The organism is Flavobacterium frigoris PS1 (assembly GCF_000252125.1).
GTDB classification, from domain to species: domain Bacteria; phylum Bacteroidota; class Bacteroidia; order Flavobacteriales; family Flavobacteriaceae; genus Flavobacterium; species Flavobacterium frigoris_A.
The window spans coordinates 57,672-115,342 of record NZ_AHKF01000014.1 but is presented as its reverse complement, the minus strand read 5'-3'; the positions used below and the strand labels follow the sequence as shown (position 1 = coordinate 115,342).

Here is a 57,671-nt window from a genome sequence, read left to right as displayed (position 1 = left end):
AAATAAGAAAGTTCGAAGGTTTCTATTTCCAAAAACGTTCTTTACGTGATTATGAAGTAGATTTTGGCGCAAATGTATTTGGCTTTATAACTCAAGTTAACGAAAAATTAATTGCTAAAAACCCATATTACAACAGCGGAGATTTAATTGGCCGCCAAGGAGTTGAAGAAAGCTACGAGGAAGTTCTGCGCGGAATTAAAGGCGTTAAATACTTTCAAAAAGACAAATACAATAGAGAAATAGGCTCGTACAAAGACGGAAAATATGACACTATCGCTGTACAAGGAGAAGATATAAACCTTACTCTGGATGCAGAGCTCCAAAAATATGGGCAACAGTTGATGATTAATAAAAGAGGAGGAATCGTAGCCATTGAGCCTAAAACAGGGGAAATATTAGCTCTTGTCACCGCACCATCTTACGACCCTTCAATTCTCGTTGGAAGACAGCGCTCTAAAAACTACACCTTATTGTATTACGACTCGATTGCAAAACCACTTTATGACAGGGGATTGTTAGCAGAGTACCCTCCTGGCTCTCCTTTTAAAATCCTAACAGGCCTTATTGGATTGCAAGAACAGGTTGTCGATGAGCAAACTTCTTTTATGTGTCATCATGGTTTTAGTTATGCAAGAGGACGATTTATGAAATGCCATGGTTTTGGACCACATAATTTGCATAATGGAATTTATAATTCCTGTAATACTTATTTTGCAAATGTTTATTTGAGAACTATAGCTAAATATACAAAACCTTCATATGCTGTTGACGTATGGAGCAATCACGTTAAAAGCTTTGGATTAGGCGATTACATGGGATATGATTTGCCTACTGGAAAAAAAGGAAATATCCCGACCTCTAAAACATATAAGAAAATCTACCCTAACGGCGGATGGAGAGGCACTACCATTATTTCTAACTCAATTGGACAAGGAGAAGTCTTAATGACTCCTATTCAATTGGCTAATATGATGGCTACAGTTGCTAATGAAGGGTATTATTATACCCCTCATATAATCAAAAAAATCAAAGGAGCAAGTATCGACAAAAAGTTTACTGAAAAACATGTAACCACCATCGATAAAAAATACTTTAAACCCATGATAAGTGGCTTATTTGACGTTTATAATGTCGGAACGGCAAGCTCCCTTCGTGTTGAGGGTATAGATATTGCTGGTAAAACGGGAACTGCAGAAAATTACACGAAAATTGGCGGAAAAAGAGTAAAGCTACAAGATCATTCCATTTTTGTAGCGTTTGCACCAAAGGATAACCCCAAAATTGCCATTGCGATCCTTGTAGAAAACGGGGGGTTTGGAGCAGCCATAGCAGGACCTATTGCTAGTTTAATGATCGAAAAATATCTTAGAAAAAAAATTACCAGAACAGATTTAGAAACTAGGGTCTTAAATATCAGTTTGAAAGATCGGTATGCTATATTAGGTGGTATGAAGGAGGCCGATGCTATTGAAAGTACTCCTCAAGATTCTACGGTTAAAAAGAAAGTGCAAAAAATAGACATAGCAATAGACTCTACTCAGGAAAATTAATAAGTGATTCATTCCAAATGAAAAATCAAAGCATAAAGAAAAACCTTGACTGGACTTGTATTATTATATACAGCGCATTAGTAATAATGGGTTGGTTGAATATATACTCCTCATCATTGTCTTCTATTGAGGATACCTACCAAAAACAATTTGTATTTATATTATTGACTATCCCTCTCATTTTCATTATTCTAGGTATCGACGGGAAATTTTATGAAAAATATGCCAGTATAATCTTTGGAGTTTCTCTATTATCATTGGTAGGCTTGTTTCTCTTTGGAAAAACTATTGCGGGACAAAGGTGTTGGTATGCAATCGGGAGCTTTACAATCCAACCTTCTGAATTTGCAAAAGCGGCTACATCACTTGCTCTAGCTAAGTATTTAAGCGATTCCCAGATCAACTTAAAAGAAGTCAATCGTCAGATCCAGGCACTTGCAATCGTATTTTTACCAGTCCTTCTTATCCTACCGCAACCCGATCCAGGAAGTGCATTAATATATAGCGTATTTCTTATTGTGCTGTATCGAGAAGGATTACCCGCATGGTATATCTGGACTGGGTTCATTACCATTTTACTTTTTATGCTCACCCTATTATTAGAGCCACAATATGTTATATTGATTGCTTTACTAGTCATTATTATTATCCATTTCAAATCAAGATTATCCGATAGAAACATCGTTTTAAGCGCAATTCTCTTTGCCGTAATGTCAGGATTTGTTTTGTCCGTAAACTATGTATTTCAAAATGTTTTCAAGCAACATCATCGCGATCGATTTAATATCTTGCTGGGTAAAACAGTAGATTTAAAAGGAATTGGATATAACACCAATCAATCTGAAATCGCCATAGGCTCCGGAGGATGGATAGGGAAAGGTTTTCTTGAAGGAACACAAACTAAAGGAGGATTTGTACCGGAACAGCATACGGATTACATCTTTACCACTGTAGGAGAAGAATGGGGTTTTGCAGGCTCTTTAGTGGTAATCGCATTATTTGTTGGCTTATTCCTAAGAGTAATTTATCTGGCAGAAAGACAAAAAACAAAATTCAGTAGAGTTTACGGGTACTGCGTTGCCGGTATTTTATTTACCCACTTCTTTGTGAATATCGCAATGGTTATTGGAATTTTTCCCACAATTGGTGTGCCACTACCATTCTTTTCCTACGGGGGATCTGGATTGTGGGGCTTTACTATTTTACTTTTTATCTTCCTAAAAATGGATGCCAACAAAGTAAATGAGTGGTAAATACCGATTCTTCTAAATGAAAATTAGTTAAAAAGCCATGCTTTATAATCATTTGTCTTTTCTAAACTATTTTCAATTTTGTCTTCCAAATTAGGAAAAAAATCAATTCCTGTCATTTTTTCCAAGCTATCCACAGAAACAACAAAGTTATATAAAGGTCTATCGCTTTTTTTATTAGGCACTAAAAAAGCGATCATTTTATATTCACCGTTTGAATTATCTAATAAAACTTTATAAAAAAATCTAGGTACAACAACTGCCTCATCTCCTATTGTTCCAATTTTATTTCCTAAAATACCGCCAGTAACAACATATACTCCATTATACATAGACGCCCAATAACGCACTTTTTGTTCTAGTCTATTCCAAACTCCAGCATTAAAATCATGATCCTGTGGCGATATATTTGATGTCAAAAAAGTATCATTATAAGCACTATTATCAAATCCCATATCAGCCGCTGGACAAAGATGGCCTTTGTCATAACCTGATGATTTATAATTTCTCCAATCAGCAGAACCAGTCTTTACTTTAGAGTCTTCATTAAAAAACGGTTTTTGAAAATTATTCTTTTTCAGATATCTTTTCTTCAGCTCATAAGCAATCCATTCCGCCTGCTCTGCCTTTTCACTATATGATAACGTATAATACTCATGCTTAATAATTTGCCCCGTAGTCGACGTTGGCAAGAAATCAAATGTTTTGCTTTTATCGTTACCAACATCTTCAAGTCCAATGTTAGTAGCCTCCACCATCAAGCTATCTTTGAATCCAGTATAATCATTAGCACTATCGAATTCCCTTTTACAAGAAGAACTTATTGTTAAACCAACTAGAAAAAGTGATGTAATAAACAAATTTTTACATTTCATTTCACAAATATTAAAGTTAACAAAACCTTATTAATCCTTTACATCAAGTGCGTCACGCAATGCATTTCCCATCATCATAAAAGCTAATGTCAACATCATTATTGCAACGCCTGGAACCATTGCCAAATATGGTTTTCCAAGAATAATGTAACTGTAGTGATCTTTAATAATACTTCCCCAACTTGGTATTGGAGGCTGTGCACCTAAACCCAAAAAACTCAATCCACTTTCCACTAAAATAGCTGAAGCAAAATTTGCTGCCGATATTACAATTACCGGTGCCATAATATTAGGTAAGATGTGATTGAATATAATTCTGAAATCTCCAAAACCAAGTGCTCTTGCGGCAGTTACATATTGCATCTCCTTAACACTTATAACCTGACCTCTAACCACACGTGCCACTTCGACCCACATCGTTAAACCAACAGCCACAAAAACCTGCCAAAACCCTTTCCCAAGAGCCAAAGTAATCGCAATAACTAAAAGAAGTGTAGGAATAGACCAAATGATATTGACAAGCCACATAATAAGGGCATCTACTTTACCACCAAAATAGCCACCAATTGCTCCAAAAAAGATCCCCACAATTAGCGATATTAATACCGCTACAATCCCAATAGAAATTGAGACTCTAGAACCAATTAACATTCTGCTTAGTAAGTCCCTTCCGTACTTATCTGTTCCAAGGTAAAACGTTCGGTTCTTAATCAAATCCTGTTCGACCGATGCAATAGATTCTTTGCCCGAAAAGGCATCCAAATCAAGCTGTTTTACGATTTTCAAAGAGGGCTCATCCGAATATTCGACATACTCGATGGTGTTGCCTATAATTTTGTAACTTTCAATTGCGACCTCAGTAACTGTATTAGGAAAACCAAGAAAATAATTTGAAAAAGATTTCTCTGGTATTCCATCAAGTGGGATCGACAATATATTCACTGTAAAACCAGGTGGTTTTGAATGAATCGACAAATGCATCTGGTTTGCGTTTTCTGAATTATCCGGTGCCAAAACATAGGCAAAAATGGAAATAAAAAGCAAAATTAGGATAAACCCAAAACTAAAAACGCCCCAAAAATTCTTTTTGAATTTATGGAGCGCAATAGCTGTTAAAGATTGTGTGGTGTTATTCATTTAAAGAAGGCTACGCTTATGATTTCGCTAGTTTTTCTTTTTTTATTTTAGCTGGAAGGTTCTTTTTAAAACCAACTGTAGATTGCAAATCATCCAATACATTTAATGCTTCTTCAACATAAACGTCTTTAGACAAGCTTTCATGCCATCTGTCGCGCTTTTCTTTTAAGATACTGTCCTTAGTAGTTTCCAATACCTCATAAGGCAAAGAAGCAAACTGTAAAGCATTTTTATATTTTGAAATAGGCTTGTATTTTTTAGCCGTTTCTTCGATCGCATTTTGTGCCAATTTGAATTTTTCCATATTCAAACTATAGGTATTATCCTCACTACGACTGTCAATCCATTTTGCATTTTCCTCAATCAATTTAAATTGCGGGTTTTGCTCAATACGTTTTTTACTATTTACAATTGCTTTATTAAAATTAGTTGTTTTGTCCCAAACAGTATATTCTGCAGGCTCTATTTTATCCCATGGCATCGCATTATCAATATCACGCTCCCCCATTTTTAAATAAGCATATCTATCTGGCATCACAATATCGCTACTCACTCCTTCTAACTGAGTAGAACCGCCGTTAATTCTATAAAATTTTTGAGTTGTAGTTTTTAATGCACCTAAATCACCTACATCACTGCTACGTACAAATTGATTTAAATCAATCACATTTTGTACACTTCCCTTACCGTACGTTTGTTTACTACCTACGATAATTCCCCTTTTATAATCTTGAATTGCCGCAGCCAATATTTCTGAAGCCGAAGCTGAGAAACTATTTACCATTATTACTAACGGACCATCCCATTCAATCTTCTTGTCTCTATCAAAAAGAACTTCTTTTTTTCTTCCTGCAGATTTAATTTGAACGATTGGACCTTGCTCTATAAACAATCCTGCAATGTCTACAACAGTTGAAAGCGAACCTCCCCCATCATCACGAACATCTAAGACAATTCCATTAACACCGGCTTTTTTCAACCTTTCAACTTCTAAAGCAATGTCTTTTCCTGCATCTCTACCGTCTCTGTTTTCAAAATCAATATAAAACTTAGGCAAATAAATCACTCCGTATTTTAATCCGTTTTTGTTAACCACACTAGATTTAGCATAGGTTTCTTCAATCTCAACAATATCTCTTATTATAGAAATAATTTTAATTGTACCGTCCACTTTTTTTACGGTAAGACGAACTTCAGAACCTTTAGGTCCTTTAATTTTTTTAACAACATCATCAAGACGCATCCCAACGACATCAACAGCCTGACCATTTCCTTGAGCTACTTTCATTACTAAATCTCCCGCTTCAAGTTGTTTTCCTCTCCAAGCTGGACCTCCGGAAATAAGCTCTGAAATCTCGGTGAAATCATTTTTCTTTTGAAGACGGGCTCCAATACCTTCCAATTTCCCGCTCATGCTAACGTCAAAACGTTCTTTTTCTTCCGGTGCAAAATAATTCGTATGTGGATCAAAACGAGCTGTTATCGAATTAATATAAACTGAAAACCAATCATCCCGATCTAAATCATTCATAAAACCAAAGTACTCATCTAATGATTTCTTAGCATTATCACGAGTTTCTTTTTCTAATTCCACAAAAGTTTTAGGCTTACTATTGTCAGCCTCTTCTTGCAGTTTTATTTTTTCTAACTTATTATCGATTACATTTTCTGTTTTACTATCGTGTGATAGACTGTCCTTATCAACATTGCCTTTATTTTCTTGAATTTTTAAACGATCTGTCAAAGAAGACAAAGTTGATAATTTGATTTGTTTCCTCCATCTTTCAGTAAGCTCTGACACATTTTTAGAATAAGGTGCTTTTTCATAATCAGTATTAAAACTCTCGTCTACAGTATAGTCAAAAGGAGTATCTAAAATTCCTTTGTATATCTTTTTACTTTCTTCCATTCTTTTCATCAAACGATCATACGTAAGACTAAAAAATGTCAAGTCTTTATTCAACAATTGGTCGTCCAACTCAGTTTCAAATTTTGAAAATTCATCGATATCTGACTGCAAGAAAAACCGTTTTGATGGATCTAACGCTTGAATATAGTCCTTGTATATTCCTTTAGAAAATGTATCATCTATAGTTGCAGGATCGTAATGCCCTTTTTCAATCACAAAAGTCAACAATTCTAAAAGCAACTTGTCTTTATCAGGATTAGAATCTACTCCTGATTTCATTTTAAATGCAAATAATGTTACCGATAAGACAACAATTGCAAGAAGTATTTTATAATTTCTTTTCATAAAACTAATAATTGTATTCATCCAAATTTTTAAACTAATGTACGTTAAAAACTATGCCACCGTTAGCAGGGCCCACATAAATTTTTGTTAAAGATATAAATTGTTTTTTTTGTTTTGGCTTTAATCTTTCAAGTTAATAAATTTTGTTTTCTTTGTTACAAATATGCTTCGCTGCATAAATTACCTTATCCCTGACAACATTAATCCTACTAAAAAATACAACAATGAGCAAAGTTAAACCTTTAATCTTAATTACTAATGATGATGGCGTTTCGGCACCTGGACTTCGAGCATTAATTGACGTAATGGCCGAGATTGGCGAGATTATAGTAGTTGCACCTGACAAACCTCAAAGTGCAATGGGTCATGCCATAACTACAAATAACACTTTATATTTAAACAAATTATCAAAGGAAAATGACGTAATTACTGAATACAGTTGTAGCGGAACTCCTGTCGATTGCGTAAAATTAGCAGTAAATGAAATCCTAAAAAGAAAACCAGATCTTTGTGTCTCGGGAGTCAATCACGGATCAAATTCTTCCATAAATGTAATTTATTCTGGAACAATGAGTGCTGCTGTCGAAGCAGGTATTGAAGGAATTCCAGCAATAGGTTTTTCACTTTTGGATTTTGACTGGAATGCTGATTTTGAAACTATGAAGCCTTTTATTCGAAAAATCACCGTAGAAACACTGGAAAACAAATTGCCACAAGGAGTCGTTTTAAATGTAAATTTCCCAAAACTGACAAAAGAAAACATAAAAGGAATAAAAATTTGCCGTCAGGCTAAAGCCATGTGGGTTGAAAAATTCGATAAGCGACAAACACCCCAAGGAAGAGACTATTATTGGCTTGCTGGCGAGTTCGTAAACCAAGACAAAGGAGAAGACACAGACGAGTGGGCTCTTGCAAACGGCTATGTATCCGTGGTTCCCGTTCAATTCGATTTGACTGCCTATCATGCTACACCTTTACTCAACACTTGGAAATGGAATGAATAAAAGGGACATACTAATAGGATTCATGGTCGGTCTTTTAGCTTCTTTATTAGGTAGCTACCTTTTTATCAAACTATTTACTGATTTTGATTTTACGACTGGCGCACAAACGATGAGAGCTCAAGGTTCTCTCGGCAAATTAATTACCCTCGGCAGCATTCTAGATTTAGTACTATTTGCAGTTCTATTGAAATTGAATAAGGAAATGATGGCGCGAGGTATCATTTTAGCAGTGATTTTGATTGCGATATTTACTTTGCTTATTTAAAAAAAGCCCAATAGTTTGATTCCTGTACATGCAATAACTAATTTTGTTTACAGAAATCAAATTACCAACTTACATCCTTAAAAAATGAAATACTACATTATAGCCGGAGAGGCATCGGGCGATCTGCATGGTTCTAATTTGATGAAAGCCTTATTTAAGGAAGACAAAGATGCAGACATCCGATTTTGGGGTGGTGATTTAATGCAAGGAACGGGCGGTGTTATGGTGAAGCATTATCGAGAATTAGCTTTCATGGGCTTTGTCGAAGTGCTATTTAATTTGAAAACCATCTTAGGTAACATTAAGATTTGCAAAAAAGATATCTTAGAATTTAAACCTGATGTAATTATATTTATTGACTATCCTGGCTTTAATATGCGCATCGCTAAATGGGCAAAAGAACTAGGCATCAAGACACATTATTATATTTCTCCACAAATATGGGCTTGGAAAGAAAGTAGAATTACCGAAATCAAACGAGATGTCGATAAAATGTATGTCATTTTACCATTCGAAAAAGAATTCTATGAAAACAAACATAAATTTCCAGTAGAATTTGTAGGGCATCCTTTAATAGATGCTATTCATAACCAAGCGATAGTTGACCCAATTGTTTTTAAGGATGAGAATCAATTGAATGACAAACCCATTATTGCTTTACTTCCCGGTAGCCGTAAACAAGAAATTACAAAAATGCTTTCTGTAATGTTGAGTGTTGTAGATGATTTTCCTGAATATCAATTTGTGATTGCGGGAGCGCCAAGTCAAGAATACTCTTTCTACGAAAAATTCATTTCTACTAACAACATCAAATTCATATCTAATAAAACCTATGATTTATTAAAAATTGCAACTGCAGCATTAGTTACCTCTGGAACAGCTACACTAGAAACAGCTCTTTTCAAAGTACCTGAAGTGGTTTGTTATAAAGGCAGCTGGGCTTCATACCAAATTGCAAAACGCATTATCACATTAAAATACATTTCGCTTGTCAATTTAATCATGGATGAAGAAGTGGTAACCGAATTAATCCAAGAAGATTTCAATACAAAAAACATTCGACGAGAATTACAAAAAATATTGGAGCCTAACTACCGTAAACAACTGTTGCAACAATACGATCTACTAGAAAAAAAATTAGGTGGTATAGGCGCTAGTGAAAAAACCGCTGCTTTGATAGTCGCTGATTTAAAATAACATTTAACAATCCCCAACTCTCTCTTTTGAAACAACTACTATACATATCATTATTACTTGTCTTATTTACTTCCTGTAAATCGTCCTCGCCAATAGTAACTACTAAAGAGAAGAACGCAACAAACAATACGAATATAAACGGCCGAAAAACGAACAAACTCATTGACGAAATAGTAGACTCGGCATCAAAAAATATCGGGGTTAAATACAAATATGCAGGAACAACTAAATCTGGCTATGATTGTTCAGGCTTGGTGTATTCAACCTTTAGCGAGTTTGACATAGAACTTCCTAGAACTTCAGCAGAACAGGCAAAGGCCGGAACCGATCTAGGAAAAAATACTGACGAAGCTAAAAAGGGTGATTTAATATTCTTCAAGACGAATAACCGGTCAAAAATAAATCATGTTGGGATAGTAATCGAGGCTAACAATGATGAAATAAAGTTCATACACAGCTCCACCTCAAAAGGGGTCATTATTTCTTCTACCAAACAGTCATACTACAAAAATACGTTTGCTCAGCTCAGTCGAATTTTAGAATAAAAAAATAAATTTTAGCTTGCTAAAAATCTGTACCTTAGAACTATGAAAGTACTGCAGTTCCCATTAGCGCGAATCACAATTGGCTTTATAGTGGGCATATTGGCCGCCTTCTATCTAAAACCAGAACTGACCATAGTATTTGGATCCCTGTTCGTTAGCCTAATTATCTTAGCGATTAGTTATTTTGTACAAAAAAACACGTTTACAAATACTGTTTATTTTGGTATAGGCACTTTTATAGTGTCTTTTTTTATAGGTATCACTACACAAATTATCCATACAGACTATTATAAAAAGAGCAATTACATTAATGAAAGTAGCTTTTTTGACAAACCCCATCATTTATCCGTTGTCATAAGAGAAAAAATAAAAAGCACGACTTCTAACGATCGCTATATTGCATTGATTAATCAAATCGACAATAAAACTACTTCTGGCAGAATACTTTTAAATGTACGAAAAGACAGCTTGACTCTTCCATTCGAAACTGGTACTTTCCTTCACATTACAGGAACTGCCTATAAAAATAAACCACCAAATAATCCAAATCAATTTGATTATAGCGCCTATCTACAAAAGAAACAGATTTATGCACAGCTGTATTCAGATAAAGAGTCAATCAGCATAGGTTCAGAGTATAAAAAAGACATTTGGTATTATAGTTCTAAACTAAGAACTACTATCATTCACAATCTACAAAAAAGCAATTTCAATAAAAGAGAATTAAACGTAGCCATAGCGTTAATTTTGGGACAGAAACAAGACATTTCTCCCGAAATCATACAAGATTACCAATATGCAGGCGCCATACATATTTTGTCTGTTTCCGGGCTACACATCGGCTTTATTTTACTCTTTATTACTTTTGTCCTAAAACCGATTCCGAATACACGAAAAGGTAGCCTTTTAAAACTAAGCCTTATTCTCTTCTCGTTATGCTCGTTTGCGTTAATAGCAGGATTAGCAACATCAGTAGTGCGTTCTGTCACTATGTTTTCGTTTGTAGCCATAGGATATCATTTGAGGAGAAGCGTCAACATCTATCACACAATATTAGTATCGATCTTTCTCATATTGCTTTTCCAACCTTCTTTTCTCTTTGACGTGGGCTTCCAGCTAAGCTATATTGCTTTGTTTTTTATAATTTGGTTCCAACCACTTCTTGCCTCTATATGGACCCCTAAAACAAAAGCCTTTGGATATATGTGGGGAATACTCACCGTTTCATTCGCAGCCCAGATAGGAACTTTACCTTTGAGTATCTACTACTTTCATCAGTTCCCTGGTTTGTTTTTTATAACAAACCTAGTCATTATACCATTATTGAGTGTTTTAATGATTTTAGGAGTATTGGTTATGGTCTTAGCTGCTTTTAACTTTATCCCACTTTTTCTCTCCAAGCCATTGGAATGGGGAATCTATCTACTAAATAGAATAATCAATTCGATTGCATCATTCGAGCAATTTATAATTCGTGACATTCCGTTTAACATCTATTTGATGGCTAGCTGCTATTTATTGATTCTAGCCTCTATAATTTGGTTTAAAAAACCAAGCTACCCCAAACTCATTATCGTATTGATTGCAGTGACGACTATCCAAGTTTCTTACGTGATGACGCACCACGACATTAAAAATGAAAACGAATGGGTTGTTTTTAACCTGAAAAAAAACACTATGATAACAACGCGCAATGGAGAAAATGTGGTTCTTTACTCGAATGATAGCATTCTAAAAACCGCGAAAAGCAACAGCGTATTAAAATCATATTTAATTGCTAATTTCAGTACTATAAAAAGTGAGGAAAAAATTAAAAACACCGCTTTTTTTAAGGACAATAAAATCCTTATTCTAGACAGTCTTGGAACCTATCCAAAAGACATCAAACCAGATATTATTCTCATTACGCAGTCCCCTAGAATAAATATCGACCGTATGTTACATCTCTTAAAACCAAGAATAGTCGTAGCAGATGCCTCAAACTTCAAAACGCTTCAAAAGCATTGGAAATCCAGTTGCGAAAAACAAAAAATCCCTTTTCACGCTGTTGCCGAAAAGGGATATTTCAAACTAAATTGAAAAGTATTATTTTTTCTTAAGAATTTCATTTGCAACAGCAAGCCAGGCTAAAGGACCACCAGCTACATAACCAGTATTTCCTAAGCCTTCAAAATTAACTTTACCTTCTTTATCAGAACCATTTGCAAAGTGTATTGTAGGGAATCCCTGAATACCAAAAGCTTGTTGTAATTCACCGTTTTGTTTCTTTATTTCATCACTTTGAGGCGTTCTTCTTGGGTAATCTAATTCGACAAGAACAACGTTTTCAGCTGCCCATTTTGCAAATTCAGGTGTTAGCAACACTTCCTTTTGCAAACGAATACACCATCCGCACCAGTCGCTACCTGTAAAAAACAATAGCAATGGTTTATGCTCTTTATTTCCTATAGAAATTGCTTCCTTAACATCAGTATGCCAATTAAGCTCTTGTGATTGTGCTGTAAGCATACCAAAGAATAAGAAGCATAGGATAACTGTTTTTTTCATAAAACTTTATTTTAATAATGCAATAACAAATATAATGCTATATTTTTATTTCACACCGTGCATTAACTTTTTCATTAAAGGAGATAATAGTATCATTATCAAACCAGCACCAATAGGAACAATTGTAAAAATAAGAAAGAAAGTAGTCAAACTGTACTGAGCCGTAATCGTCTCAATCATTCCTCCCATTGAACCTGCTAATTTATTCCCCATACCGATAAATAAGTAATAAACTCCGAACATTATACCAATCCAAGCTGGAGGAACTAATTTACTTACATAAGATAATCCTACAGGAGAAATACACAGCTCTCCTAAAGTATGAAATAAATAGGCCGCGATTAACCAAAACATACTTACTCGAATTACTGAATCAGTATCAATACCCATACTTCCATAAGCTAGGAAACCAAAACCTAAACCTAACAAAGTAAGGCCCAACCCAAACTTCATAGGACCTGAAAGGTTGTATTTACTTTCCCACCATTTTGAAAAAACAGGTGCAAAAACAACTATAAATAATGAATTCAGAATCCCAAACCATGTTGCAGGTACTTCTGTTCCAACTGCATTAAATTCTCTTCCTACTTTCCAAAGGACAATTCCCCAGATAATAAGGAAACTCAATGATAAAATAAGGTTACCTGTTGAATACTTCTTAAAAGTTTTAGAAAATAATTTAATCAACACATAAGTAATGATCAACAAAGGAACAATTGTCAATATTGTATCGGCAATTTTAAAAAGTGTCGCACTACTTCCAAATAACTCTCTTTGGGTGAATTTTTCAGCAAAAATGGTCATTGATCCTCCAGCTTGCTCAAACGCCGCCCAGAAGAAAACTGTAAAAATAGAAAATATCAACACTGCTATAATTCGATCACGGACAATATTTGGCGCCAAATTCTCTTTTGCGGCCTTCTCTTTTGATTCTTGTTTAGAAGCTAATGTTGGCTTTAAGCCAATGTCTCCAAAAATATTTTGAGTGAAATAAAATTGTAACATTCCGAAGAACATAAAAATTCCAGCTAAACCAAAGCCCCAGCTCCAAGAAATCTTTTCACCTATATATCCACAAAGCATTATTCCTAAGAATGCACCTGCATTAACTCCCATATAATAAAGTGAATATGCTCCGTCTTTCTTTTCTGGATGACTTTCATAAGCATTTGAAATTATAGAAGTCATATTAGGCTTAAATAAACCATTACCCACAATCAGACATCCTATACCGATGTATAAAAACAACGGCGTCTCTACAGCCATGGACGCATGTCCTAAGGTCATAGCCAACGCTCCTAAAATCACAGCCCATCTATATCCCAAATACCTATCGGCTAAAAAACCTCCAATCACTGGGGTAAAGTAAACAGACATAGTATAAGTTCCATAAAGAGCTAACGCATCTTCAATGCTCCAAGCCCATCCTCCTTTGGCAAGGGAAGATGTTAAAAACAGCACTAGCAGTGCTCGCATTCCATAATAAGAAAATCGCTCCCACATCTCAGTAAAAAACAAAACGAACAGTCCTGCCGGATGTCCCAGAACGGAATCTTTAAAAAATTGGTCTGAAGTATTTTGACTCATCTGTTTAAATTATTAGTTAAAAAATATTATTTTTCGTTATACTCAGCACCATGAGTCAAACGGTTTAGTGGTTTTAGCAACATTAAGAACAGAGCTCCAATGACAATTGTAAAAACTAAAATCCCCAAAAATACAGCATATTCTCCTAATTCACTCGCTGATTCTCCAATAATCCCAGCTACTTTATTCCCTAAACCTGTTGCAGCAAAATAAACTCCCATCATTAGCGAAGCGTATTTCACTGGAGATAATTTAGTTATAAAAGACAAGGCTACTGGCGAAATACACAATTCTCCAATGGTATGAAACAAATAGGCCATAACCAACCATAACATACTTGAAGAACCTACTTTTTCAAATTCCATAGTAGCAAAAACCATGAACAAGAATCCAAATCCCATAATAACAATACCTATTGCCATCTTGAAAATCGAAGAAGCTTCTTTTCCCTTTAATTTACGTTTAGCCCAATAAGACGCAACAATTGCGGCAAAAATGATAATAAATCCAGCATTTAAACTTTGAAACATTACTGTAGGAACTTCCATCCCTAACAACATTCTATTCGTTTTTGAGTCGGCATATAAGTTCATTAATCCCCCAGCTTGCTCATAAGCACCCCAGAAAATAATTACCATAATAAATGACAACAGTAAAACTAAGAAACGGTCTTTATCTTGCTGCGAATCTAATTCTTTATAGATCATCATCATTAAAGCAGCGATTACTGTCAAGAATATAAACAACAATCCGAATCCCCAACCTAAACTATACCATCCAAAAACGGAAACAGCAGCAAGAGCAATTGTAATAAATAATTGTGTTTGTGACTTTAATAAATTCTTGAAAAGCACACCGTATGAACTTTCATCAACGACAGCAGTTTCTTGCACTTGAAGATTACCAACTTGCGTTAAGTATTTTTGTCCCCAAACATAAACCACAAGACCTAATACCATTGCTATTCCGGCTAAACCAAAACCGGCATGCCATCCCCACTGTGCCACAATAAATCCAATAACCATAGTTGCTAAAAGCGATCCTGTATTTATTCCGATATAGAAAATACTAAATCCTTTATCTCTACGAATATCTCCTTGCGGATACAAACCACCTACCATGGTAGAAATATTTGGCTTCAATAATCCAACTCCTAAAATAACCAAACCAAGACCTGTATAAAAAGCCCAAGTATCTGTAAAAACCAGTACTCCATGTCCGATACAAAGAATTACAGCACCTAACAAAACAGCTTTCTTTTGCCCCAATAACTTATCGGCAATCATACCTCCCGGAATCGACATAACATATACTAACATCGTGTACCATCCGTATAAAGCCAACGCTTCTTGACTTGTCCACCCTAAACCAGGTCCTCTTGAATCTCCCATTGTTTCGGTTGTCATGTATAATACCAATAAGGCACGCATTCCGTAATATGAAAAGCGTTCCCACATTTCAGTAAAAAACAATATGAATAATCCAACAGGATGACCAAATAAGGTCGATTTAAAATGATCTTCAGTTGTAGTGTTTGACATAATTTATTTTTAGATTACTAATTATTTTATTTAACTTCTTGCATTAATTTTTTCACCAATGGCGAAATTGCAATTAAAACGACTCCTGCAATTAATGCATAAATTGCTAAGTCCTTATATCCATCGGCATAAACCGTTAATTTTTCAAGATTAGTTGCGTTTTCTGAAGCTTCGGCAATATTTGCTCCTAACAATCCAGCAAAGTATTGACCATATGCACTCGCTAAAAACCACATCCCCATCATTACAGCCTGAGTTTTATTTGGCGAAAGCTTAGTCATTACAGACATTCCTATTGGAGATAAGCACAACTCACCAAAAGTAATTATAAACCAGCCAAATGTAAACAAATCTAAAGAAGTTTTTCCAGTGGCATCTGCAAAGAATTTAGTGTAATAGAACACATAAAAACCTGCTGCTAGAAATAAAAATCCCAATCCAAATTTTACTACAGTGTTGGGTTCAATTTTTCTTTTGTGCATCCAAAGCCATACCAAACCTACCAAAGCAGCAAAAACAATAACAAAAAAAGAGTTAGCCGAATTATTTACTCCATTAGGATCTAAAGGAATTCCTAAAACAGTATTATTTAGGTTATGCGCAGCAAACAAACTTAACGATCCACCGCTTTGCTCAAAAAATGCCCAGAAAAAAATCGAAAATATGATGAAAACAAGCGCAGCTACTAATTTCTTATTCTCTGCTACAGAAAAATTTCTCATTTCGTAAAACAAATACAAAAGTGAAGCAGGGCCAATAATAAACATAAATATATCTGTATACTCTGTATTTGAAACCATGGTCATAATCACTGGAATGATTACTAGTGAACCGATGTAAGTAACAACTTCTAAAGTTTTCTTTTTGGATTTCTCCATATGATCCAAAGGCGAAAGTCCAATATCACCTAAACTTTTTTGTGTTTGCGTAAAAGTCAGCAAACTGATAAGCATCACAAAAGCTGCAAAGCCAAAAGCAACATTCCAACGCAGATGCTCCGGAACAATTGAAGTTAGCATCGAACCATTTGCGACAGCGATACATAAATAACCACCAATCAAGGCACCTAAATTTACTCCAGCATAAAATAAAGAAAAACCGGCATCCCTTCTGGCATCGCCCTCTTTATACAACTTTCCTACCATGGTAGAAATATTAGGTTTGAAGAAACCCGTTCCTATGATGGTAAAACTGATTCCGAAAAAGAAAAATTGTTTTGGATCGAAAGCTAAAATCATACTTCCAACAATCATCAAAATACCACCCCAAAAAAGGGATTTCCGATAACCGAGAATTTTATCGGCAAATAAACCTCCTATAAAAGTAAATGCATACACAAAAGCTTGCGTTGCTCCGTACTGCAAATTAGCAACTCTGTCATTCATAGCAAGCTCACTCACCATAAAAATCACTAACATACCGCGCATTCCATAAAAACAAAAACGCTCCCACATTTCACTAAAAAACAAGTACCACAATTGTTTTGGGTACTTGCCTTCAAAATCCTGGATTTCCTCTAAAGTAGAACTCGTAGTATTCATTTACAGACTAAAGGTTTTCTGTGATAAAATTAGTCATTTTATTGTATAACTGAATTCTAGTCATCCCACCGTAAATTCCGTGATTTTTATCTGGGTAAATCTGTGAGTCAAATTGTTTATTAGCTTGAATCAACGCTTCCATCATTTGCATAGAATTCTGAACATGTACATTATCATCACCGCTTCCATGAATCAAAAGGAATTTCCCTTTTAGTCCTGCAACATAATTAATTGGTGAATTATCATCATATCCGCTAGCGTTTTCCTGTGGAGTCTGCATGTATCTTTCTGTATAAATACTATCATAGAATCTCCAGTTAGTTACTGGTGCGACAGCAATTGCCATTTTAAAAGTATCATTCCCTTTAAAAAGGCAGTTTGACGACATAAAGCCACCGTAAGACCAACCGAATATACCTATTCTAGACTTATCTACAAATGCATAATTCCCTATTACCTTTGCAGCATCAATTTGATCTTCTACTTCATATTTCCCTAACTGTAGCTGGGTTACTTTTTTAAAATCGGCGCCTTTAAAACCAGTTCCTCTACCATCAACACAAGCAATTATATATCCTTGTTGAGAAAGCATCATAAACCAATAGTCGTTTGCTGAGTTCCATTGATTAGCCACTTGTTGTGACCCAGGTCCTGAATATTGATACATAAAAACAGGATATTTCTTTGAAGCATCAAAATCTTTAGGCTTAATAATCCAAGCGTTTAACTCATTCCCTTTTTCTGTTTTTAAAACAAAAAATTCTTTGGATGGCAAATCAAACTCTTTCAATTTTGTCGCCAATGCTTTATTGTCTTCAATAACCTGCAATTGTTTACCTAACTTCGCTTCGTTTAAAGTGTAAGTTGTAGGTTGTGTTGCGCTAGAGAAGGTATTGATGTAATATTGAAAGTTCGGGCTAAATGTTGCGTCATTCGTTCCAACTTGATTCGACAATGCTTTTTTGCTTTTTCCATTCAAAGCAATACTATAAACAGCTCTATTAATTGAACCATTTTCGGTAGACTGATAAAAAATCGTATTTGCTTTTTCATCAAAACCATAATAAGAAGTCACTTCCCAGTTCCCCTTTGTTAATTGGTTCTTCAACTTTCCGTTTTTATCGTATACATAAATATGATTAAAGCCGTCTTTCTCACTAGTCCATATAAAACTATTGTCTTTTAAAAAGGTCAAATTATCAGTAACATCTACGTAAGCTTTATCTTTTTCATTCAACACTACTTTTGACGTTGCTGTAGTACCATCAATAAACAATAAGTCTAAATTATCTTGGTGGCGATTCAAAACCTGAGCCGACAACACATTAGAATCATTCGTCCATTGCATGCGTGCAATATAAAAATCAGTATAATTGCCTAAATTAACTTTCTTAGTAGCTGCTGCTGCAACATCATAAATATGTAATGAAACAAGAGAGTTTTTCTCCCCTGCTTTTGGATATTTGAATGTTTCAATCGTAGGATACAACGATTTTCCAAATTTTGACATAGAAAATTCAGGAACTTGACTTTCGTCAAAACGAATATAAGCCAGCTTTTGACTATCGGCACTCCAATCAAAAGCCTTTACAAAAGCAAATTCTTCTTCATAAACCCAGTCCGTAATACCGTTTATAACTGTATTTTTCTTACCGTCAGTGGTAATTTGAGTTGATTTTTTTGTTTTCAAATCATACACATAAAGATTATTCTCTTTTGCGTAGGCAATCTTTTTACCATCTGGCGAAAAAGTAGGTTCCTGTACTTGAAAGTCGAACAACTTAGTTAATTCTTTATTAGTCGTATTGTATAAGTAGTAATCTGCTGTGAAGGAATGTCTAAAAATCTGATTTGAATTAAAAGCCAACAAAATCATTTTTTCAGTATCGTCAAACGTATAGCTTGAAAGATTTGGTAAATCCTTAGAAAATTTACTTGTATCGAATAAAGTACTTGTTTTTTTTAGAGTTGCAAAATCAAATAAATCAATTTGCTGCTCTCCGTCTTTATCTTCATTCAATACTGTATATTGATTTGTGTTTTTCAAAGAATGCAGTTCGTCCATCCCTTGGGCACGAAAAGCACCCATATAAATTTTTTCAACTGAAATTTTTTGCTGTCCAAAAACACTGAAACACAAAAATAAAAATAAGACCGAAAATTGTTTAGAATTCATACTATTGATTTATATGTAAAAAAGAGTCCAATTTTAATGAAAAATTTACAATTATCTCACATTTCATGTGTTAAATGTTGAAAAATATATTCTAAAAAGCCCTTTAATGACCACAATTAAATGCCTACAAAACCACTAAAAATGTATCTTTGCACCTAATTTTACTATAATCTATTGAAAATGAATAACCCTGTAACCGGCTTTTCAAAATTATCCAAAGAAGAAAAAATTAATTGGATTGCCAAGGAATACTTCTCAACACCTGCTGAAGCAATCATTTTACTGAAAAACTACTGGAATTCAGATGAAAAAATACAAAAGCTACACGACGAATTCATTGAAAACACCATAACTAATTTCTACATCCCTCTTGGAGTCGCCCCAAATTTCCTAATTAACGGAAAATACAGCACGATTCCCATGGCGATTGAGGAAAGCTCTGTTGTTGCTGCGGCATCTAAATCAGCTAAATTCTGGTCTACCCGGGGAGGCTTTAAAGCAACTGTGTTGAATACCGAAAAAATCGGCCAAGTCCATTTTATATTCAAAGGAGACATTTCGAAACTAGAATTGTTCTTTGTTCAAACCAAAGCAAAATTTTTTGCAGAGACAGAAAGCATTACTAAAAACATGCAAAAACGTGGCGGTGGTATTCTTGATATTGTCTTGAACGACAAAACAAACCTACTACCTAATTATTTTCAACTTCATGCCACTTTTGAAACAAAAGACAGCATGGGAGCAAATTTCATCAATTCTTGTTTAGAGCAATTTGCCAAAACATTAAAAGAAGAAGCGCTGACTTACACCCTGTTTTCTGAAACTGAGAAGGACATCCAGGTAATCATGAGTATTCTTTCTAATTATGTCCCTAACTGTATTGTAAGAGCCGAGGTTTCCTGCCCTGTCAATGAATTAGCCGAAAAACATATTGAAAATCCACAAGATTTTGCGGAGCGATTTGTGCAGGCGGTTCAAATTGCAGAAGTGGAACCTTTTAGAGCCGTTACACATAATAAAGGAATCATGAATGGAGTTGACGCAGTAGTATTGGCTACAGGAAATGATTTCCGTGCAGTTGAAGCAGGAATTCATGCTTACGCTGCTAAATCAGGTCAATATTCTAGCTTGTCACATGCTAAAATTGAAAATGGCCTTTTTACATTTTGGTTAGAAATCCCACTAGCTTTAGGAACAGTGGGCGGACTCACCTCTTTGCACCCCTTGGTAAAACTATCACTAGAGATGTTAGAAAACCCCTCTGCCAAAGAATTAATGCAGTTTGTTGCCGTTGCCGGTTTAGCACAAAACTTCGCTGCTTTACGCTCACTGACTACAACAGGCATACAAGACGGCCACATGAAAATGCATTTAAACAACATTCTGAACCAATTTGACGCTAGTGACGACGAACGCATTTTGATTCGAAAACATTTTAAACATAACGCTGTTTCCCACAGTGCAGTTGTTGAAATGATTGAAAATCTTCGAAAATAATAATAAAAGCTCTTCCCGTACACAATGCTGAAAGCCGAACTAGTGCAGCAATCCAATAAACTTTTACTACTATTATAAAAATCAAGCAAAGGATGTCGGCGATATCGGGAATAAAAAAACATACTGAAATAAATTCAGCATCAATGAAAAAAACATTCTACAGCAACGGAAAACTTTTGATTACAGGAGAATATCTGGTTTTAGACGGCGCCACAGCATTTGCATTACCTACAAAATTTGGACAAACCCTAATTGTGGAAGAGGGAACGAAGCAAGAAATATCTTGGATAAGTTGTGACGCCGATGGAAGCATCTGGTTTGAAGACAGCATATCTTTCTCGGAAATAATGAATCCATCTTTTTCAGAAAAAGAAACCATAAAGACCACTTTAGTCACGATTCTACATGAGGCTTATTTATTAAATACAGGCTTTATAACAAATTCAAATGGCTACCAGATAAAAACCGAACTGACATTCGCTAAAAAATGGGGATTAGGCACTTCATCTACCTTAATCAATAATATTGCACAATGGCTACAAATTGACGCTTTCAAACTGCTTAAAACAAGTTTTGGCGGTAGCGGTTACGATATTGCCTGCGCACAAAACAACAGCCCGATCTTGTATCATCTTGACAAAGGCGAACCTATTGTCGAAAAAGTCACTTTCAATCCAATCTTTAAAAACAACCTTTACTTTGTCTATCTGAATAAAAAACAAAGCAGTAAAGCCTCTATTGCACAATACCGAAACAACATAGCCTACAATTTAGATAAAAGCATCGGTACGATTGACAAGATCACACAAGATGCGTTAAGCGCCAAAACCATCACCTCTTTTGCGCAAGCAATCGTAAAACACGAAACAGAGATGAGTCACCTCCTAGAGACAAAAACCGTCAAAGAAGGCTTGTTTAATGATTTTGAAGGGGAAATAAAAAGCCTAGGCGCTTGGGGAGGAGATTTCATACTTGCAATTACTCAAGCCAATCCAACTGATTATTTTACTAAAAAAGGATACAACACAATTTTAACCTACGAAGAAATGATACTGCAGGATTAACTTTAAAAAATAAGCATAAAAAAACTCGATACTTAGTATCGAGTTTTTTTATGAAATAATAACAACTATATCTTTTCCTAGTAATTGAACTGCTTTCTATTGTCTTTAATTTCAGCATTGTCTTTTAAGGCAGGTAAAACTCTGTTTACATCACCTGCTGACTGAGCCTTCAATTGTGAAACATATGGAGCGTGATCCTTCAAAGCTGCTGCTTTTACAGTGCTAACATTTTTCACAACATATACTCCTGTGTTTCCTTCAATTGTTGCCGATAATTTACCTGCTGCTAACGCAAACGCATTTCCAACTACTTTCGGCTCTTGACCAACACCTCCTGCTAAAACTGGATTTTGCATTGTCACATCAGTAGCTTGTTGTACTGTAGACCCAACTCCTTTTGCAATAGCTTCTAAAGAAGAACCTGACATTTTAGCTTTGATCAATTCTGCTTTCTTCTTGTTTTTAAGGATAGGCTCAACATAAGCTCTAACCTGAGATATAGGAGCTAATCCTGAGTTATCTATATTTTTAACAGTTGCAATAACGTGTCCTACGTTAGCAACCTCAAATCTCTTAACCGTACCTACTTTAGTATCACCTTCAAAAGCCCATCTTACAATCGATCTTTGGTTTCCTAAAGGACCAAAATTCTCATCCATTACTTTAACAGTCGCAGGAACTTCAACTTTAAGTCCCATTTCTTTTGCTACTTTGCTAAAACCTTTATCCGCAGATTCCATTTCAAATTTAGTCGCTTGCGTAAACATTTTATCTGAAGTAGCTTCAGAAGCTTCAATTTTTAAAGCAATAGTTGCTAAACGAATTCCATCTTGCTTGTCAGTAATTTTGATAATATGAAAACCAAAAGGAGTTTCAACCAAACCTACTTTACCAATACCATTATTGAAAACAAAATCATTAAAAGGTTTCACCATTTGGTTTGGACCAAAATAACCTAAATCTCCACCTTGTTGTGCTGAAGAATCATCCGAATTTGAAAAAGCTAACATCATGAAACTTTCAGGGTTTGCCTGAACTTGCGCCAAGACTGCTTCTGCTTTCGCTTTGGCCTCTTCTTTATTTCTTTTTTCTTTTTGATTAGGTACTTGTGCGCCTTCATAACTAATTAAGATATGACTTGCTTTTGCATTTACTCCTGATTTCTTACCTAAAGATTTTGAAAGAGCATAATAATTTCCAAAAATATAAGGTCCGTATACCTCGCCTGGTGCTAGATTAAACAATTGATCTGCATCGATAGCAGGCAATTCTTTTTTAGCGATATAAGTAGAATCGTAAGGAACATCTGAATTTGAATTCACAAAATCAATTGTGTTTTTAGCTGTTTTAAACCCAGACAAAGTATCATTTTTCCCTGTCGTTTGATTGTAAACAACACTACCAGATAACAATCCGTTAATTCTTGATTTAACTTCTGACTCATCTTCTTTTGAAGCTTTATCCTCAATCAAAACATATTCCACTTCGCGAGTTTCATCTGCTTTAAATTTCTTTTCGTTTTTCTTCATGTAATCCATAATCTCAGCATCAGTAACTTTTACGTCACTATCTTTGATAGTAGAATACAATCCGGCAACATAAGCGAAATTCACTTTGTTTGCTTCCATTTCATATTTCAACTTCCCTTCACTCTCTGTTGTAAAAAGACTTGATTTTATCATCGTATTATAGATCTGAAACTTTGCATTTAGCTCGGCATCTTTCTCTCTTTCTACTAAATATTGTGCTTGCGCAGGGTTTGATTTGAAATACTCTTTAAATTTAGCAACATCAAATATTCCAGCAGCATTCAAAAACATTGGATTTTTCCCAATATTTTCATCTGCTTTCAATACTTCCATTAAATGCTTTTCACCAACTCTTAAACCTAACTTTTCAAATTCAGATGTCAACAAAGCAACTGATACTTCTTGATCCCAAACTCTGTTTGCTGCTGCTGTAGAAGTGATCCCTTGACCGCTTTTTTCAACATTACTCACTTTGATTCTAAAATCCTCAAAAGAAATATCTTTCCCATTGATACTACCTACGTCTTTTGATGTACTGCTGAAACCACCACTGTTAAATAAATCACCAATGATAAAAGCAAATAAAGCGAATGCAATAACTGCAATCATTAATGCGGAACGTTGTCTAATATTTGATAAAACTGCCATTTTTATTGTTGTTAATTTGATATTCAGTTTGCGAAAATACAATTATATGATTAATAATTATACTACAAGCGTTTTATTTTACAAAAAAAATATTTTTCTAAAATAAATCACTCTTTTACGGTCATTTTAACCAATTCTATTTTTTTGTTTGTGGCTTCTTCAATTACGAAATGATAAGTTCCTATCGTAATTACTTCCCCTTTTAACGGTATATCATTAGTAAAATCGACGATAAAACCGCCTAATGTCCCATACGAATCACTTTCAGGAATATTAAGTTTATAGGTTTGATTCAAATATTCTACATCAAATCGAGCCGAAAAAATATAAGTATCATCTCCCAATTCCTTCTCTATGAGCTCTTCATCAGAATCGTGTTCGTCTTCTATTTCACCAAAAAGCTCCTCCACGATATCTTCAATCGTAACAATACCTGAAGTCCCTCCGTATTCATCCAGCACTACCGCTACGCTTTTGCGTTTTTTGGTTAGCAAATTCATGACGTCTTTTATATAAATTGTTTCCGGAACAAACTCAACAGAAATTACAATCGCCTTGATATTTTTGGGTTTTTTAAATAAATCATAAGAATGCACATAACCAACAATATCATCCAATGAATTCTCATATACCACGATCTTCGAGTAGCCTGTTTCTATAAATAATTCCTTAAGCTCCGATATCGAATCAAACAAATCGATAGCTACGATTTCAGTTCTAGGACTCATCACATCCCTAGCTTTAACTCCCGAAAACTCCAATGCATTTTGAAACATTTGGATTTCTGAATCAACGTCGTCGTCGTCGTCAACAGTACTCATTTGTTCGACAATATAGTTCCCCAATTCTATCTTGCTAAAATAGAGCTGCACTTGATCGCCGTCAGACCCGAAAAACTTCTTCAATATAAAATCCGAAACCCAGATAAAGAATGAAGAGATCAGATAAAACAAAATGTAAAACACGTACGCTGGTATTGCAAAAAATTTAATTAGGGTATTAGCGTATATTTGAAAAAAAACCTTTGGTAAAAATTCAGCCGTTATCAAAACAAGTAACGTTGACAGGAATGTCTGTATAAGAAGATTCAGTAAATCTGAAAAATGATACTGAAACGAATCAATCCAGTTCATTAATAGTTCTCCCATTAGAAAACCATACACCACTAAGGCAATATTGTTTCCAATAAGCATAGCTGCAATGAATTTTGATGGTTTTTCGGTAAGTTTTGTAAGTATCTTAGAGAGAAAGTTATCTTGTTTTTTTTCAATTTCAAGATAAATTTTATTGGAGGAGATAAATGCGATTTCCATTCCTGAAAAAAACGCACTTAATATTAAACATAGTATTATTATACCAATTCCCATATATTAGGATTTGCTATTTCGATCTTCCATCTTTTTCGCGAATTTTCTTCTAAAGAAAAACATGAAAATTGCCAGCCCACCAATCATAAAGCTCAACCATGGCGTCGCTTCAGGATCATTCCACTTTGCCATTCCTTCGTAAATGAAGTATAATGCAAAAATAAGGTAAATATAAGGTGTGAATTTTAAATAGCCCATAATCTAATTTTTTAATATTATTCAGCGGAATCGAATTCGCCCATTATTCTTTGTGAGTTGATAATTTTAAAATCTTTACTAAAATCGATTCCTTGTCCGTTTGACGATCCTTTTAAATCTGTAAATTTAAACTTTTTTTCAGTAAAAAACCACTCATTCTTCTGATCGTAATACAATTGTTCCGTTTCAAGTGTCTGCCCATTCTGTGAGACGATTTTCACTTTCCCCTGTAAATCTATGATTCCTGTAAGTTTATAAGATACTGCGTAATTTGAAGTCACGCGTGTTGTTTTGGCTTTATCGTCATACAAAGTAACATCAATGCCTTTTGGAAATTCCGTAAAAGGAAAATCAATACTGGAATAATCCAACATTTTAGGACTGAGCAACACCACTTTTATAAGACCAGAATCAGTATACTTCAAATTTACATTATCTGCATCTCCGCTAGGCACGAACTCGGTGAAATTTATCTTCTGCACCTCTTTGAATTTGCTTTCGCAACCAAAAAACATAGTCACAGCAAAGGCTGTGACTACGGGAACTATTTTATATTTTTTTAATAAAATCATACGTCAAGAATGACAAAGTGATATGTTATTATTTTAATCTTAGTCAAATTTTCTTTGTTGAAACCATTTATCATTAAGAGAAAAGCCTACACTAATTTTAGCGTAATTTTCTTGAACCAAACCTGCATTTGTCGTCCCTCTTTTACCTAATTCAAAACCTATATTTACATTAGAAGCATAGGTTCCAGTAATTGGCAAACCTAAACCTAATGTGAATCCCATATCGTTTATCGATTCTGAATTAACAACTAGTCCCGTTTTTTCATATTTCAAACCTCCTCTATAAACAATCCTTTTGGTATAGCTAGAAAAAGAGTTGTAATTTGGAATATAATAACCTCCCAAGCTTACACTTCCATATTTCCCATAACCTACATTACCTGCATCATTATAAGCATTAGCTTGAGCCGCAGTTTTTTGATAAGCAATCTTACCTCCTACAAGCCATTTCTTAGATTCTCCAATACCTGCACTCAATGAGAATTTTCCTGGAAATAGTAAATCAACATTACTACTTTGCTCTTCTAAAACATCAACTACAGACAAATTAAATCCTGAATTGTATATAACCGTAGATATGTTTCTAGTATTTTCAGACTTCAAAGTGTTTTCAATTGTGTAATTCAAACCACTGTATAGCGTTAGCTTTTTATTAATATTTGTTTGATACATTGCACCAATATTAAAATTAACACCAGACAAAGTCGAAGTGTTCATTTCACGAGTTCCCACAGGAACTTCAGTGATAAACTCTAGACTATTAGTTTCTATTTTTCCGAAATTATAATGCACATCAGCACCAACGCTAAATTTTGGAGTAACCTTATAACCAATACCTAAAAACGCCTTATTAACACCACCAGTACCACTATAACGTCTGTTATTTGAGTTAACATCTTCAGAAATCGATTCTATTTTATAACCAACAGAAGAGTAAGGAATCAATCCAAAACCAACACCCCATTTCCCCAAAGGCAATCCTACAGCAAGGTAATCTAAGGTTGTTCTTTTTGCACTTTCAGTTTTACTGTCTGATTGTAATTTTACTGTATTCAAAGTCCCTCCAATAGTAAAGGTAGTAAGTTTCAAATGCGCAAAACTTGCAGGGTTTTCTAAATTAATATGAATACTGTCTTGCTCTACCGCTACTCCGGCCATAGAACGGCTTTCTACCGTTCCCTTAAATCTTATATCTCCAATTCCGTAATAAGAATAAGGAGATGCAGTCCCTTCCTGGGCGAAGGAAACTAACGACAAAAGCAAACACACGCTTACTATAATTTTTTTAATCATTGTTGATTTTATATTGAAATGTTTGATTCAAACTTTCTATAAGAAAATTTGAATTGGCAAATATGGTATTTTTTAATCGTTTAGCCAAAAATTCTGTGTCCCCACCCGTTAAAATTATTATAAAATTTGAATAAAGTCCCCTATATTCATCGATAAAACCATCAATCTCATAGACCAATGCATTAACAACACCGGAATGAATTGAATGAGAAGTTGATGTACCAATAAAATGCTTTGGACTTTCCAGTTGAAGCAAAGGAAGTTTGGAAGTATAATTATGCAATGATTCGTAACGCAAACGTAAACCAGGAGAAATAGCCCCACCAAGATAGGTATTGTTTTGATCAATAAAATCATAGGTCACGCAAGTTCCTGCGTCAATGACCAATCTGTTCTGATTAGGAAACTGTAATGTTGCTCCGGCAGCAAGAACCATGCGGTCAACCCCCAGTGTTTGCGGAGTTTCATATTGATTAACAAAAGGAAAAGGATCGTTATGAGTAACAAAATGCACAATCAACTCCTTGTTAAAAACCAAAAAAGATTCTTTTTCGACATTTCCAACGGAGGCAACTACTAAATGAGTAGTTTTTTCAAATTTTTTTAAAATGTTTTCAATATTTTTTTCAAGCTCATTTTTCAAAAAAACAAAATGTTCGATAAGTATATCACCCTCAAAAACAGCGGCTTTTATTCTAGTATTCCCTACATCAACAGTTAAAATCATAATTCCAATTTTGAATTCGCGAAGGTACGAATTGATTTTTTTAAAAAAATGTATTGCACAAACAAAAAAACATTCTATATTTGCACCCGCAACAAGCACGGTACCTTAGCTCAGATGGTAGAGCAATGGACTGAAAATCCATGTGTCCCTGGTTCGATCCCTGGAGGTACCACAAGACCCAAACAGAAATGTTTGGGTTTTTTGTTTTTATTCTAATTTGATTTATAAAAAACACTTTCCGCTTAGAATCAATTATATAAATGGTAGTAGATTAGAACTTCCATTTTGCAAAACAGCTACGCTCTCCTACTTATTTTTAAGTCGCAAAAAAATCAAGGCCGTAATAAAGGCATCCCCTGCAGCAGTATGCCGGTCACTTTTTTGAATTTTAAAAATTTGACATAATTCATCCAGACTAGAGTGCTGGTCTTCTGGTAAACCTTTAAATTTTTGGTACATTATATCGGTATCCATATTGTGATTTTTGAGTTTCCCCAAACCCATCCGCTGTAATGCCGCATTCACCATATTGACATCAAAACGTACATGATGACCGACCAAAGTGGAATCTTTAACAAAATCAAGAAACCGAATTATCGCTTGAGTTTCGGTTAGTTTTTTTTCTTTCCCATCCTTCAAAATACCGTGAATGGAAACTGATTCCGTTTTAAAAACATCCTGCTGCACAAAAACCTCTAAATAATCATTCACTATAATAGAATTCCCTGAAATCGCTATCGCGCCAACGGACAAGATCACATCGCTTCGCACATCTAAACCTGTTGTTTCAGTGTCAAAAACCACATACCGTTTTTGATAGTTTTTATCTGATCTAGACTCAAAGCAGGCCAAATATTCTTGCCAAAATTCAGGATAGTTTTTCTTGTCTTTTTTAAACCAATTAAATAAAATCATCTAAGTAAAATAAGTAAGTTGGAAACGAGTTCTTAAGATCTCTTGAACATCACTAATGGGGTGAAAAGCATTTTTAAGTTTCACCTTATCTAATTTTGTCAGTTTATTTAGGTCTAAATACCTTCCTCCTGAATCATTTGCAAAACCTTCCTGCGTTCTGAATTTTAGCAAAACAGAAAACGCTTCAGAACAGGCTTCATAAATCGCGGTGTTTTGCGGCTCTAAAACAGCTAATTCCTTAAACCTTACGAGTGTATTATTTACACCTGTAATTTCCTGATTCAAAGACAATAACCTAGCTGCATCAATCAAAGGCATTAATCCCCGACTTTTTACATCAAAAGTGTCCTTATGCTCCCCGTCCCTCTCTACCAAGAACTGCCTGAAGAAACCTAACGGAGGTGGGCTTTTTAAGGCATCACTTCCCAAATAAGCAAAGAAAATCTGGTTGTTACTTACATTTTTAAAGATAGCAGAAGTAATCGCTTCAACCAACTCTTTCTTACCATATACAAAGTCATAATCAAAAAAAATGGAACACATAAGAACTCCTTTCTCACCCGGACTATGTATCCAAGTGTCATATTGAGCGTTCCATTCTTTTAATGACTTACACCACAATGGATTACTAGCCATCATATCTGCCGGACAAAATTCATACCCAACAACATTTAAAATATTCGTTACATTATTAGCTAGTTGTAGAAAATACTTTTTAATAGCATCATATCTTTCTTCCACTACATCTTCAAAAACCAAAGCATTATCTTGATCCGTCAATAACAACTGCTCTTTTCGTCCCTGACTCCCAATATTTAACCAAGCAAAGGGCACAGGAGGCTCCTCCCCCATTTTCATAATTGACAATTCAATTGCCCTACTCGTAATTGCCTTATTAATTTCACCCACAATCTGACAGAGATGTGCTATTGGAATATTTTCATCCAATGCATTTTTGATTAATTTGGTAAGATTTTCCCTGACTACTTTAAGCTCATGCGCACCTTCAGCACGTTTCGTTTGTTTCACCAATACTCCCGGATTATTTGCCTGAGCCACCACAACATCATGCTCAGAGATAATACCTATAATTTCAGATTCACTGCTGCCATCTGAAGTCACACACAAATGACCAATATTATGCTGGAGCATCATCAACTGGGTTTCAGCAACAGATCCGTTGGCCTTAACGGTAACAACAGGTACGGACATAATCTGCTCAGCGCTACTTTCTATAGTAAACAAACCAGTGGCTATTTTAGAACGCAAATCTTTATCGGTTATAATACCAATGGGAAGTTGGTTTTCCTGAATAATAACACTCCCTATTTTACGTCGCGTCATCGTTTCCGCTATTGATTTCACAGAATCCATTTTATTGGCTGTAATAGGATTTGCGCTGTATGAAATAGGTTTGAAATATTGAATCGTGTCCTCCCGTTCATTATAACTTACACTTTCAGAAATTAGCTTTCCCTTGTTTTCCTTATCGTAGGGGTTGCGCGTATTAGAGGCAAAACTCTCCAATAAAAAACTAGAAACCTCTGAGTTTTCAAATATATAAGGTTTAAAAACAGCTATAGGAATGGCATATAGTAGACTTTCCTCGCTCGCTTCGGCAGTCATTAGGTAAGCATCCTTTGCAAAAAAGGGTCGTAAACCAACAATATCGCCTTCGTCACATTCGTCGATAAGAACTTTCTCTGTATCATAAATAACCGATAGCGCAACCGCCCCATCTTTTACAATATAAAAAAAGGAATGAGGCTGGTCATTAATATTAAAAAGGACTTCTTTTTTTTCCAAATGAAGAACTTGCGACTCCTTTGATATAGCAATTAAATCGACCAAGCTAAGACTACAAAAGGGAGGGTGATTTTTAAGAAAATCTGCAATCCGTTCAGCTATTGAATTTTTCATAAACAGTTTATTAATATTTAAAAATACAAAAAAAAATGCTCGTATCTAAGTCGCAGTCTTTTAAAAGCAATTTACTCTCAAATACAAAAAAACACAGTTTTTTGCCATAATTATATTAAATTTTCAATATAAATAAGGCTTCCGCAAATATTTAGTCTTTTATTTACAATATTACTTTAAACATAAGTGCTAATTTACTATATTTATGCAAAATTTATATACATGGAGATTTTAGCCTGTCCGAAATGCCAAGGGAATCAAATCATAAAAAGCGGCGTCATTAACAGTAAACAAAGGTATTTATGCAAAAAATGCAACTATTTTTTTACTGTCAATAAAATTGGAAAAAAAATAGACGACTACTATGTTACCAAGGCATTACAATTATACCTTGAAGGGCTTAGCTACCGTGAAATAGAACGTATAATCGGGGTCTCGCATGTCACCATCAGCAATTGGGTAAAATCGTTCAACATAAAGAAGCCCTCCCATGCCAACTACCACCCCACCTATAAGATATTTAACCATTTAGAGCTTATAGAATATATAAAAAACAAAGATTTACTATCTGGCGCCGGCATGATAATAACTGAACTAGGCGACAAGTTCATGCTTATAAAGTGGGAACGTTTCAAGGATTAGCTATAGTACTTTACAATTTCATATATCATAATTTTTTTTCTTAACAAAAAATTAGACTTTGGCACTATTAAAACTAACCATTTTACTAACCAAAAACTTAATTTATCATGAAAAAAATTTATTTGATTGCAGTCATGCTGCTGTTCACTTTAAAAGGCTTTTCTCAAGGTTCACCCGATTACGGTGCCGGAATGAAATTCAATTTGAATGAAGATGGTTCAAAGTACCTTAGAGTAATATCTTGGGCACAGATATGGGGGCAATACAATTCTGACCGCCCTTTAGACGGAAACGGCAACGAACAAGCCGACTTAGACTTCAGTGTCAGAAGAGCTCGCGTATTGATGTATGCGCAAATCAATAAAGACTTCTTAATTGTAACCCATTTTGGACTTAACAGTTTAAACGTAGATACGATGAGTCCAACAGGAAAAGGGGATGGTTCCCAACTATTCATGCATGATGCTTATGTGCAATACAGTCTAGGAAAGGACAATGCAGTTGGAGGAGGATTACATTATTGGAACGGAATCTCTCGTTTAAATAATCAAAGTACCTTAAACTTAATGACCTTAGACAACCAAAGACAAGCATGGGCAACATTAGGTTTATCTGATCAATTTGCAAGACATATTGGAGCATTCGCAAAAGGTACTTTTGGTAAATTTCAATATCGCGTTGCTATAAACGGGGCATCTACAAATAATTTACAAGCTTCTACAACACCTGTAAACAATGGTCCAGCAACTTACACTGGTGCCAGATTATTAGGCTCAAAAGAAGCTGGAAGAACATACGCTGGTTATTTTGAATATGGCTTTTTAGATTCTGAAAGCAACTTTTTACCTTATAAAGTGGGTACTTATTTAGGAACAAAAAAGGTATTCAACATTGGAGCGGGTTTCTTTTCACACCCTAATGGATCTGTACTTGCTGATGCCGCTGGAAACTTAAGAGGTGAGAATGTGACCATTTTTGGACTTGATGCTTTTTATGACGTCCCTGTAGGGACAAAAGGTGCTGCCCTAACAGCATACGCCTTATATCAAAACACTGATTACGGAAAAGATTACAGACTAGGAACTACTTATGAAACAGGGTCAATGGTTCATGCACACCTTGGTTATGTACTTCCAGGAAAATCAAAAACACGTTTCCAACCTTATGTTTCTTACGACGAAAGACAAATAGATGCTTTAAATGATAATGCTTCTCAATTGGGTATTGGTGCTAATGCATTTTTCAGCGGACATAATTCTAAGCTGACGTTAGAGTACCAAACTTTAAAATATGCCACTAACAAATCGGTAAACACGATTACTTTGCAAGCAATGATTTATCTATAACCAACTAACCTTTTTTACTACACTATTATGAGCGATAAACAAGACAAAGCCACAGCATATTGGAAGGAAAACCTAAGATACCTTCTGATTTTATTAAGCATTTGGTTTGCGGTTTCTTATGGAGCCGGAATCCTTTTCAAAACAGCATTAGACTCTATTAAATTAGGTGGTTTCCCACTCGGTTTTTGGTTTGCACAACAAGGTTCAATTTATGCATTTGTCATACTGATATTTGTTTATGTTCGATTGATGAACAAATTAGACAAAAAATACGGCTACGACGAATAATATCAAAACTATAAAAAATTAAAATATCATGGATTTACAAACTTGGACCTATATTATTGTTGGGATAACATTTGCCCTCTATATTGGAATTGCAATCTGGTCACGCGCCGGATCAACTAAAGAATTTTATGTTGCAGGAGGAGAGATTTCTCCATTAGCAAACGGAATGGCAACAGCTGCTGACTGGATGAGTGCAGCGTCTTTCATCTCGATGGCCGGTATCATTTCCTTTGATGGTTATGACGGTGCTGTTTACTTAATGGGCTGGACCGGTGGCTATGTACTGCTTGCTCTTTTACTTGCGCCATATCTTCGAAAATTTGGGAAATTTACAGTGCCTGATTTCATTGGAGAACGTTATTACTCTAATACTGCAAGAACGGTTGCTGTAATATGCGCTTTAGTTGTTTCTTTTACTTACGTAGCAGGACAAATGCGTGGAGTAGGATTAGTATTTTCTAAATTTTTAGAAGTTGACATTAACACAGGTGTTATTATAGGAATGATCATCGTTTTGTTCTATGCCACTTTAGGTGGAATGAAGGGGATTACTTATACCCAAGTAGCGCAGTATTGTGTCTTAATATTTGCTTTCATGGTTCCGGCTATCTTTATTTCTATTCAAATGACTGGTAATCCGGTTCCTCAATTAGGAATGGGAGGAAAAGTTTTAGGAACTGATACTTATTTGTTAGATAAACTAAACGGTCTTTCTACAGATCTTGGATTTTCAGTATACACAAACGGAACAAAATCAATGGTTGATGTCTTTGCAATTACATTAGCCTTAATGGTAGGTACTGCAGGATTACCACACGTAATTGTTCGCTTTTTTACCGTAAAAAGAGTAAAAGATGCAAGAAAATCAGCTGGATACGCATTAGTTTTAATTGCTATTTTATACACTACCGCTCCCGCTATTGCTGTTTTTGCTAAAACTAATTTGATTGAAACGGTAAACGGAAAAGAGTATTCTTCTATGCCAGCTTGGTTTACTAAATGGGAAACTACAGGCCTATTAGAATTTGAAGATAAAAATGGAGATGGTAAAATTCAATATTACAACGACAACTCTAAAGACGCTGCCTTTTTAGCAAGCCAAGAGGCAAAAGGAAATAAAGGAAGTGAGCTGACTATTGATAAAGACATCATGGTACTAGCTAATCCTGAAATTGCAGACTTACCTAATTGGGTTATTGCATTAGTAGCAGCCGGAGCATTAGCTGCTGCGTTATCTACTGCCGCAGGTTTACTATTAGTTATTTCAGCTTCAGTATCTCACGATATCATCAAGAAAATGATTAACCCAAACATCTCTGAGAAAAATGAGCTTTGGGCTGCTCGTGGAGCTGCTGCAGTTGCAGTAATCATTGCAGGTTATTTCGGAATTAATCCCCCTGGCTTTGTCGCCGCCGTTGTCGCACTTGCTTTTGGATTAGCTGCTGCTTCTCTATTCCCAGCAATTATTCTTGGGATTTTTGATAAAAAAATGAATAAGGAAGGTGCTATAGCAGGTATGATTACAGGATTGCTATTGATGCTTTTCTATATGTTGAAATTCAAATTTGGCCTTTTTGATGGTGGAAAAGACGCGGTAGCTGGCTTGAAAGAAAGCTGGTGGTTCGGAATATCCCCTGAAGGTTTCGGAACGATTGCTATGATTGTAAACTTTGCAGTTGCTTTTGCAGTGAAAAGTTTCACTCCTGCTCCTCCCCAAGATGTCCAAGACATTGTTGAACACATTAGAATACCCTCTGGTGCTGGTGAAGCAACACATTAGAATACCATTAAACTCAAAATAAAACCAATTACTTATTTAGTATTCAATCTCTACATTTATTTGTAGAGATTGTTTATTTTCATTCCATGAAAAAGAGACACGAACAAAAACTAGTTATACTTTCATTACTAATGTTATTAGGATTGAACATACCACTATTGTTGTTATTTGACAGTTCAAAGCCCCTTTTCGGCTTTCCAATTGTGTATATCTATATTTTTTCGGGATGGTTATTTTCAATTGCCATTACATACCTTATCATAAAGAAATATTATGAGTAGCGTAGGACTTTTACTGATTCTGTTTCTCTATGTATCAATCCTTTTTTACATAGCACATTGGGCTGAAAAAAAGCGCCATTCTAAATGGACAAACAATCCCTATATTTATTCCCTATCATTAGCTGTATATTGCACTGCTTGGACTTATTACGGAAGCATTGGTGTAGCTGCAGATTCTGGATTAAGCTATTTAACAATATATTTAGGCCCAATCATAATTATCCCTACCTGGATGATTATCCTAAAAAGAATTATCCGAATTTCGAGAGTAAATAAAATCTCCAGTATTGCAGATTTCATTTCTTTACGATACGGAAATAGTCGTTTTTTGGGAGCATTGGTTACCTTAATTTGTGTTTTTGGTATCTTACCTTACATCTCTTTACAACTAAAATCGATTTCAGATACCTTCTATATTGTCACCAAAACTCAATATAGCTCAAACATTTTTTCTGACACCACCACTTATGTTTGCATTGCGCTCGCCTTATTCGCATCCTATTACGGGACAAAATATGTCGATGCCTCAGAAAAAAGAAGCGGAATCGTCACCGCAGTTGCAATGGAATCAATTTTAAAATTGGTTTTCTTTTTGATCATCGGAATTTATGTGACCTATTTTGTATTTGATGGTTTTGGCGACATCTATACTAAAGCAGCAGTCCTAAAGGATTTCGACAAAAAAAATACAATTGGCGATTTAACAAATGGAATTAATTGGCTCTTCCTTTGTATTTTATCCACATTCGCCATTTTTCTTTTACCAAGACAATTTCACACTGCCATTGTTGAAAACAATAAAGAAACACATATCCGAACAGCTATTTGGCTTTTCCCATTGTATTTGTTACTATTTAATCTTTTTGTTTTCCCAATTGCTTGGGGAGGAAACATCTTATTTGAAGGGCAAGGACTAAATTCAGACACCTACTCTCTTTTGATTCCGCAACACTTCAATAATAACGTCCTTACGGTTATTGTGTTTCTTGGTGGCTTTTCAGCAGCAATATCTATGATTATTGTTTCTTCAATTGCCTTGGCGACCATGTTAAGCAACAACCTTTTGATTCCGTATGGTTTTATTGGCGCTCTGCAAAACAAATCGTCTGAAAAGAACCGTAAACGAATTGTAAACAGCAGAAAAATTGGTATTTTCTCCCTTATTATATTGGCTTATGCGATATACCGTATTTTTATTTTAGATTATTCTTTAGTATCAATTGGCTTAGTTTCTTTTGTGTTAATAGCGCAATTGGCTCCCGCATTTTTCGGCGCTTTATTTTGGAAAAGAGGCTCAAAAAAGGGAGCTGTTACAGGAATTATTCTTGGATTTTCGATAAGTCTTTATACCCTTTTAATTCCTTATGCGATTGGGGTTACAAAATCTACCAGTACGTTTATAAAAAATGGACCTTGGGGAATCGAACTGTTAAAACCGTTTCATCTTTTTGGTTTGGACTATTTAGAACCTATAACCCATGCTTTTTTCTGGAGTTTGTTCGTCAACACAATTAGCTTCCTTGCCATTTCAGTAAGTTTCAAAGGAAATTACAGAGAACGCAATTATGCCGAAATGTTTGTGGACATAGACAAATACATCACCAACCATGAAAATGCCTTTGTATGGAAAGGAACCGCATATATATCTGACATTCAAAAAGTATTGCAACGCTTCCTTGGTGAGGAAAGAACTAAGCGAGCATTAGGCATATTCAATTTAAAATATAACATTGATAAAAACATTGCCACTGCCGATCCCCGATTTATAAAATTTGCCGAAAATCTATTGACGGGTCATATTGGGACGGCCTCCGCCAAAATTTTAATATCGAGCGTAGCCAAGGAAGACAAGATCAGCCTGCCTGAAGTGCTTCGCATCCTGGAGGAATCAAAAGAGAATATTATCATCAACAAAAAACTGACAGACACTTCGAATGAACTAAAAAAAATATCAGAACAGTTAAAAAATGCCAATCAGGAATTAATCAATAAAGACATTCAAAAAGATGAATTTCTGGACACGGTGACCCATGAATTAAGAACACCAATTACTGCTATTCGCGCAGCAACTGAAATCCTACATGATGATGACGATGATATTCCAAAAGAAGTTAGAAAGCAGTTTCTAAAAAGTATTATATCCGAATCAGATCGTTTGAATCGTTTGATTGACAAAATTCTGGATTTAGAGAAATTCGAAACAGGAAAACAGAAACTTTATCTGTCAAAAAATGACATTACCAAAACCATAGTTAACACTTTAGATTCCGTAAAACAGTTAATTATCAACCAGAACATCACTGTAGAATTTATCAAAACCGAAATAAAAGTCTTTTATGACGAGGAGAGAATCATTCAGGTAATTCATAACTTATTATCAAATGCTATTAAATTCTGTTCAAAAACGGATGGAAAAATAACCATTTCGATAATTGACAAAAAAGACGTTATAAAAGTAAGCATTCACAATAATGGAGCAGGAATTAAGGCTGACGATTTTGAACCCATTTTTGATAAATTTTATCAATCACGTGACCAAAACGTAAAGAAACCAATTGGAAGCGGGCTAGGACTTGCCATTTGTAAACAAATCATAGAACATCATAAAGGTAAAATTTGGGTAGAAAGCACACCGCAAAAAGGGGCAACTTTTATTTTTACCTTACCTAATTATAATACAACCGAAAACGAATAGAGATGAATAAAATTTTAATTGTAGATGACGAGCCTAATATTGTTATGTCACTTGAATATACGTTCAAAAAAAACAATTTTGAAGTATTCATTGCTCGTGACGGACAAGAAGCATTAGACATTCTGAACAACCAGCTTCCCGATGTCATAATCCTAGATGTGATGATGCCCATGGTTGATGGTTTTGCCACATTGGAACAAATAAAAAAAGACGAACGATTGCAACATTGTAAAGTCATCTTTCTTTCTGCTAAGAATAAGGAAAAGGATATTGAAAAAGGACTCTCATTAGGTGCAAATTTATATGTGGTCAAGCCCTTCTCCTTAAAAAAATTAGTAGAACAAGTACAAAACCTAATTCAATAATTTAGAATTTCCAAAATCATGAATTACAAAGATTTTTACACGAGTAGTATTAATCAACCCGAAAAATTTTGGGCTGAACAAGCAGACGCAATTGAGTGGTACAACAAACCAGAAATAATTTTATCGAAAGATCAAAATGGATACCCGCTTTGGTACAAAGACGGAGAGTTGAACATTTGCTATTTAGCATTAGACAAACACATACAAGATGGATATGGTGATCAAGTAGCCTTAATTTATGATTCCCCAGTTACCCAAACCGTGAAAAAATACACTTTTTCAGAAGTTAAGTCCGAAGTGGCGAAACTTGCTGGAGGCATGCAATCTTTGGGATTAAAAAAAGGAGACACAGCAGTAATCTATATGCCTATGATTCCCCAAGCTGCCTTTGCAATGTTAGCTTGTGCCAGAATTGGAGTGACTCATTCAGTTGTTTTTGGTGGCTTTGCCCCTCATGAATTAGCAATCAGAATTGACGACTGCAAACCGCGCCTAATTATAACCGCTTCTTCAGGAATTGAAGTGGACCGTTTAATCACTTATAAACCATTAGTGGACGAAGCCATTGAACTAGCGTCCCACCGACCTAAAAAAGTGATTGTTCTCAACAGGAAATTAGGAGCACGAGTTCCGTTTAAAAAGTATGATGTTGATTATGATGCTTTAGTCTATGGTTCTGAGGAAGTTCCTTGTGTTCCACTGAATACCACGCACCCTTTATATATCCTTTACACCTCAGGAACAACTGGAAAACCAAAAGGAGTGGTTCGAGACACTGGTGGTTGTGCTGTTGCCCTAAAATTTTCCATGCAACACATTTATAATGTAAAAGAAGATGACGTTTTCTGGGCAGCCTCTGATGTGGGCTGGGTTGTTGGACACAGTTTTATTGTTTATGGCCCATTAATCAATAGAAATGCTACCGTTATTTTTGAAGGCAAACCGATAAAAACACCTGATGCAAGCACCTTTTGGAGAGTTATTTCAGAGCACAAAGTAAACGCGATGTTTACTGCTCCTACCGCAATTCGTGCCATCAAAAAAGAAGATCCTAATGGAGATTTCATAAAAAAATACGATTTGAGTTCTTTAAAAACACAGTTTTTAGCTGGAGAACGTTGCGATATTGCCACATTAGAATGGTATGCAGAACATATTCCTGTTCCTGCGATCGACCATTGGTGGCAAACGGAATCTGGCTGGCCTATGATAGCTAACATGATGGGAGTTGAACAGCTGCCCATAAAACGAGGTTCGGTGGGGAAAGCGGTTTGTGGCTATGACATCAAAATATTTGACGAAGAAGGAACTGAAGTTGGCCCTAATGAACAAGGATATGTGGTCATTAAATTACCACTACCTCCCGGAACATTACTTGATTTATGGAACGACAACCCTCGATTTAAAGCTGGTTATCTAGAGCAATTCCCCGGATATTACTTCTCTGGTGATGGTGGCTATAAAGATGATGATGATTATATTTTTATAACAGGCAGAGTAGATGATGTTATAAACGTAGCAGGACACCGTCTTTCTACGTCAGAAATGGAAGAAATTGTATCTTCGCATAATTCGGTTGCTGAGTGCGCCGTAATTGGGATAAATGATGCGCTAAAAGGACAAACTCCATTGGCTTTGGTGGTAACCAAATTAAACGATTCCATTGAACATTTCCAATTGGAACAGGAAATCATACAATTAGTCCGGCAACAAATTGGCGCGGTTGCTTCCTTACGAAATGTAGTCATCGTAGAACGCCTACCCAAAACACGTTCAGGAAAAACTCTTAGAAAATTAATGCGCAGTATTGCTGATGGTGATGACTACCAAATCCCATCAACTATCGACGATGAAGCCATTGTTGAAGAGATCGCCTCCGTTTTGGAAAAATATGAAATTGGAACTTATAATAAAAAACAACACTAACTATATTAAATCATAAGCCATGAGTCGTTATAAAATAAATAACTTAGAAGAATACTTTAAAGAATACAAAAAATCAGTTCGTGAGCCTAAAAAATTCTGGGACAAAATCGCATCGGAAAACTTTACTTGGTACCAAGAGTGGGACAAAGTAGTAGACTTTAATATGGCTGAAGCCGAAATCAAATGGTTTGTCGATGCAAAAGTGAATATCACTAAAAACTGTATTGACAGACATCTTGCAAAAAAAGGTGACAAAACAGCCATCATATTTGAGCCAAATGACCCAAACGAAGAAGCATTACACATCTCTTACACTGAGTTGCATCAACGTGTTTGTAAAATGGCAAATGTTTTAATAGAACAAGGCATCCAAAAAGGAGATCGCGTTTGCATTTATTTACCAATGATACCTGAGTTGGCTATTGCAACTTTAGCTTGTGCTAGAATTGGTGCTATCCATTCCGTAGTTTTTGCAGGATTTTCAGCCTCTGCAGTAACTACAAGAATAAATGACAGTGATTGCAAAATGGTAATCACATCAGATGGCGGATACCGCGGTAATAAAACTATAGATTTAAAAGGGATAATTGATGAAGCATTAGTAAACACTCCTTGCGTCGAAAAAGTATTAGTAGTAAAGAGGACTAATTCTGTAATAAATATGAAGGACGGACGTGACCACTGGTTACAACCGCTTTTAGATGATGCATCAGATAATAATGCAGCGGAAATAATGGATGCTGAAGACCCATTGTTTATCCTATACACTTCCGGTTCAACCGGGAAACCAAAAGGAATGGTACATACTACTGCAGGATATATGGTGTATACCGCCTATACCTTCAAAAATGTATTTAATTACGAGGACAATGATATTTTCTGGTGTACTGCTGATATTGGCTGGATAACAGGACACTCCTATATTCTATACGGGCCATTGTTAAACGGAGCAACAACAGTTATTTTTGAAGGAGTTCCATCCTATCCTGACTTTAGTCGCTTTTGGGAAATTATCGAAAAACACAATGTAAATCAATTCTATACTGCCCCTACTGCTATTCGTGCGTTAGCAAAAGAAAGCTTAGACTACGTACAAAAATTTCAATTAAAATCCCTAAAGGTGATTGGCTCTGTGGGAGAACCTATTAATGAAGAAGCCTGGCACTGGTATAATGATCATGTAGGTGATAAAAGATGTCCCGTGGTAGATACCTGGTGGCAAACAGAAACTGGAGGTATTATGATCTCGCCAATTCCCTTTGTAACACCTACAAAACCAACCTATGCTACTTTACCATTACCAGGAATTCAACCGGTATTAATGGATGAAAAACGAAATGAAATTGAAGACAATCAAGTAGTTGGATCACTATGTATTAAATTTCCATGGCCGGGAATTGCAAGAACTATTTGGGGAGATCATAAAAGATATAAAGAGACTTATTTTACTGCCTTTCCAGGCAAATATTTCACTGGTGACGGCGCTTTACGTGACGAAGTAGGATATTACAGAATTACAGGGCGCGTAGACGATGTGGTGATTGTTTCTGGCCATAATCTAGGAACCGCTCCTATAGAAGACGCCATAAATGAACATCCGGCAGTCGCCGAATCAGCAATTGTAGGATTTCCTCATGACATAAAAGGAAATGCATTATACGGTTATGTTATATTAAAGGAAACTGGTGAATCTCGTGACAGAGAGAATTTAATGAAAGAAATTAACCAACAAGTTTCTAACCAAATTGGGCCCATTGCCAAATTAGATAAAATTCAGTTTGTTTCTGGCTTACCAAAAACACGTTCTGGAAAAATTATGCGTAGAATACTTCGTAAGATAGCCGAGGGTGACTATTCAAATTTTGGTGATACCTCAACACTATTGAATCCCGAAATTGTGGAAGAAATTAAAAATGGTAAAATTTAATTTTAGTTTTTATTTGTAGTTAAAAGCTGCTTCATTCGTGAAGCAGCTTTTTTTTAAACGAAAAAGTTGTCCTTACCAGGGACAACTTTTTACAAACAAACTAACAAACTAACTACTTTTTAACAAACTTCATCACTTGAAGTTCATCATCATCATTATATGCTTTTACAACGTAAATACCGTAACTTAAATCACTCACGTTAAATTGATGCGACGCAGTCTGACTCCCTTTAAAGCTTTTTATCAATTGACCAGTAACAGAATATATTTGGACTTTAGAAGACGCCATATTTAAAGTAAAATAATTAGTTGCAGGATTTGGATATAAATAGATTTCGGTTTCTTTTTCAAAATTGGCTATTGCCAAATTAGCGACCTTATTACCATATATTCTAAACTCTCCCGCAGGAATACCAATTGGTGCGTTAACATCAGTAACATTAATCGATGTGTTATCCATCAAGTTATACCAAGTTCCTGTATTAGGAAAACCAGTAGGGACATTTTTAGTGGCCAGATCAAAATTAGCTAATACTAAAACATCTTTCAGTTGGCTTGATGCCAATGAACTATTAGTGATTTTTATCGTAGGTGTTAGTGATGAACTACTGATGGTTGCTATTCCTGAAAAAACAGGTTCTTTAATTTTCATAGTAATCATTTTAGCCCAATCCGTATAAACTTTATTTCGATTGTTATCTGCAAGCCAATTGTTTACCCATTGTGGTTGCGGCTTAGTATCCAATTTACAATCTCCCGCAATAGCATCGATAGAAGTATTTACTGTTCCGTTGTTGCAAGCAAAAATGGAAATATCCCATCCTAGTTCACCAAAATGATAAATCATTTTTGGCCCTGGAACTAACAATGTCACAGCACCTAAAGCAGACATTCTGGAAAGAGCTGTAGCTGGCGTTTTTACATTGTATCCGTTTAGATTAGCACCATACTGTATGTTTTTATACATCAAGCGTTCCTCATCATGACTTTCTGCATAACCCATCAATCTATTCTTTGTAAATCCATGAGCAGTACTACTCATTCTGGAAATGTTATTCTCTGAATTATACCCCATGGTCAACTGATTGTATTGTTCAGTCATTTTACCCCACATCATAATCCCTTTACTAACTGAATCGTCAATTCTATAATTAGCCCATTGTTGTTCCTCTGTATCTGTACCTAAATGCTCAAAAATAGTATAATGTGTAGCATCTAAACTCCAAGAATAATCAGCATATGATTTTAGAACATCTATTCTATCTTGTTGGAATGAATTAGTACAATTATCTTGGCCACCAGCAACACTTGAAGGACATTTTTGCGTAAAGCCTTTAGTTAAATCCCAACGGAATCCATCAATTTTATATTCTTCAATCCATTGCTTAATTACTCTTTTTACATAGTTTTGAGTCCTAAGCTTCTGATGGTTAAAATCGCTTCCTACATTATAACTGTGCATGGCTTCTATATTAAAATACGGATTTTCAGCTGATGGCGAACCCCATCCGTCACCGTCAGGATCATTCATCCACATACGCACCATTGGGTTTCTATCAAAAGCATGATTCAAAGCGACATCAAGAATTACTGCAATCCCATTCTGATGACATACATCTATCAGTTCTTTTAATTTACTTGAAGTTCCGTAAAACTTATCCAAAGCCATATGAAAAGAAGTATTGTACCCCCAACTTTCATTCCCTTCGAATTCCATTACAGGTAATAATTCGATAGCGTTTATTTTTAGATTTTTAAAATAATCCATTTTATCAATTACACTTTGATAACTTCTGGCAGCATCAAAATCACGAACCAAAAGTTCATAAACTACTAACTTATCTTTCTCTGGCTTCACAAAATTTGTGGTAGCGGTGCTCCAAGCGAATGGTGTTTGTCCCGTTTGTAAAACAGTTACTTCTCGTTCTTGTCCTGCTGGATAAACAGGAAGGTTAGGATAACTTACGGCAGGAATATAAGGATCATCATCTGGCGACAAAACCAAAGTCGAATAGGGATCAGCCGTTTTTACCTGCGACGGTGTACCTGAGATCGGTGTGGTATCAACCACCCAATATTGATAGGTATAATTTATATCTGCTGTCAATCCAGTTAGTTCCAACCAAAATTTTCCTGAACTAGGATCTTTTTTCATGGCATAGTTAGTATTTGGCTGCCAAGCATTAAAACTTCCAGCTACGTACACAAAATCTTTTAATGGAGCATCTAAAACTAAAGTAGCTTTAGTGGCATCTGCAGTATTATAATTGACACCATCAAATAAGTCAGAAGGCATTACTGCCGAGATTGTACCTGGATTAAGAATCACACTGAATTTTTTGCTAACTGCTGTTGCTCCTTGGGTAACGACCAATTCATAGTTTTGATTAGCGATTATGTTTGTATGGTTATAACTGTAACTAGAAGTGTTAGCATTTGTATTAATACTTACACCATTAGCCTTTAAATTATAGCTGGCATTACCATTGGTATTATTTGCTACAATATTGAGACTTCCTCCTGAAGCTATAATCGTTGAACTGTTAACTGCCGGAGCGCTTAGATTTGCTTGAAAAATACCAACCTCAGCTAAAATATCTTGTGATTTTTTGTCGCCAGAACCATCTTTAGCTTTTATTAAAAAACCTATTTTTCCAATAGCAGTTGTATTATAGTAGGTTGTAGGCGTAAATGTTTTAGTATACGTATCAGATGCACTATTATAAGTGAATTTACTTGCTTCATCAGATGAAGTCCACGAACCATTTAATGGAGTCCCCTTTTGGTTCGTATCATCAATATCAAAAGCCCAGGCCCACATATATAATGCGTTAGCTGTTACTCCCCAAGCTGCCTCATTAACACTACTGCCATTGACAGTAATTGTAACAGCTGTGCTTTCCTCAAAAGTAGTCGGACTAAATGAATAGGTAACTGTTTGTTGTTGCGCAAAAACAGAGGCTGTTAATAATAAAAATAAGAGTAAAGTTTTTTTCATAGCTTTTTGAATTTATAAAAAAAAGAGGCTATCTGATTCAGATAGCCTCTTCAATATGTTTAATACATTATTCTTGATTTGGTATCATTAAATAACTACCATCTAAATCATTAAAATAAATTACATATTTAGACTTCGCAACAGGAATATTATCCCCTGTTCCTCCTCCTGAAAAAGCTGTTTTACCTCCCCAACTATCATCCCAAAGATTATTTGCTCTGAATTTTGCTTCACCGTCATTTAATATACTAACTCCTAAAGTCCAACTATGAGCATCAAAAGTAGATTTTGTCAAAGCAGTTGAAGCATTCCAACCTCCAGCAGTACTACTTCCAATAATACCAACTGTAGTGAAGATTTTAGTTGTTGTACCAGTATAAGGCACTAAAGTATAAGTCAATGCAGTACTGTCAAAAGTAAACTTGTAATACCCAGCAGTAGCGATTGTAAATTCACCCGCATTACCGTTAACTTCAATGGCTGTTGCACTTGCTCTACCTAATTGAAAATCCCAGCTTCCTTTTTTAGATATTAACTTGAAGTTACCTGCACCAAAGTATCCAGTAAAAGAGTATTTGTTAGCAGCTGAAGTGATTCTAAACATTGGTTGGTGATTCGTATCTGCATTATTATCCCAGCCACCTTGAACTGCTGCACCAATTAGATACCAATCAGTAAATGGATAAGCAATTAAACCAGTATAAGAGTTAACTAAAATACTTAATGGTTTTGCAGAAGTCATTTTTTCAGCACCAGCTAAGCTTGAGATCACTTTCACATCAAAAGAGCTCGCTACTCCTGCAACACCACCTAATTCAACAACGGCTTGATTTAATGTTTTCACACTTACTTCAATTTGTGTCGCACCAGCAGTTCCTCCTAATTCGATTGCTTTAGTAAAGTCACCGCCTTTAACATCAATCATTATTTTATATCCTATTTCAACATCTCCACCGTATGTAGCAGCTGACCAAACAAAACGTTCCGCAACATTATCAGCATTATCTTCCACTAAAGTGTATAATTTATCATTTTGTGGCGCCACCAATTCTGGAGTTTCTATTCCTTGAATTACTGGTCTATCTTGAACGTCTTCAACAGTACAAGACAAAGCAACTACTGCAAATAAAGCAATTATTGATTTTGTTATATTTTTCATTTTTGTTTAGTTTTAATATTATTAATATCCAGGGTTTTGTTGTAGTTTACTATTTGATGACAAAGCATTTGCAGGAATAGGGAATAAATCTCTAAATGATTGTGTTGGCGCTCCTCCAGAAACTCCACCTTTAAAAGGCCATAAATAAGCTCCACCAGTGAATTTACCAAAACGAACTAAATCAGTTCTTCTGTGTCCTTCCCAGTGTAATTCTCTAGCTCTCTCGTCTAGTATAAAATTCAAGGTTAAGTCTCCTGAATTTACAGCAGTTCCAATTGCTCTTGTACGTAAAGCATTAACAAATCCTAAAGCAGTTGTGGCATTTCCGCCAGCACCTCTAACGAAACATTCTGCATACATTAAATACGCATCTGCTAAACGGAAAATAGGAAAATCTGAATCTGAAAAATCTCCAGACTTATCAGAACCTTGTACTCCATTTACAGTTACATTTCTAAACTTTTGAATAGCATATCCATCAGTAAAAGTTCCTATATCTTTAATTTCTTTAGTTTGTCCTTCTGTATAGAACTGTCCACGTCTATCAGTGGTATTCGCAGTAAACTTATCTACAAATGCTGCAGTAGTTCTGACACCAGCCCAACCACCATTGATTCCAAATTCAGCTGCTTTCATGCTTCCACCTACTGGTGCATGCGTCAAGAAAGTAGTTCCTCCATAAGTTTGTGTACGAAGACCATCAAAAGCAATTGCAAAAATGAATTCGTTTTGCGCTCCATTTTTATCATTATCAGCAAAAAACAATTGATTATAATTACTATGCAATGAATAAGGCGAACCAACAATTTTTGTAATTAATGGAACGGCAGCCGCGTAATTGTCAGTACCTATATATACTTTTGCATTCATGTATAATTTAGCTTGTAACATCCAGGCGGCAGCCTGATCTACACGATACGCCTCATTTGTTTTTGGTGCTTTCATTAACGGAGTAATAGCAGTTAACTCTTCATCAACGAATTTGTACAATTCTGCTCTAGTTGCATACTCTGGGTAATAGAAAGTACTTGGCGAATCTTCAGTAACCAATGAACCACCTCCAAATGTATCAATCAAATGCCAGTACGTCATCGCTCTCAAGAAACGCGCTTCAGCTCTATAAACAGCAATTTCTGCTTTTAATGCAGCATCTATTCCTCTAGCCGCCAATTTCTCATCAGTAGTTTGTTTTAAAAACTCATTACAGTTTACAATTTGAAAAGAGAAACGTGCAAAAGTAGCTTCAATAAAACTATCCGAAGAAGTCCATGTTTGAGAATGAAAATCTTTAATAGACCCGTCATTCCATCCAATAACAGCTTCATCAGTTGTCAATTCTTGCATCATCCAGTACCCTCTCACATATTGACTTGTCCCCTCATCAATACCTGAAATATCTGCTTTTCCTGCAGGACCTTGCTGACCTGATGTAGCAAACCCCGCATATAGTTTAGCTAAATTTTGTTTATACGATTCCGGCGAGCTAAAAAACTCTTCACCTGCAACTGAATCTCCGTTATCTGGAGATTGGTTTAAATCATTTGTACATGATGGAAATGTAAGCACCAGCAGGAACAAAGAAATACCCAATAATCGTTTATATATATTTTTCATTTTTCTTATTATTTGTATTAGAAATTAACGTTCAAACCTAACGTGAAAGTAATTGGTCTTGGGTATAAATTTTTATCAATACCACCTGAGATCTCTGGGTCTAATCCATCATAATTGGTTATTACCAAAATATTTTGAGCAGCCAATGTTAATTTAACTAATGACGTAGAATTTTCTTTTTGATTAAAAGTATAGCCTACACTTACATTATCCAATCGAATAAATGAAGCGTCTTGAACATAATAATCAGAGTGTAATTGAAAATTATCCGATTTAGCAAAACCAGTTTCTAAAAGATTCGCAACACCATTGTTTAAATCAGTATTTCTAGTTAAAACATTATTGTAAACTCCCTTATTAGAATCGATATTGTTGTAATTATAATTACCCCACGACCCTCTCCAGTTCATTCCCATATCCCAGTTTTTATAAGATACGCTTGTATTGAATGCATAAAACACATCAGCAGCTGGTTTATGAAAACGGTATTTATCATCACTATTAATGATACCATCTTTATTTCTATCAATAAAAACCCCATCAAGTGGTTTTCCATCAGCTCCGTAAGCTTGCTCATAAACAAAGAATGAACTTGGTGCGTAACCTACCTGATGGTTTTGAATAGTATTTCCAGTACCTCCTTCAATATCACCAGTATTAATTCCTGGTGTATTTTCTTGAGTAGTTGTTAACTTAGTGATTTTAGAATTTTGAAAAGTAACGTTTCCACCAACAGTCCATTGGAAATTATCATTTCTCACTGGAATTACTTCCGCAGCTAACTCAAGTCCTTTGTTATCAATTGTACCAATATTATAATTGTCTTGGTTAGAAAAACCAAAGAAAGAGGGGTTGTAAGTATACAATAATAAATCTTTAGTAGTTCTTTGATACGCATCAACGCTACCTGTAAACCTATTGTTAAACAATCCAAAATCAACACCTACATTTGCAGTTGTTGTTTGCTCCCATTTCAAATTACTATTATAAGCCTCTGGTCTATATGTAGTATAAAATGTATCACCTAATTGATATTGAGCCGCATTATTTGAAGCTAAATATAAAGGAATAGAAGGATAAGAGTTACCTATATTTTGTTGTCCGGTAATTCCCCATCCACCTCTAACTTTCAAAGTAGAGATACTAGCTACATCTTTTAAGAAGTTTTCTTCGTTTAATTTCCAACCCAAAGCAACTGCTGGGAAGTTTGACCATCTGAAATCTTCCGTAAATCTTGATGTCCCATCTCTTCTATAAGAAAAGGTTAACAAATATTTATCTGCAATTGTAACGTTAGTTCTTGCAAAAAAGGATTGTAAGTTAACACGTGTTGGTGTAGATAACTCCACATTAGTAACACCTCTTTCTACATTGTAAGAAGATTTGTTTTTTGATTCTTTAAAATCTTGATAAGTATACCCTCCTGTTACATCAAACTGTGTATCAATTGCATCTACTTTTTTATTGTAGTTTAAGTACAAGTCCATTACCTTATTGTCACGAGACTCAATATTTTCATACGTATTGCTATATCCTGAACCCGCTAATCCATTACGATAATCTGCCGCATTATCTCCATATCCTCTACCATTCATTTGATCATAACCAAAGTTAGCTACCGCTTTTAATTCTGGAAAGAAATGCAACTTATAGTCAAGCTGAATGTTTCCGATGCTTCTATAAAAACTACCATAGTTGTTTTGTTGCTCAATTTGAGAAACTGGATTAACTCCTGCCAATGAATTTATTTCATCTCCTTCATCACCTTGTTTATACCATTGAAAATAAGTTCCATCAGCATTTCTTACTGGTTGCGAAGGGTCAAAGCTAACCGCTCCACCAATAGCACCACCATTGCTATAATTACTTTTTATTACCGATGTATTATTATTGATTTCAATTTTCAAATGTTTATCAAAGAAATTCCCTGTTACATTAGCTCCAAGAGTAGTTCTTTGCATGTTATCTCTTTTTAAGATACCATTCAAATTAGCATATCCAACAGAAGCTCTATAAACTACATTATCTACACCACCGCTTAATGCGATATTGTGATCTGTTCCAATAGCAGTTCTATAAATTTCATCTTGCCAATCCGTATCAGCAGTACCTACAAGTGCCTTTTGAGCATCATTTCCATTAGCTGCAACAAAATCTTTAAATTGTGTACTTGATAACGCATCTACTTTTTTAGTAATTTCAGATACTTGAAGGTTTGCATTATAAGTTACTTGCAATTCACCTGATTTCCCTTTTTTAGTAGTAATAATAATTACCCCGTTAGAAGCACGTGATCCGTAAATAGCTGTCGCCGAAGCATCCTTTAATACTGAAATTGATTCAATATTATTTTGATTGATAGTTCCTAATGGGTTTTTACCACCTTCAACACCACCACTAGCAACTGGTACACCATCAATAACGTATAATGGGTCATTGCTCGCTGATAATGAAGATCCACTTCTTATTCTAATAACTGGATCAACTCCTGGTGAACCACCACCATTGATAATCTGCAATCCAGCCACTTTACCTTGGATCATCTGATCTGCAGAAGTTACTGGCCCTTTATTAAAATCTTTAGTTGTCAATACTGTTACCGCACCAGTTAAGTCTTTTTTCTTAACTGTACCGTAACCCACTTGAATTACTACCTCTTTAAGCTGATTTGCATCTTCAGCTAAAGAAACAGTTATTGATTGTTGTCCGTTATAGTTAACAATCGAATTTGTGTATCCTATAAAAGAAAAAACGACATTATTCCCTTTCTTTACATTTGATATCTGGAATTTTCCGTCAAAATCTGTCGAAACACCATATGTCGTTCCTTGTATATTTACATTTACTCCTGGAATTGGCTGTCCTGAAACTTTATCAAGAACAGTCCCGCTAAGAGTATTCTGAGCCAGAATACTAAAAGGCAGTAGCAGTAATAAAAATAACAACTTTTTATAAATTGTTTTCATACTTTTTGTTTAAATTAATTTGATTTTAGTGAATTTTACTCTTACTTCGAATGTTAAATTTATGTAAATATTAACGTCCTCGACAAAGACACTTTTTAATTGAGTTACGAAAACGTAATAGTGTTGAAAACTTTCTCTTTTATGTAAATTTTTAAGGCATAAATTGCCATAAATAAAAACAAATTCTATCTTTATTACGAAAACAATTATTATCAATATTACAATTATGAAAAGGAAAGTAACGCTTAAACAAATCGCAAAAGAATTAGATGTTTCCATTTCAACAGTATCAAAATCTCTTCGAAATAGTTCAGAAATCGGAGAGGAAACTAGACTAAAAGTTCAGGCATTTGCCAAATTCTACAATTATAAACCCAACAATATTGCCCTTAGTTTAAAGAACAGAAAAACAAAAACAATAGGCATCATTATCCCAGAAATTGTTCATCATTTTTTCTCCACGGTCATCAATGGTATCGAACAGGTTGCGAACGAAAATGGATATAGCGTTATCATTTGCTTATCAGACGATTCGTTTGACAAAGAGGTTCTTAACATGGAGATGCTAGCCAACGGAAGCATTGACGGATTCATCATGTCACTATCAAAAGAGACACAGTTCAAAGGAGACTTTCATCATATAACAGAAGTAATAGACCAAGGAATGCCTGTCGTTATGTTTGACAGGGTAACTAACGAAATCCTTTGTGACAAAGTGATTATTGACGACAAACAAGCCGCCTATGAAGCGGTACAAAGCCTAATAGATAAAGGACGAAAGAAAATTGCCCTTGTCACCACGGTTGACTACGTAAGCGTAGGCAAACTACGTACGGATGGCTATGTCAAAGCATTATTAGATAACGACATCCCTTTTAACGAAAATCTTATCATTAAAATTGAAGATGTTGACACCTGCGAAATAATAATTGGAAAATTACTGGAAGACAAGGCTATTGACGCCGTTTTTGCAGTTAACGAACTTTTTGCAGTAATCATAATTAAAACTGCCCACAAAATAGGACTTAATGTCCCTAAAGACTTAGCTGTTATTGCTTTTACAGATGGAATCATTTCAAAATATTCCACTCCTACTATTACCACTGTGAGTCAAAGCGGTAAAAAAATGGGCAATAAAGCCGCAAAAATGCTAATTGATCGATTGGAAGCAGAACACGAGGAAGAAGAGGAAGAAAATTATACAACAGAAGTAATTGAAACGCATTTGATAGAAAGAGAATCTACCTATTAAGGTTTGAATAACGAAGCAAGAGTTAAAAAAGGGAGAATACGTTATGAACCGCAGCACATTTCGCAGTTCAAATTGCCGACTTCTAACTTTTTTTCCTACTTAATTCATTACTACAACCTTGTAGTGAAAAATGTTTCCTGTTTTTTGTTTCCAAAAATAAAAACTGTGAAATAAATTTTTATATTTACCCTATCAAAGCTTTTACTTTTACTTCGAAAAATAAGTAGGTTTTGATAAGCATCGCGCTTATCGTATTAATTATTTAAATTACGATAATGGAAAAGCGTAAATTAAGTTTCTGGCAAATTTGGAACATGAGTTTCGGATTTCTGGGAATTCAAATGGGTTTTGCCTTGCAAAATTCGAATGTCAGCAGAATATTTCAAACTTTAGGCGCTAACATTGACGACATCCCTATTTTATGGGTTGCTGCTCCTATGACTGGCTTAATTATCCAACCAATTATTGGCTATTTTTCAGATAGAACCTGGACAAAATTAGGCCGTAGAAAACCCTATTTTTTAGCAGGAGCAATCTTAGCTTCGGCTGCCTTATTTATAATGCCTAATTCACCTGCACTATGGTTTGCAGCAGGAATGTTATGGATTATGGATGCTTCCATCAATGTTTCTATGGAACCATTTCGTGCTTTTGTTGGAGACAATCTTCCAGAAAAGCAACGTACAATGGGGTTCGCTATGCAAAGTTTTTTCATTGGTATTGGTGCTTACTTCGCATCAAAACTGCCTTTGATTTTTACTCATTTAGGTGTTGATAATACAGCCCCGCTTGGAATAATTCCTGATTCAGTGAAATACTCCTTTTATTTTGGTGGAATTGTATTTATCATAACTGTGCTTTGGACCGTTATAACTTCTAAAGAATATTCGCCAGAAGAATTAGCTGCTTTTGAAAAGCACAAGGAAACTACTTTTATCAAAGAAGAACATTCTTCAGATTGGTTTGTCTCAAACGGAAAATCGCATTTAAGTAAGGGAATACTTTTTCTAATTATAAGCGCGCTATTTTCGTTTGTCATCTATAATTTTGATCTAAAGAAAGACTTATACGTCCTATCAATTGGATTAATTGGATTGGGCGGATTAGCAATGCTGGTTTCCGGATTAATGCAAAAAGCAAATAATACCGAAAATGGCTTCGTAACCATTATGAATGATTTTCAGTTTATGCCAAAAATCATGAAACAATTGGCTTGGGTACAATTCTTTTCTTGGTTTGCGCTTTTTTCCATGTGGATTTATACCACTCTCGCCGTAACGCAACATATTTATGGAACTACAGACACTACATCCGAAGCTTACAATACTGGTGCGAATCAAGTAGGCGAAATGTTTGCTAATTATAATTTAATTGCTGCAATCGCTTCTTTTCTATTGCCATTATTAGCAAAATATACGAGTCGAAAATTCACTCATTTTGTCGCACTTGTCTGCGGAGGACTTGGACTTATATCTGTTTATTTTATTACTGAACCCACGGTATTCACTATGGAATGGCTTCCCATGATTGGTGTTGGAATTGCTTGGGCGAGTATTTTATCAATACCCTACGCCATGTTATCTGGCTCACTGCCATCTAACAAAATGGGATATTACATGGGAGTTTTCAACTTCTTTATAGTAATCCCGCAATTAGTTGCTGCATCCATTTTAGGATTTTTAGTTTCTAAATTTTTTGACAACGAACCCATCTATGCACTTTTGATTGGTGGAGCATCAATGATTCTAGCCGGAATTATAGCTCTTACTATTAATGACGAAACAAAAATTACAATAAATGAATAAGAAAGCATTCATCTTCGACCTTGACGGAGTAATAGTAGATACTGCCCGATACCATTATTTAGCTTGGCAAAAAATAGCCCAGGAATTAAATATAGATTTCACACTTGAACACAACGAACTTTTAAAAGGAGTAAGCCGAGTGCGCTCTCTTGATATCATTTTAGAATTAGGAAAAGTAGAAGCTTCGCAAGAAGACAAAAACAGATGGCTGATTCAAAAAAACGAAGAATACCTATCCTATTTAGTGGATATGGACCAAAGCGAAATTTTACCAGGAGTTATTGCTATGTTGACATTCTTGAAAGAGAAAAACCAACCTATAGCTTTGGGTTCAGCAAGTAAAAACGCTAGACCTATTTTGGAAAAAACAGGCATTATGCAATATTTCGACGTTATCGTTGATGGAAATGATGTTACCAATGCAAAACCAGATCCTGAAGTTTTCCTAATTGCTGCAAAATTATTAGGAGCAAAACCAGAAGACGCTATTGTTTTTGAAGATTCAGTTGCAGGAGTACAAGCAGCTAATATTGGAAACATGACAAGTATTGGAATAGGCGAAGAAACAACACTGTATGAAGCAAAATATATTTATCCAGATTTTACCCATATAGATATGAGTTTCATTGAAGGATTAATAAATAAATAGAATAAAAAGAAACGAGAATCAAGAGGTTATAGAAACTGTACTCAACTTCTAAACCTTAAACTTTTTAAACTTTAAACAAAAGAAAAAAATGAACCAAGATTATATAAAACCAGACAATTGGTCCATCATTGAAGAAGGATTTGATGCAGAAAGTGTAAAGTCATCTGAAAGTCTTTTTAGCATTGGAAACGGCGCTATGGGACAACGTGCCAATTTTGAAGAAAGTTACACCGGAAAAACTTTTCAAGGAAGTTATATTGCAGGAATCTACTACCCAGATAAAACAAAAGTGGGTTGGTGGAAAAATGGATACCCAGAATATTTCGCAAAAGTTTTAAATGCACCAAACTGGATTGGAATTGACATTGAAATTAATGGCGAGAATTTAGACATGAATGCTTGTACTGAAGTGACAGACTTCCGTCGTGAATTGAACATGAAAGAGGGCTGGTACAACCGTTCTTTTAAAGCGAAACTAAAAAACGGAACAGAAATAGCCGTTAATGTAACTCGCTTCCTTTCGATAACTTTGGATGAAGTTGGTATCATTAATTATGAAATCACACCTTTAAACAAGGATGCTAAAATAGTCTACAAACCCTATATCGATGCTGGAGTTACTAATGAAGATGCTAACTGGGATGAAAAATTCTGGGAGCCTCTTGAAGTAAAACATATCGGCAATGAAGCTTTTGTTACGGCACAGACTTTTAAGACTCATTTTAAGGTCACAACTTTTATGCACAATAGCGTTTTAGAAAACGACCGAAATTTAAATCTTTCCCCAACTAACTTTGACACAAGCGCTGATAAAATTCAAAGTAGTTATGCCGTTATTGTCGCTCAAGGAAAGAAATCATCTATTCAAAAAATAGGTGGATATACCGTTTCTTTAAATCATGCCAATACCCTTACAGCTGCCGAAAAAGTAATCCAATCAGCATTAGCAAAAGGATACGATCAATTATTACAAGATCAGATTGATGCTTGGGCAAAAATCTGGGAAATGTCAGATATTACGATTGATGGTGACGTAAAAGCGCAGCAAGGAATCCGTTTCAATATTTTTCAATTAAACCAAACGTATTTAGGTAAAGACAGCCGCCTAAATATTGGACCAAAAGGATTTACAGGTGAAAAATATGGTGGCTCTACTTATTGGGACACCGAAGCGTATTGCATCCCATTTTACATGGCCACCAAAGACCAAGAAGTCGCACGAAACTTATTGACGTACCGCTACAATCAACTGGATAAAGCCATCGAGAATGCTGAGAAAAATCTTGGATTCAAAGACGGAGCAGCACTATACCCAATGGTTACCATGAATGGTGAGGAATGCCATAACGAATGGGAGATTACCCATGAAGAAATTCACAGAAATGGTGCTATTGCTTTTGCAATATTCAATTACCACCGTTTCACTGGTGACTACTCCTACATTCCTGAAAAAGGATTGGAAGTTCTGATTGGAATTGCCCGTTTTTGGCATCAAAGAGCCAACTTCTCAAAAGACAAAAATCAATATGTGATTCTAGGAGTTACAGGACCTAACGAATACGAAAACAATATCAACAACAATTTCTATACGAACTACATTGCAAAATGGTGTATTGATTATACCTACGAGCAAATTAAAAAAGTATCGCTGGAATTCCCATCTGACCATAAACGTATTATTGAAAAAGTAAAACTGGCAGAAGCAGAACTTCAAGAATGGAAAAAGGTTGCTGACAATATGTATTTTCCAAAATCAGAAGAGCTAGGAGTTTATTTGCAGCAAGACGGATTTTTAGATAAAGATTTAGTTCCTGTAAAAGATTTAGATCCTTCGCAAAGACCAATTAACCAAAAATGGTCATGGGACAGAGTTTTACGTTCTCCCTATATCAAACAAGCTGATGTGCTGCAGTGTTTCTATTTCTTTGAAGAGCATTTCTCGAAAGAAGAATTGAAACGCAATTTTGAATTTTACGAATCCTTTACAGTTCATGAAAGTTCGCTTTCCCCTTGTGTACACTCTATTCAAGCGGCGGCACTTGACAAAATGGATATGGCCTATACTTTTTATTTGCGAACATCACGTTTGGATCTGGATGACTACAACAAAGAAGTTGAAGAAGGTTGCCACATTACCTCTATGGCAGGAACATGGATGAGTATCGTTGAAGGCTTTGGTGGAATGCGTGTAAAAAACAATGCACTGCATTTCTCTCCAAAAATCCCAAAGGAATGGAAAGCGTATTCGTTTAAAATCAATTTTAGAGGTCAAATTTTAAAAGTAGATATAAATCATTCTGAAACTGCTTTTTCAGTTGACGGAACAGAAGAATTGACAATTGTAGTAAACAATAATGCAGTTGTAGTCTCTCCATATAATACAGTTACCGTAAAATAAATTAATTGTAAAGAACTTGTAGCCAATTCTTTCTTTTAAAAGGCTGGTAAAGCCAACAAACAATCCCAATTTTTAATTGGGATTGTTTACTTAAACAAAAACGGAATTAAAATAAATTAATGTTAACCAAAATGTGCTTAATAATGAATAAATTTGACTCAGTGCGATTACGAAAGATTCCATTTCTAAAAAGAATAACCATATTACTTTTTTTTATGTCCCTAACCATAAACGCTCAAATTGACAGAATTGAACCTCCCTTTTGGTTTGCAGGAATGCACAATCCAGAATTGCAAATTATGTTTTATGGCAAAGACATTGCACAATATCAAGTCACAGCAGCAAATTCTATTGCAATAACTGATATCAAAAAAACTGAAA

The 57,671-nt window shown here is 35.2% G+C and carries 42 protein-coding genes and 1 tRNA gene (2 of these 43 cut by a window edge); 23 read left to right on the top strand and 20 right to left on the bottom strand.

The features are described from left to right. Both mrdA and rodA read left to right on the top strand, forming a co-directional pair. On the top strand, nucleotides 1-1,550 hold the 3' portion of the coding sequence (gene mrdA / locus HJ01_RS05085; protein ID WP_007137244.1) for a penicillin-binding protein 2. 382 nt of this gene lie to the left of the window's left edge; the window shows 1,550 of its 1,932 coding nt (coding positions 383-1,932); its start codon lies beyond the left edge, outside the window; it ends in the stop codon at nucleotides 1,548-1,550. 17 nt (nucleotides 1,551-1,567) lie between these two features. Beyond that, the gene (gene rodA / locus HJ01_RS05080; RefSeq protein ID WP_007137243.1) at nucleotides 1,568-2,803 is read left to right on the top strand and encodes a rod shape-determining protein RodA; all 1,236 of its coding nucleotides are present in this window, start codon (nucleotides 1,568-1,570) and stop codon (nucleotides 2,801-2,803) included. A gap of 23 nt (nucleotides 2,804-2,826) precedes the next feature. Here the strand turns inward: rodA and HJ01_RS05075 are convergent, their stop codons facing one another. The 3 genes from HJ01_RS05075 to HJ01_RS05065 form a co-directional block, all read right to left on the bottom strand. Continuing rightward, complete coding sequence (locus HJ01_RS05075) at nucleotides 2,827-3,558, bottom strand: DNA/RNA non-specific endonuclease (protein ID WP_007137242.1); 732 nt, start codon at nucleotides 3,556-3,558, stop codon at nucleotides 2,827-2,829. A 147-nt stretch (nucleotides 3,559-3,705) separates the two neighbouring features. Beyond that, a complete protein-coding gene (locus HJ01_RS05070) occupies nucleotides 3,706-4,812 on the bottom strand; it encodes an ABC transporter permease (protein WP_007137241.1) in 1,107 nt (368 codons plus the stop codon). 16 nt (nucleotides 4,813-4,828) lie between these two features. Then, a complete protein-coding gene (locus HJ01_RS05065) occupies nucleotides 4,829-7,087 on the bottom strand; it encodes a carboxy terminal-processing peptidase (RefSeq protein ID WP_007137240.1) in 2,259 nt (752 codons plus the stop codon). Nucleotides 7,088-7,290: 203 nt separating this feature from the next. On the opposite strand from HJ01_RS05065, the gene surE reads away from it, so the two are divergent. The 5 genes from surE (at nucleotide 7,291) to HJ01_RS05040 (ending at nucleotide 12,156) form a co-directional block, all read left to right on the top strand. Next, nucleotides 7,291-8,070: a 5'/3'-nucleotidase SurE gene (gene surE, locus HJ01_RS05060; protein ID WP_007137239.1), complete on the top strand. Its 780-nt coding sequence runs from the start codon at nucleotides 7,291-7,293 to the stop codon at nucleotides 8,068-8,070. After that, nucleotides 8,063-8,335 (top strand): hypothetical protein, encoded by a 273-nt coding sequence (locus HJ01_RS05055; protein ID WP_040473706.1) that lies wholly within the window; start codon nucleotides 8,063-8,065, stop codon nucleotides 8,333-8,335. Before surE ends, HJ01_RS05055 begins: the two co-directional genes overlap by 8 nt. 84 nt (nucleotides 8,336-8,419) lie before the next feature. Continuing rightward, nucleotides 8,420-9,532: a lipid-A-disaccharide synthase gene (gene lpxB, locus HJ01_RS05050; protein ID WP_007137237.1), complete on the top strand. Its 1,113-nt coding sequence runs from the start codon at nucleotides 8,420-8,422 to the stop codon at nucleotides 9,530-9,532. A gap of 26 nt (nucleotides 9,533-9,558) precedes the next feature. Continuing rightward, nucleotides 9,559-10,077, top strand: a complete 519-nt coding sequence (locus HJ01_RS05045; protein WP_007137236.1) for a C40 family peptidase — start codon at nucleotides 9,559-9,561, stop codon at nucleotides 10,075-10,077. A gap of 42 nt (nucleotides 10,078-10,119) precedes the next feature. Then, nucleotides 10,120-12,156, top strand: a complete 2,037-nt coding sequence (locus HJ01_RS05040) for a ComEC/Rec2 family competence protein (protein ID WP_007137235.1) — start codon at nucleotides 10,120-10,122, stop codon at nucleotides 12,154-12,156. A 6-nt stretch (nucleotides 12,157-12,162) separates the two neighbouring features. Here HJ01_RS05040 and HJ01_RS05035 read toward each other — a convergent pair whose 3' ends face one another. From HJ01_RS05035 to HJ01_RS05015, 5 genes are read right to left on the bottom strand one after another with little or no spacing between them, the layout of a single operon-like run. Then, a complete protein-coding gene (locus HJ01_RS05035; protein WP_007137234.1) occupies nucleotides 12,163-12,624 on the bottom strand; it encodes a thioredoxin family protein in 462 nt (153 codons plus the stop codon). A gap of 45 nt (nucleotides 12,625-12,669) precedes the next feature. Further along, entirely contained in the window at nucleotides 12,670-14,211 is a 1,542-nt protein-coding gene (locus HJ01_RS05030; RefSeq protein ID WP_007137233.1) for a peptide MFS transporter, read from the bottom strand. Between the two features lie 26 nt (nucleotides 14,212-14,237). Further along, entirely contained in the window at nucleotides 14,238-15,752 is a 1,515-nt protein-coding gene (locus tag HJ01_RS05025) for a peptide MFS transporter (RefSeq protein WP_007137232.1), read from the bottom strand. Between the two features lie 26 nt (nucleotides 15,753-15,778). Next, nucleotides 15,779-17,293 (bottom strand): peptide MFS transporter, encoded by a 1,515-nt coding sequence (locus HJ01_RS05020; RefSeq protein ID WP_007137231.1) that lies wholly within the window; start codon nucleotides 17,291-17,293, stop codon nucleotides 15,779-15,781. A 7-nt stretch (nucleotides 17,294-17,300) separates the two neighbouring features. Then, complete coding sequence (locus HJ01_RS05015; RefSeq protein ID WP_007137230.1) at nucleotides 17,301-19,469, bottom strand: S9 family peptidase; 2,169 nt, start codon at nucleotides 19,467-19,469, stop codon at nucleotides 17,301-17,303. 180 nt (nucleotides 19,470-19,649) lie between these two features. On the opposite strand from HJ01_RS05015, the gene HJ01_RS05010 reads away from it, so the two are divergent. Beyond that, nucleotides 19,650-20,966: a hydroxymethylglutaryl-CoA reductase, degradative gene (locus tag HJ01_RS05010; RefSeq protein WP_007137229.1), complete on the top strand. Its 1,317-nt coding sequence runs from the start codon at nucleotides 19,650-19,652 to the stop codon at nucleotides 20,964-20,966. A gap of 143 nt (nucleotides 20,967-21,109) precedes the next feature. Beyond that, nucleotides 21,110-22,030 (top strand): GYDIA family GHMP kinase, encoded by a 921-nt coding sequence (locus HJ01_RS05005; RefSeq protein ID WP_040473715.1) that lies wholly within the window; start codon nucleotides 21,110-21,112, stop codon nucleotides 22,028-22,030. A 77-nt stretch (nucleotides 22,031-22,107) separates the two neighbouring features. On the opposite strand, the gene HJ01_RS05000 is transcribed toward HJ01_RS05005, so the two are convergent. The 6 genes from HJ01_RS05000 to HJ01_RS04975 form a co-directional block, all read right to left on the bottom strand. Beyond that, complete coding sequence (locus HJ01_RS05000; RefSeq protein WP_040473705.1) at nucleotides 22,108-24,207, bottom strand: peptidylprolyl isomerase; 2,100 nt, start codon at nucleotides 24,205-24,207, stop codon at nucleotides 22,108-22,110. Nucleotides 24,208-24,314: 107 nt separating this feature from the next. Next, nucleotides 24,315-25,574 (bottom strand): hemolysin family protein, encoded by a 1,260-nt coding sequence (locus tag HJ01_RS04995; RefSeq protein WP_007137225.1) that lies wholly within the window; start codon nucleotides 25,572-25,574, stop codon nucleotides 24,315-24,317. A 3-nt stretch (nucleotides 25,575-25,577) separates the two neighbouring features. Then, nucleotides 25,578-25,772, bottom strand: a complete 195-nt coding sequence (locus HJ01_RS04990) for a hypothetical protein (RefSeq protein WP_007137224.1) — start codon at nucleotides 25,770-25,772, stop codon at nucleotides 25,578-25,580. A gap of 17 nt (nucleotides 25,773-25,789) precedes the next feature. Beyond that, complete coding sequence (lptC, locus tag HJ01_RS04985; protein ID WP_007137223.1) at nucleotides 25,790-26,344, bottom strand: LPS export ABC transporter periplasmic protein LptC; 555 nt, start codon at nucleotides 26,342-26,344, stop codon at nucleotides 25,790-25,792. Between the two features lie 39 nt (nucleotides 26,345-26,383). After that, nucleotides 26,384-27,637, bottom strand: coding sequence for a hypothetical protein (locus HJ01_RS04980; RefSeq protein ID WP_007137222.1), 1,254 nt, complete (start codon nucleotides 27,635-27,637; stop codon nucleotides 26,384-26,386). Next, complete coding sequence (locus HJ01_RS04975) at nucleotides 27,630-28,364, bottom strand: type III pantothenate kinase (protein WP_007137221.1); 735 nt, start codon at nucleotides 28,362-28,364, stop codon at nucleotides 27,630-27,632. The genes HJ01_RS04980 and HJ01_RS04975 overlap by 8 nt, the downstream gene beginning before the upstream one ends. 99 nt (nucleotides 28,365-28,463) lie before the next feature. Here HJ01_RS04975 and HJ01_RS04970 point away from each other — a divergent pair. Further along, nucleotides 28,464-28,536, top strand: a tRNA-Phe gene (locus HJ01_RS04970). Between the two features lie 134 nt (nucleotides 28,537-28,670). On the opposite strand, the gene HJ01_RS04965 is transcribed toward HJ01_RS04970, so the two are convergent. Continuing rightward, nucleotides 28,671-29,279 (bottom strand): PolC-type DNA polymerase III, encoded by a 609-nt coding sequence (locus HJ01_RS04965; protein WP_007137220.1) that lies wholly within the window; start codon nucleotides 29,277-29,279, stop codon nucleotides 28,671-28,673. After that, the gene (locus HJ01_RS04960; RefSeq protein WP_007137219.1) at nucleotides 29,280-31,199 is read right to left on the bottom strand and encodes a DUF294 nucleotidyltransferase-like domain-containing protein; all 1,920 of its coding nucleotides are present in this window, start codon (nucleotides 31,197-31,199) and stop codon (nucleotides 29,280-29,282) included. Nucleotides 31,200-31,421: 222 nt separating this feature from the next. On the opposite strand from HJ01_RS04960, the gene HJ01_RS04955 reads away from it, so the two are divergent. The 8 genes from HJ01_RS04955 to acs all read left to right on the top strand — a co-directional run bounded on the left by HJ01_RS04955 (nucleotide 31,422) and on the right by acs (nucleotide 42,449). After that, entirely contained in the window at nucleotides 31,422-31,841 is a 420-nt protein-coding gene (locus HJ01_RS04955; protein WP_007137218.1) for a helix-turn-helix domain-containing protein, read from the top strand. 107 nt (nucleotides 31,842-31,948) lie between these two features. Continuing rightward, nucleotides 31,949-33,187 (top strand): hypothetical protein, encoded by a 1,239-nt coding sequence (locus HJ01_RS04950; protein WP_007137217.1) that lies wholly within the window; start codon nucleotides 31,949-31,951, stop codon nucleotides 33,185-33,187. Between the two features lie 27 nt (nucleotides 33,188-33,214). Beyond that, nucleotides 33,215-33,475, top strand: coding sequence for a DUF4212 domain-containing protein (locus HJ01_RS04945; protein WP_007137216.1), 261 nt, complete (start codon nucleotides 33,215-33,217; stop codon nucleotides 33,473-33,475). 28 nt (nucleotides 33,476-33,503) lie between these two features. Beyond that, a complete protein-coding gene (locus tag HJ01_RS04940) occupies nucleotides 33,504-35,255 on the top strand; it encodes a sodium:solute symporter family protein (RefSeq protein ID WP_007137215.1) in 1,752 nt (583 codons plus the stop codon). 273 nt (nucleotides 35,256-35,528) lie between these two features. Then, nucleotides 35,529-38,231, top strand: a complete 2,703-nt coding sequence (locus HJ01_RS04935) for a sensor histidine kinase (protein ID WP_007137214.1) — start codon at nucleotides 35,529-35,531, stop codon at nucleotides 38,229-38,231. Between the two features lie 2 nt (nucleotides 38,232-38,233). Beyond that, nucleotides 38,234-38,596: a response regulator transcription factor gene (locus tag HJ01_RS04930; protein WP_007137213.1), complete on the top strand. Its 363-nt coding sequence runs from the start codon at nucleotides 38,234-38,236 to the stop codon at nucleotides 38,594-38,596. 18 nt (nucleotides 38,597-38,614) lie between these two features. Further along, nucleotides 38,615-40,522, top strand: a complete 1,908-nt coding sequence (locus tag HJ01_RS04925) for an AMP-binding protein (protein WP_007137212.1) — start codon at nucleotides 38,615-38,617, stop codon at nucleotides 40,520-40,522. Between the two features lie 19 nt (nucleotides 40,523-40,541). Continuing rightward, the gene (gene acs, locus HJ01_RS04920) at nucleotides 40,542-42,449 is read left to right on the top strand and encodes an acetate--CoA ligase (protein WP_007137211.1); all 1,908 of its coding nucleotides are present in this window, start codon (nucleotides 40,542-40,544) and stop codon (nucleotides 42,447-42,449) included. Between the two features lie 112 nt (nucleotides 42,450-42,561). Here acs and HJ01_RS04915 read toward each other — a convergent pair whose 3' ends face one another. The 4 genes from HJ01_RS04915 to HJ01_RS04900 all read right to left on the bottom strand — a co-directional run bounded on the left by HJ01_RS04915 (nucleotide 42,562) and on the right by HJ01_RS04900 (nucleotide 51,186). Then, nucleotides 42,562-45,447, bottom strand: a complete 2,886-nt coding sequence (locus HJ01_RS04915) for an alpha-amylase family glycosyl hydrolase (RefSeq protein WP_007137210.1) — start codon at nucleotides 45,445-45,447, stop codon at nucleotides 42,562-42,564. 67 nt (nucleotides 45,448-45,514) lie between these two features. Next, nucleotides 45,515-46,606 carry a SusE domain-containing protein gene (locus tag HJ01_RS04910; RefSeq protein ID WP_007137209.1) on the bottom strand — a complete coding sequence of 364 codons (1,092 nt, stop codon included), beginning with the start codon at nucleotides 46,604-46,606 and terminating at the stop codon, nucleotides 45,515-45,517. Between the two features lie 21 nt (nucleotides 46,607-46,627). Further along, on the bottom strand, nucleotides 46,628-48,220 hold the full coding sequence (locus HJ01_RS04905; protein ID WP_007137208.1) for a RagB/SusD family nutrient uptake outer membrane protein: 1,593 nt from the start codon (nucleotides 48,218-48,220) through the stop codon (nucleotides 46,628-46,630). 17 nt (nucleotides 48,221-48,237) lie between these two features. Then, complete coding sequence (locus HJ01_RS04900; protein ID WP_007137207.1) at nucleotides 48,238-51,186, bottom strand: SusC/RagA family TonB-linked outer membrane protein; 2,949 nt, start codon at nucleotides 51,184-51,186, stop codon at nucleotides 48,238-48,240. 226 nt (nucleotides 51,187-51,412) lie between these two features. Between HJ01_RS04900 and HJ01_RS04895 the strand changes: the two genes are divergently transcribed. The 5 genes from HJ01_RS04895 to HJ01_RS04875 all read left to right on the top strand — a co-directional run. Continuing rightward, nucleotides 51,413-52,438, top strand: coding sequence for a LacI family DNA-binding transcriptional regulator (locus HJ01_RS04895; RefSeq protein WP_007137206.1), 1,026 nt, complete (start codon nucleotides 51,413-51,415; stop codon nucleotides 52,436-52,438). A 275-nt stretch (nucleotides 52,439-52,713) separates the two neighbouring features. Then, a complete protein-coding gene (locus HJ01_RS04890; RefSeq protein ID WP_007137205.1) occupies nucleotides 52,714-54,243 on the top strand; it encodes an MFS transporter in 1,530 nt (509 codons plus the stop codon). Beyond that, nucleotides 54,236-54,892, top strand: coding sequence for a beta-phosphoglucomutase (gene pgmB / locus HJ01_RS04885; protein ID WP_007137204.1), 657 nt, complete (start codon nucleotides 54,236-54,238; stop codon nucleotides 54,890-54,892). The genes HJ01_RS04890 and pgmB overlap by 8 nt, the downstream gene beginning before the upstream one ends. Nucleotides 54,893-54,980: 88 nt before the next feature. Next, nucleotides 54,981-57,290, top strand: a complete 2,310-nt coding sequence (locus HJ01_RS04880) for a glycoside hydrolase family 65 protein (RefSeq protein WP_007137203.1) — start codon at nucleotides 54,981-54,983, stop codon at nucleotides 57,288-57,290. Nucleotides 57,291-57,433: 143 nt separating this feature from the next. Next, nucleotides 57,434-57,671, top strand: partial view of a glycoside hydrolase family 13 protein gene (locus HJ01_RS04875; RefSeq protein WP_050855213.1) — the 5' portion only. Its footprint extends 1,643 nt past the window's final position; only the first 238 of its 1,881 coding nucleotides appear in the window; its start codon is at nucleotides 57,434-57,436; its stop codon lies off the right edge, out of view.

Coding starts and splice junctions, on each gene's coding strand:
- rodA (WP_007137243.1), top strand. CDS start 1,568: ATGAAAAATCAAAGCATAAAGAAAAACCTTGACTGGACTTGTATTATT.
- HJ01_RS05075 (WP_007137242.1), bottom strand. CDS start 3,558: ATGGTGGAGGCTACTAACATTGGACTTGAAGATGTTGGTAACGATAAA.
- HJ01_RS05070 (WP_007137241.1), bottom strand. CDS start 4,812: ATGAATAACACCACACAATCTTTAACAGCTATTGCGCTCCATAAATTC.
- HJ01_RS05065 (WP_007137240.1), bottom strand. CDS start 7,087: ATGAATACAATTATTAGTTTTATGAAAAGAAATTATAAAATACTTCTT.
- surE (WP_007137239.1), top strand. CDS start 7,291: ATGAGCAAAGTTAAACCTTTAATCTTAATTACTAATGATGATGGCGTT.
- HJ01_RS05055 (WP_040473706.1), top strand. CDS start 8,063: ATGAATAAAAGGGACATACTAATAGGATTCATGGTCGGTCTTTTAGCT.
- lpxB (WP_007137237.1), top strand. CDS start 8,420: ATGAAATACTACATTATAGCCGGAGAGGCATCGGGCGATCTGCATGGT.
- HJ01_RS05040 (WP_007137235.1), top strand. CDS start 10,120: ATGAAAGTACTGCAGTTCCCATTAGCGCGAATCACAATTGGCTTTATA.
- HJ01_RS05035 (WP_007137234.1), bottom strand. CDS start 12,624: ATGAAAAAAACAGTTATCCTATGCTTCTTATTCTTTGGTATGCTTACA.
- HJ01_RS05030 (WP_007137233.1), bottom strand. CDS start 14,211: ATGAGTCAAAATACTTCAGACCAATTTTTTAAAGATTCCGTTCTGGGA.
- HJ01_RS05025 (WP_007137232.1), bottom strand. CDS start 15,752: ATGTCAAACACTACAACTGAAGATCATTTTAAATCGACCTTATTTGGT.
- HJ01_RS05020 (WP_007137231.1), bottom strand. CDS start 17,293: ATGAATACTACGAGTTCTACTTTAGAGGAAATCCAGGATTTTGAAGGC.
- HJ01_RS05015 (WP_007137230.1), bottom strand. CDS start 19,469: ATGAATTCTAAACAATTTTCGGTCTTATTTTTATTTTTGTGTTTCAGT.
- HJ01_RS05010 (WP_007137229.1), top strand. CDS start 19,650: ATGAATAACCCTGTAACCGGCTTTTCAAAATTATCCAAAGAAGAAAAA.
- HJ01_RS05005 (WP_040473715.1), top strand. CDS start 21,110: ATGAAAAAAACATTCTACAGCAACGGAAAACTTTTGATTACAGGAGAA.
- HJ01_RS05000 (WP_040473705.1), bottom strand. CDS start 24,207: ATGGCAGTTTTATCAAATATTAGACAACGTTCCGCATTAATGATTGCA.
- HJ01_RS04995 (WP_007137225.1), bottom strand. CDS start 25,574: ATGGGAATTGGTATAATAATACTATGTTTAATATTAAGTGCGTTTTTT.
- HJ01_RS04990 (WP_007137224.1), bottom strand. CDS start 25,772: ATGGGCTATTTAAAATTCACACCTTATATTTACCTTATTTTTGCATTA.
- lptC (WP_007137223.1), bottom strand. CDS start 26,344: ATGATTTTATTAAAAAAATATAAAATAGTTCCCGTAGTCACAGCCTTT.
- HJ01_RS04980 (WP_007137222.1), bottom strand. CDS start 27,637: ATGATTAAAAAAATTATAGTAAGCGTGTGTTTGCTTTTGTCGTTAGTT.
- HJ01_RS04975 (WP_007137221.1), bottom strand. CDS start 28,364: ATGATTTTAACTGTTGATGTAGGGAATACTAGAATAAAAGCCGCTGTT.
- HJ01_RS04965 (WP_007137220.1), bottom strand. CDS start 29,279: ATGATTTTATTTAATTGGTTTAAAAAAGACAAGAAAAACTATCCTGAA.
- HJ01_RS04960 (WP_007137219.1), bottom strand. CDS start 31,199: ATGAAAAATTCAATAGCTGAACGGATTGCAGATTTTCTTAAAAATCAC.
- HJ01_RS04955 (WP_007137218.1), top strand. CDS start 31,422: ATGGAGATTTTAGCCTGTCCGAAATGCCAAGGGAATCAAATCATAAAA.
- HJ01_RS04950 (WP_007137217.1), top strand. CDS start 31,949: ATGAAAAAAATTTATTTGATTGCAGTCATGCTGCTGTTCACTTTAAAA.
- HJ01_RS04945 (WP_007137216.1), top strand. CDS start 33,215: ATGAGCGATAAACAAGACAAAGCCACAGCATATTGGAAGGAAAACCTA.
- HJ01_RS04940 (WP_007137215.1), top strand. CDS start 33,504: ATGGATTTACAAACTTGGACCTATATTATTGTTGGGATAACATTTGCC.
- HJ01_RS04935 (WP_007137214.1), top strand. CDS start 35,529: ATGAGTAGCGTAGGACTTTTACTGATTCTGTTTCTCTATGTATCAATC.
- HJ01_RS04930 (WP_007137213.1), top strand. CDS start 38,234: ATGAATAAAATTTTAATTGTAGATGACGAGCCTAATATTGTTATGTCA.
- HJ01_RS04925 (WP_007137212.1), top strand. CDS start 38,615: ATGAATTACAAAGATTTTTACACGAGTAGTATTAATCAACCCGAAAAA.
- acs (WP_007137211.1), top strand. CDS start 40,542: ATGAGTCGTTATAAAATAAATAACTTAGAAGAATACTTTAAAGAATAC.
- HJ01_RS04915 (WP_007137210.1), bottom strand. CDS start 45,447: ATGAAAAAAACTTTACTCTTATTTTTATTATTAACAGCCTCTGTTTTT.
- HJ01_RS04910 (WP_007137209.1), bottom strand. CDS start 46,606: ATGAAAAATATAACAAAATCAATAATTGCTTTATTTGCAGTAGTTGCT.
- HJ01_RS04905 (WP_007137208.1), bottom strand. CDS start 48,220: ATGAAAAATATATATAAACGATTATTGGGTATTTCTTTGTTCCTGCTG.
- HJ01_RS04900 (WP_007137207.1), bottom strand. CDS start 51,186: ATGAAAACAATTTATAAAAAGTTGTTATTTTTATTACTGCTACTGCCT.
- HJ01_RS04895 (WP_007137206.1), top strand. CDS start 51,413: ATGAAAAGGAAAGTAACGCTTAAACAAATCGCAAAAGAATTAGATGTT.
- HJ01_RS04890 (WP_007137205.1), top strand. CDS start 52,714: ATGGAAAAGCGTAAATTAAGTTTCTGGCAAATTTGGAACATGAGTTTC.
- pgmB (WP_007137204.1), top strand. CDS start 54,236: ATGAATAAGAAAGCATTCATCTTCGACCTTGACGGAGTAATAGTAGAT.
- HJ01_RS04880 (WP_007137203.1), top strand. CDS start 54,981: ATGAACCAAGATTATATAAAACCAGACAATTGGTCCATCATTGAAGAA.